The organism is Delftia tsuruhatensis, from assembly GCF_903815225.1.
Taxonomy (GTDB): domain Bacteria; phylum Pseudomonadota; class Gammaproteobacteria; order Burkholderiales; family Burkholderiaceae_C; genus Comamonas; species Comamonas tsuruhatensis_A.
The window spans coordinates 448,688-502,977 of sequence record NZ_LR813084.1 but is presented as its reverse complement, the minus strand read 5'-3'; the positions used below and the strand labels follow the sequence as shown (position 1 = coordinate 502,977).

The following is a 54,290-nucleotide window of genomic DNA, read 5'->3' as shown; positions in this document are numbered from 1 at the left end:
TGCCGCCGGGCCACGCCCTGCCCAGCCACCAGGTCCCGGGCGAGGCCACCATCCATTGCATTGCCGGGGAGGCCGGTATTGCCACGCGGGTGGCCAGCCTGCGTCTGGTGCCCGGGTCACTGGTGCTGGTGCCGGCCGGCGAGCCCCATGATTTGCACGCGCGAGGCGAGCAGGGCTGTGTACTGCTGGTGACGGTGACGATGCAGTCGCCAGGGACCTGAGGTCCCTGGTGCGCGGCAGACCGTTCCTGCGGCGCGCACAACGAAAAACGGACTGCTTCTTGCGAAGCAGTCCGTGATTTCTTCTATTTGGTGGCCTGGGACGGAATCGAACCGCCGACACAAGGATTTTCAATCCTCTGCTCTACCGACTGAGCTACCGGGCCGAGAACTAGATTATATGCAGGTTTTTTCGGCCCAAAAACGAAAAAGCCAAAATTCCTTCAAAAAGCCTATCCGCGCTTGTTGCGGCCCAGGTCCACGCCCAGCTGGCGCAGCTTGCGGTAGAGGTGGGTGCGCTCCAGACCGGTCTTCTCCGCCACGCGCGTCATGGAGCCGCCTTCGCGGGCCAGGTGAAATTCGAAGTAGGCCTTCTCGAAGCCGTCGCGCGCCTCGCGCAGCGGGCGGTCCAGATCGAAACCCTGGTGCGCATGCGGCATGTTGTTGTCCGCCGGCACACGGCTGGCCGCAGGTGTCACCACGGCGGTGGTATCGACCGGCTCCACGGACACCGCAGGGGCCGAGGCCGGCGCCTGGCTGGCCGCATTGCGCGCCAGCCCCTGCTCCACGGCCTTGAGCAGCTTCTGCATGGTGATGGGCTTTTCGAGGAAGGACAGCGCGCCGATGCGCGTGGCCTCCACCGCCGTCTCGATGGTGGCGTGACCGCTCATCATGATGACGGGCATGGTCAGCTGGCCCGCCGAGGCCCACTCCTTGAGCAGCGAGACGCCGTCCGTGTCGGGCATCCAGATGTCGAGCAGCACGAGGTCGTAGGTGTTGGAGGCGCGGGCCATGCGTGCCTGGCCGGCGTTCTCGGCCACGTCCACACTATGACCTTCGTCGTTGAGGATTTCCGACAACAAATCCCGGATCCCCAGTTCGTCGTCGACCACCAGTATGTTTGCCATGTGTCTTAAGCCTATGTGCTGAGGCGCGGGGCGTCAGGCCTATCCTGTGCGCTCAGGCGCAAATGATAGCGACACTTGCGCGCCTTGAATCACCCCGTCGTCGACCCTGTTGCCCAGGTCGATGCGGGCGCCATGCTCGTCTGCGATCTTCTTGACCACCGCCAGGCCCAGGCCCGTGCCGCGGGCCTTGGTGGTGACATAGGGCTCGAAGGCCCGCTGCAGGATGTTGGCTGCAAAGCCCGTGCCGCTGTCGCTGATGGTCAGGCGCACGCGGCGCGTGGACTCGTTCCAGCGTGTCTCGATGTGCACGGGTCCGGCAGGTTGTCCGCTTTCCTGCGCACGCTGGGCGGTCGCGTCCTGGGCATTCTGCAAAAGATTGTGAATGACCTGCCTGAGCTGCTGGCTGTCGCCGGAAATCGGCGGGCACTGCGCATCCAGCGAGCACTCCACGCGCACTTCGGCATTCTCCTCGCCGTACAGCTGCAGCACGTCGGCCACCAGCGCGTTCAGATCGAGGGCCTGCAGGTTGGCGGCGGGAAGGCGCGCATACTCGCGGAACTCGTCGACCAGCCGCTTCATGGCGCCGACCTGGTCGACGATGGTCTTGACCGATTTGGCCAGCAGCGCCTGCTCGGCGGGCTGCAGTTTGTCGGTCAGGCGCATGGCCATGCGCTCGGCCGACAGCTGGATGGGCGTGAGCGGGTTCTTGATCTCATGGGCCACGCGTCGGGCCACCTCGCCCCAGGCCTGGGAGCGCTGCGCCGAGACGATCTCCGAGATGTCGTCGAAGACCAGCAGCCGCTGCGCATCGGGCAGTTCGGCACCGCGCATGACCAGCGTGGTGGTGTGCTGCACGACATCGCCTTCGGTGGATCCATGCAGCTCATGCACCAGTTGCCAGCGGTCCCGCCCCTGCTCGCCCAGAAAAAGGGCGAACTGTTCCTGCACGACTTCGCCGAACTGCTCCAGGCCAGGCACCTGGGACAGCGGCCGGCCTTCGTGGACCGCCATGGGTGCGCGCAGGATACGGGTGGCACCCGGGTTGCTCAGGACAATGGCGCCCCGGGCATCGAGCACGATGACACCGGAAGTGAGGTTGTCCAGGATGGTCTGAAGGTTGCCGCGCGCCGCGTCGAGCTGGCCCATGCTGCGGTTGGCCTCGGCCCGCGCGTCGGCCAGTTGCTGGGTCATCAGCGCGAACGAACGCGTGAGCCCGCCGATCTCGTCGCGCGTCTGCAGCGCGGGCTTGGGCCGCAGGTCGCCGCGCGCCACGTCGCGCATGCCCTGGGCCAGCAGCAGCAGCGGCCTGGCCAGCTGGTTGCCCAGCACGATGGCCAGCACCACGGCACCGAAGACCGCCAGGAACAGGCTGAGTGTGAGCGTACCGATGTACATGCGCTGCAGGCCGCCACGCGCCAGCGCCCGCTCCTGGTATTCACGGTTCGCGGCCTGCACGGCCAGCGCATTGGTCACGAGGGCGGGCGGCAGCGCGATGGTGGCCTGCAGGTAGCGCGGCTCGGTCAGCAGGCCCACGCTGGGGTTGGGCACCAGGGCCAGGGTGCGGACCTGGGCCGCGGGCGCGGTGGCGCCAGGCTGGGCCATGCCATCGTCGTCCAGGCCCTCGATGCTGGCCACGGCGCGCTGTTCGCGCAGCGAGCGCAGCATCTGCGCGCTGGGGCGCTCGGGCTGCAGGTTGAACCGCGACTGGCCCGCACTGGCGATCGCGCGCAGACCGGCAAGCTCGCTGCTGCGCGAGACGGGCGCGGGTCCCACGACCGCCATCTCCGAGGCGCTCCACAGCACGACATCGGTGGCACCCAGTTGATCGCGCACACGCTCCAGGATCAGCGCCGCGCCGGCATCCGAGACCTGGGACAGCTGGGCGCCCGCGGTGCGTGTGTTGTTGGCCATGTCATTGGCCACGGTCTCCAGCGTGGCGCTGGCCAGGCTGACGCCGGCGGACAGCGCGCCTTCGACCTGCACATCGAACCAGCTCTCGATGGAACGCGAGACGAACTGGTAGGAGACGATGTAGATCAGCAGGCCCGGCACCAGGCCTACCAGCGTGAAGATGCCGGCCAGCTTGAGCAGCAGGCGGCTGCCGAAGCGCCCGCGCCGCAGCCGTATGGCCAGTCGGATGCCGCCCCACACCAGGATGGACAGCAGCAGGCCGGCCACGACCACGTTCGCGGCGAACAGCCAGTTGTAGTTGCGCTCGTAGTCCAGGCGGTTGTTGGTGGCCAGCGTGAGCAGGAACAGCAGCAGCACGCCGACCAGCCCCATCAGGCCGGCACCCACCCCCACGGCCCAGCGCATGCCGCGCGACAGTCCGGCCGAGGCCGGCAGCGCCATGCGCTCGTCCGCGTCCGTCTCCCGTCTCATGGAGCGCTCTCCAGCAGCTGGGTTCGCGACAGCTGCAGGTTCCACCCCGAGCGCCCCAGCGCCCCGATCTGCAGCGGTCTGGGCAGCTGCGACAGGTCGATGCGAAAGCGCAGCTGCACCGAGACACCCGACTGCGTGGGCGCCGCATCCATGATCTTCCAGCGCGAGATGCGCTGGATGGCGGACAGGGCGTCGTCCAGGGTCTCGAAGGTCTGGCCCAGCGCCAGCCCCAGGCCGGCACTGGAAAACGCGGTGTTCGAGACATGCAGCCGCCAGCGGCGCGTCAGCGGCTGGTGGCTGAGGCGGTAGTGTCGGCTGGTCGTGGCCAGCTGCTGATCCGACCAGTACCAACGTTCGCGCTGGACCTGGGCCTCGGCCACGAAATACATGGGAATGCCCTGACGCAGTGCGTCATCGATCTGGTAGGGCAGCTCGAACTGGAGATTGGCGGACAGCAGCAGGCCATCGTCCGAGCGCTCGAGCTGCATGGTGGTGATCTCGGCGGGCTGGGAGTCGGCACGGGCCGGCAGCCCCAGGCCCGCCAGGAGCATCGCCAGCAGGGTGGCTCGCACCAGACGGACCACCAGGAACGGCCAGGCCGGCGGCCTGGTCCGGGGACGGAGGTCAGCGCGTCTTTTGCAGCAAAGCGTAGAAGAAGCCGTCGTGGTCACCCAGAGCATTGTCGGCGAGCATGCCTGCTTTGTCGGCCTTGCCCGGGATTAAATGCCCCGGCGCCGGCAGTGTTCGCGCCTCACTGTTGCGTGCAACAAACGCTTGCACCTGGGCTTCGCCCTCTTGCCTGAAGACGGAGCAGGTGCAGTACAGCAGACGACCACCGGGCAGCAGCAGGGGCCACAGGGTGTCGAGCAGGCGCGCCTGGATCGCGGCCAGCTGGCCGACGTCGCTCTCGCGGCGCAGCCAGCGCACGTCGGGCTGGCGCCGCACGATGCCCGAGGCCGTGCAAGGTGCGTCGAGCAAGATGGCGTCGAAGCGCTGGCCATCGCATCCGGCATCGAACCACTGCGCGGGCTGGGAGGCATCGGCCACCAGCACACGGGCCTTCAGCTGCAGTCGCTCCAGCGTCTGTCCGATGCGGGCCGCGCGTTCGGCATCGATCTCCAGTGCGGTGACCTCCAGGGTCTGCGGTCGGGCATATTCCAGCAGGTGGGCCGTCTTGCCCCCCGGGGCCGCACAGGCGTCGAGCACGCGCAGCGGCCGGCCCGCAGGGGTTTCCAACCCCTCCAGCAGCAGCGGAGCCGCCAGCTGCGCGGCCGCGTCCTGCACGGAAGCCAGGCCCTCATCGAAGCCCGGCAGGGACTGCACGGGCAAGGCCTGCTCCAACTGCAGGCCCCAGCCGGCCACGGGCAGGGATTGCACATCCATGGCCTCGAGCGCCGCCCGGTACTCGGATCGGCCCGCCCTTCGGCGGTTGACGCGCAGCGTCATCGGCGGCTGCGCATTGTTGGCCCGCAGGATGTCCTGCCAGTGCGCGGGATGGTCCTTGCGCAGCCGCTCGATCCACCATGCGGGGTGGTTCCAGAGCGCCTGCGGCTGCGTCTCGGTGGCGGCCACCAGGGCATCGCGTTCGCGCAGGAAGCGGCGCAGACAGGCATTGACGAAGCCGGACTGGGCGCGCGCGGCCCCCTGCTTGGCCGCTTCGACGGTCTGGTTGACCAGGGTGAAGGGCGGATAAGGTGCCTGGGCCTCGTCCCAGGCCAGGGCCAGGGCCGTGCTCAGCAGCGCGCTGACACGCGGCGGCGGCGTGCGCGAGGCAAGCTGTTTCTGCAGCGCCTGGGCACGGCCCAGCTGGCGCAGCACCTGGAACAGCAAGGCCTGGACGCCGGGGCGCAGCGGTTGCGCCACGCGCGCGAGCACGCTGCGGCTGGACTGTCCTTCCAGGATGGCCTGGAGGCACTGGGCAACGGCGTCGAGCTGCTGCCACAGGGCGGGCGCCTGCGCAGGCGCCGCGCCGCGGCGCGGGGAAGAATGCGTGCGTTGGTTCATGTTCCACTTTCCTGCGCCCGGGGGGCGGCAGGCTCGATCAGCAGCCGGCGCACCGGGCGAAAGCCCAGCAGCCAGGCCAGCAGCCGTGCCGGGTACTGCGCGATGGCTGCGTTGTAGCGTTCGGCCGCCGCGTTGAATTGCTGCAGCCCCAGGCGGTTGCGCACCTGGTGCTCGGTCCAGCGCTGCTGCCAGGACTGCAGCGGGTCGGCATCGGTGGAGGCACCAGGCTGCGCGCCATCGGCCGCCATCTTGGCCATGGCCTGCCAGGCCACCTCCAGCGCCGAGCAGGCATGCTCCAGCGAGGCCAGGGCGGTCTCGCGCAAAGGTCTGCCACGGGCGTCGACCAGGGCGGACTGCAGCTGCGCGGCCGTCTGGTGGAGCGCGGCCTGGGCATGCACCAGGGCCGCTCCCTGGCCTTCGGCCTTGGGCTGGGCCTCGAAGGCCTGCAGCATGGCGTGCCATTGGCCCAGGTGCGCATCCAGCACGCCGAACTGCTGTACGCAGCTGCTGCGCAGCCGGGCCAGCCGGCTGTAGGCGCCGACGGCCCAGAACACGAGCAGGGCCAGCAGCATCCATTCAAGAGACAGGGACCACATCGTCTGCAATGGACTGGTATCCGGAACAGGGCTTGCGCATACCTGGTGCGGCAACGTGCGGCGCCCCATGGCGAACCCGCCGCTGCAATCCCTCCTGCGCAAACCGTACAAAGGAAAAACGCTCCCGCCTGCGCTTCGCAGGCCGGGAGCGTCACGTCACTTCACGGGCTCGCTTTCGCTCGCCCGAGGCAGGTCAGTCGGCAGAAGCGTCACCGGCGACCGCAATGGCGCCTGCGTCGTCATCGGCCATCACGCCCGCCAGTTCGGCGGCTTCGGCGTCGGCGATGGCACGGCGCTCTGCGTCGTCCATGGCGTCCTTGGCCTTGCGCGCCTGGTGGTAGGCCAGGCCCGTGCCGGCCGGGATCAGGCGGCCCACGATGACGTTTTCCTTCAGGCCACGCAGCTCGTCGCGCTTGCCCATGATGGCAGCCTCGGTGAGCACGCGGGTCGTTTCCTGGAACGACGCGGCGGAGATGAAGGAGTCGGTCGACAGCGAGGCCTTGGTGATGCCCAGCAGCACGTTGGAGTACGTGGCGGGGATCTTGCCTTCGCGCTGCAGGGCCTCGTTGGTGTTGAGGATCTCCGAGCGCTCGACCTGCTCGCCAGCGATGTAGGTCGAGTCACCGGTGTTCTCGACCACGACGCGGCGCAGCATCTGGCGAACGATCACCTCGATGTGCTTGTCGTTGATCTTCACACCCTGCAGGCGGTAGACGTCCTGCACTTCATCGACGATGTAGCGCGACAGTTCCTCGATGCCCAGCAGGCGCAGGATGTCCTGCGGATCGGCGGGGCCGTCGACGATGGACTCGCCCTTGTTGACCACCTGGCCTTCGTGCACCAGGATGTTCTTTTCCTTGGGCACGAGCTCTTCCCAGACCTTGCCGTCCAGATCGGTGATCTGCAGGCGCACCTTGCCCTTGGTTTCCTTGCCGAAGGAGATGGTGCCGGTCATCTCGGCCAGCGTGCCCTTGTCCTTGGGCGTGCGGGCCTCGAACAGTTCGGCCACGCGGGGCAGACCACCGGTAATGTCGCGGGTCTTCTGGCCTTCGACGGGGATACGGGCCAGCACTTCGCCGGGGCCCACGTCCTGGCCGTCACGCACCTGGATCAGCGCGCCGACCTGGAAGCCGATGGTCACCGAGTGGTCGGTGCCGGGGATCTTGACTTCCTGGTTGTTGGCATCGACCAGCTTGACCTGGGGACGCACGACCTTGGCGGAGCCACGGCGCTTGGGGTCGATAACCACCAGCGTGGACAGGCCGGTCACTTCGTCGACCTGCTTGGCCACGGTCAGGCCCTCCTCCACGTTCTCGAACTTCACCTGGCCGGCGTATTCGGTAATGATGGGTCGGGTCAGCGGATCCCAGTTGGCCAGGATCAGGCCGGCCTTGACCTGCTGGTCGGGCTTGACCGTCAGCACGGCACCGTACGGCACCTTGTGGCGCTCGCGCTCGCGGCCGTTGTCGCTGATGACGATTTCACCGGAACGCGAGATCACGACCAGCTCACCCTTGGTGTTGCTGACGTAGCGCATCGTGCTGTTGAAGCTGATGGAGCCGTTGGACTTGGCTTCCACGCTGGACGCGATGGCGGCACGCGAGGCGGCACCACCGATGTGGAACGTCCGCATGGTCAGCTGCGTGCCGGGCTCGCCGATGGACTGGGCGGCGATCACACCCACGGCTTCGCCGAGGTTGATCAGGCCGCCACGGCCCAGGTCGCGGCCGTAGCACTTGGCGCACAGGCCGTAGCGCGTTTCGCAGGTCAGCGCGGTGCGGACCTTGATCTCGTCCACGCCCTGGGCTTCCAGTTCCTCGATGCCGTCCTCGCTCAGCAGCGTGCCGGCAGGCAGCAGGACGGCCTGCGTCTCGGGATGCACGACGTCCTCGGCCGTGGTGCGGCCCAGCACGCGGTCGCGCAGCGACTCGATCACTTCACCACCCTCGACGATGGCGCGCATCACTGCGCCATTGCTCGTGCCGCAATCGTCCTCGTTGACCACCAGATCCTGCGTCACGTCCACCAGACGGCGCGTCAGGTAACCCGAGTTCGCGGTCTTCAGCGCCGTATCCGCCAGACCCTTTCGGGCACCGTGGGTGGAGATGAAGTACTGCAGAACGTTCAGGCCTTCACGGAAGTTCGCCGTGATGGGCGTCTCGATGATGGAGCCGTCGGGCTTGGCCATCAGGCCACGCATGCCGGCCAGCTGGCGGATCTGGGCCGCAGAGCCGCGGGCGCCGGAGTCGGCCATCATGTAGATGGCATTGAACGATTCCTGCTCGACTTCGTTGCCGTGGCGGTCGATGACCTTTTCCTTGGCCAGCTGGGCCATCATGACCTTGGAGACTTCGTCGCCGGCCTTGCCCCAGATGTCCACCACCTTGTTGTAGCGCTCGCCAGCGGTCACGAGACCGGAGACGTACTGCTGCTCGATCTCCTTCACCTCGGCTTCGGCACGGCCGATGATCTCGGCCTTTTGCGGCGGCACCAGCATGTCGCCGATGGCGATGGAGATGCCGGCGTGCGTGGACAGGCGGAAGCCGTTTTGCAGCAGCTTGTCGGCGAACACCACCGTGGCCTTGAGACCGCACTTGCGGAACGAGGCGTTGATGAGCTTGGAGATCTCCTTCTTCTTGAGCGCCTTGTTCATGTGGCTGAACGGCAGGCCCTTGGGCAGGATCTCGGACAGCAGGGCACGGCCGACCGTGGTTTCCACAAGGCTGACCGACGGCTCGAATTCGCCGCTGGTCTTGTTCCTGGTCCATTCGGTCAGGCGCACGCTGATCTTGGCGGCCAGTTCGACCTGGTCCGCGTCCAGCGCGCGCTGCACTTCACCGATGTCGGCGAAGACCATGCCTTCGCCCTTGCCGTTGATGCGCTCGCGGGTGGCGTGGTACAGGCCCAGCACCACGTCCTGCGAAGGAACGATGGAGGGTTCGCCCGATGCCGGGAACAGCACGTTGTTGGAGGCCAGCATCAGCGTGCGGGCTTCCATCTGCGCTTCCACGGACAGCGGCACGTGGACGGCCATCTGGTCACCGTCGAAGTCGGCGTTGAATGCAGCGCAGACCAGCGGGTGCAGCTGGATGGCCTTGCCTTCGATCAGGATGGGCTCGAAGGCCTGGATACCCAGGCGGTGCAGCGTGGGCGCACGGTTCAGCATGACCGGGTGCTCCTTGATGACCTCCTCCAGGATGTCCCAGACCACCGGCGTGCCGGATTCGACTTCCTTCTTCGCCGCCTTGATGGTGGTGGCGATGCCGCGCTGCTCGAGCTGCGCGAAGATGAAGGGCTTGAACAGCTCCAGCGCCATCAGCTTGGGCAGGCCGCACTGGTGCAGCTTGAGGTACGGGCCCACCGTGATCACGGAACGGCCGGAGTAGTCGACGCGCTTGCCCAGCAGGTTCTGGCGGAAACGGCCGCTCTTGCCCTTGATCATGTCGGCCAGCGACTTCAGGGCACGCTTGTTGGCGCCCGTCATGGCCTTGCCACGGCGGCCGTTGTCCAGCAGCGAGTCCACGGCTTCCTGCAGCATGCGCTTTTCGTTGCGAGCGATGATCTCCGGAGCCTTCAGCTCCAGCAGGCGGCGCAGGCGCGAGTTGCGGTTGATGACGCGGCGGTACAGGTCGTTCAGGTCGGACGTGGCGAAACGGCCGCCGTCCAGCGGCACCAGCGGACGCAGGTCCGGGGGCAGCACGGGCAGCACTTCCATCACCATCCAGCCCGGCTTGATGCCGGACTTCTTGAAGGCCTCGAGCAGCTTCAGGCGCTTGGCGTTCTTCTTGACCTTGACTTCGGAGCCGGTCAGATCGCCGCGCAGGCGCTCGATCTCGACGTCGATATCGATGCCTTCGAGCAGGTCCTTGATGCCTTCGGCGCCCATCTTGGCCTCGAACTCGTCACCGTACTCGGTGCGCTTGGCCTCGTAGTCGTCCTCGCTCATGATGCTGAACTTCTTCAGCGGCGTCATGCCGGGGTCGGTCACCACGTAGGCCTCGAAGTACAGCACGCGCTCGATGTCGCGCAGCGTCATGTCCAGCACCAGGCCCAGGCGCGAAGGCAGGGACTTCAGGAACCAGATGTGGGCGCAGGGCGCGGCCAGGTCGATGTGGCCCATGCGCTCGCGGCGCACCTTGGTCTGGGTCACTTCGACGCCGCACTTCTCGCAGATCACGCCACGGTGCTTGAGGCGCTTGTACTTGCCGCACAGGCACTCGTAGTCCTTGATCGGGCCGAAGATCTTGGCGCAGAACAGGCCGTCGCGCTCGGGCTTGAACGTGCGGTAGTTGATGGTCTCGGGCTTCTTCACCTCGCCGAAGGACCACGAACGGATCTTCTCGGGCGAAGCCAGGCCGATCTTGATGGCATCGAAATGCTCATCGGGCGTGAATTGCTTGAACAGGTCGAGTAGAGATTTCATAAGACTCTTTCCCTTTTCAATATTTAAGAACGCTCAAGCTCGATGTCGAGGCCCAGGGAGCGGATTTCCTTGACCAGCACGTTGAACGACTCGGGCATGCCCGCCTCGATGGCGTGCTCTCCCTTGACGATGGATTCGTACACCTTGGTACGGCCCACCACGTCGTCGGACTTCACGGTCAGCATTTCCTGCAGCACGTAGGCGGCGCCGTAGGCTTCCAGCGCCCACACTTCCATTTCACCGAAACGCTGGCCACCGAACTGGGCCTTGCCGCCCAGCGGCTGTTGCGTGACGAGCGAGTACGGGCCCGTGGAGCGGGCGTGCATCTTGTCGTCGACCAGATGGTGCAGCTTCAGGTAGTGCATGTAGCCGATGGTGGTCGGGCGCTCGAAGCGCTCGCCCGTGCGGCCGTCATACAGGTAGGCCTGCGTGCGGCTGTCGGTCAGGCCCTTGCGCTCCTTGAGGTCGTCGGGGTATGCGAGCTTGAGCATGTCCCGGATTTCCTGCTCGGAGGCACCGTCGAACACCGGCGTGGCGAAGGGCACGCCGGTGGTCAGCGCCTGCGCCATGGACATGATCTCGCCGTCGTCCAGCTGCGCCAGGTCTTCCTTGCGGCCCCTGGCGTTGTAGATCTCCTCCATGAAGGCACGCATCTCCGCCGCGCGGGCTTCCTGCTGCAGCATGTCGCCGATGCGATGGCCCAGGCCCTTGCCGGCCCAGCCCAGGTGGACTTCCAGCACCTGACCGATGTTCATGCGCGAAGGCACGCCCAGCGGGTTCAGCACGATGTCGGCGGTGGAGCCGTCGGCCATGTAGGGCATGTCCTCGACCGGAACGATCTTGGAGACCACGCCCTTGTTGCCGTGGCGACCGGCCATCTTGTCGCCGGGCTGCAGGCGGCGCTTGACGGCCAGGTAGACCTTGACCATCTTGAGCACGCCGGCGGGCAGCTCGTCACCCTGCGTCAGCTTCTTGCGCTTTTCCTCGAAAGCCAGGTCGAAGCTGTGGCGGGTCTGCTCCAGCGAGTTCTTGATGGACTCGAGCTGGGAGGCGACTTCGTCCTCTGCCGGGCGGATGTCGAACCAGTGGAACTTCTCGACGCCATCCAGGTAGGCCTTGTCGATCTTGGCGCCCTTGGCCAGCTTCTGCGGGCCGCCGTTGGCCACACGGCCGCTCAGCAGCTTCTCGATACGGTCGAAGGCGTCGGCCTCGACGATGCGCAGTTGGTCGTTCAGGTCCAGGCGATAGCGCTTGAGTTCATCGTCGATGATCTGCTGGGCGCGCTTGTCGCGCTGGATGCCTTCGCGGGTGAAGACCTGCACGTCGATGACCGTGCCCGACGAGCCCTGGTCCACGCGCAGCGAGGTGTCCTTCACGTCGGAAGCCTTCTCGCCGAAGATGGCGCGCAGCAGCTTCTCCTCAGGCGTCAGCGTGGTCTCGCCCTTGGGCGTGACCTTGCCGACCAGCACATCGCCGGGCTGCACTTCGGCGCCCACGTAGATGATGCCGGACTCGTCCAGGCGGTTCAGTTGCTGCTCGGACAGGTTGGGGATGTCGCGCGTGATTTCCTCGGGGCCCAGCTTGGTGTCGCGGGCCATGACCACGAGTTCCTCGATGTGGATCGAGGTGTAGCGGTCTTCGGCCACCACACGCTCATTGATCAGGATCGAGTCCTCGAAGTTGTAGCCGTTCCAGGGCATGAAGGCGATCAGCATGTTCTGGCCGATGGCGATCTCGCCCAGGTCGGTCGATGCGCCGTCGGCCACCACGTCACCCTTGGCCAGCTTGTCGCCACGCTTGACGATGGGACGCTGGTGGATGTTGGTGTTCTGGTTGGAACGCTGGTACTTGATGAGGTTGTAGATGTCCACGCCCACTTCGCCGGCCACGGCCTCGTCGTCGTTCACGCGCACCACGATGCGGGTCGCGTCGACATAGTCGACGATACCGCCACGGGTGGCCGTGACCACGGTACCGGAGTCCACGGCGGCCACGCGCTCGATGCCGGTGCCGACCATGGGCTTTTCCGGGCGCAGCACGGGCACGGCCTGGCGCGACATGTTGGCACCCATCAAGGCGCGGTTCGCGTCGTCGTGTTCCAGGAACGGGATCAGCGAGGCGGCCACCGACACGATCTGTGCGGGCGACACGTCCATGTACTGCACGCGCTCGGCCGACACCAGGGTCGATTCACCCTTTTCACGGGCCGACACCAGATCACCGGTCAGGCGGCCTTCGGCATCCAGCTCGGCGTTGGCCTGGGCAATGATGTACTTGCCTTCCTCGATGGCCGACAGGTAGTCGATCTCCATCGTGACCTTGCCGTCGGCCACGCGGCGGTAGGGGGTCTCGATGAAGCCGTACTCGTTCAGGCGGGCATACAGGGCCAGCGAGTTGATCAGGCCGATGTTCGGGCCTTCAGGCGTTTCGATGGGGCAGACGCGGCCGTAGTGGGTCACGTGCACGTCGCGCACTTCGAAGCCTGCGCGCTCGCGGGTCAGACCGCCCGGGCCCAGGGCCGAGACGCGGCGCTTGTGCGTGATTTCGGCCAGCGGGTTGGTCTGGTCCATGAACTGCGACAGCTGCGAGGCGCCGAAGAATTCCTTCAGGGCCGCCGAGATCGGCTTGCTGTTGATCAGGTCATGCGGCATGAGCGGTTCCTGCTCAGCCTGGCCCAGGCGTTCCTTCACGGCCTTCTCGATACGTGCCAGGCCCGTGCGGTACTGGTTCTCGGCCAGTTCGCCCACGCAGCGCACGCGGCGGTTGCCCAGGTGGTCGATGTCGTCGACCTCGCCCTTGCCGTTGCGCAGATCCACCAGGATCTTGACCACGGCCAGGATGTCCTCGTTGGACAGCACCATGGGGCCGGTGGGATCGTCGCGGCCGACCTTGGCGTTGAATTTCATGCGGCCCACGCGCGACAGGTCGTAGGTGTCGGCGTTGTAGAACAGGCGCTGGAACAGGGCCTGCACGGCGTCTTCGGTCGGCGGCTCGCCGGGGCGCATCATGCGGTAGATGGCCACGCGTGCGGCGAACTCGTCCACGGTTTCGTCGGTGCGCAGGGTCTGCGAGATGTAGGCGCCCTGGTCCAGCTCATTCGTGTAGATGCACTGCAGTTCCTGGATGCCGGCGCTGCGCAGCTTCTTGAGCAGGGACTCGGTCAGCTCCTCGTTGGCCTTGGCAATGATCTCGCCCGTGTCCGGATCGATGATGTTCTTGGCGACCACGCGGCCGATCAGGAAGTCCTCGGGGACGCTGATGAACTTGGTGCCCGACTGCTCCAGCTCACGCGTGTGGCGCGCGGTGACGCGCTTGTCCTTGGCGACCACGACCTTGCCCGACTTGTCGGTGATGTCGAAGCGCGCGACTTCGCCACGCAGGCGCTCGGAGACAAACTCCATCTGCGCACCGCTGTCCATCAGGCGGAAGTTGTCGTTGACGAAGAAGTTGGCCAGGATCGATTCCGGCGTCAGGCCGATGGCCTTCAGCAGAATGGTCACGGGCATCTTGCGGCGGCGGTCGACACGGAAGAACAGCAGGTCCTTGGGGTCGAACTCGAAGTCCAGCCACGAGCCACGGTAAGGAATGATGCGCGCCGAGAACAGCAGCTTGCCCGAGCTGTGGGTCTTGCCCTTGTCGTGTTCGAAGAACACGCCGGGCGAACGGTGCAGCTGCGAGACGATCACGCGCTCTGTCCCGTTGATGATGAAGGAGCCCTTGTCGGTCATCAGGGGCACTTCGCCCATGTAGACCTCCTGCTCCTTGACTTCCTTGACCACCTTGGACTGGGAGGTCGAGGACTCGCGGTCATAGATGATCAGCTGGACCTTGGCGCGCACGGCCGAGGCGAAGGTCAGGCCACGGGTCTGGCACTCGCGCACGTCGAACGCGGGCTTGGCCAGGTTGTACTCGACGAACTTCATCTCCACGAAGCCGTTGTGGGAGACGATGGGGAAGGCGGAGTTGAAGGCCGCTTGCAGGCCTTCGATGGTGCGTTTTTTGGGGGCTACATCTGCCTGCAAGAATGCGGTGTATGCATCTTTTTGCATCTGCAGCAGGTAAGGCACTTCGAGCACGCTGTCGCGGCTCCCGAAGCTTTTGCGGATTCGCTTGCGTTCGGTGTAAGAATAGGCCATGAGATCTCCGGGCAAAGACATGAGTCCTGGGTCTGCGACGACTGCCCCACATGGAAAGCTCCCTGCGGGCTTGGCGGTTGGCCACTACCAACCATGGCTGACGGCGATGCGTTGCACATCGCCCGAACCAAGGCATCTTCTGCTGTCGGGTTGTCAGAAGACACTAGAAAACAGGCTGCTTCAGACCGCTTTCTAGTGTGCTCTCAGGATACGCGCTCCACAAGCGCCAAAGGCTGGAGGCCCTTTTTCGGAGCCTCCAGCCCTTGAGGGGACCGAATTACTTCAGTTCAGCCTTGGCGCCAGCTTCCACCAGCTTCTTCACAGCGGCTTCAGCGTCAGCCTTGGCAATGCCTTCCTTGACGTTCTTCGGAGCGCCGTCGACCAGGTCCTTGGCTTCCTTCAGACCCAGGCCGGTGATTTCACGCACGGCCTTGATGACGGACACCTTGTTGGCGCCGGCATCGGTCAGGACCACGTTGAACTCGGTCTTCTCTTCAGCAGCAGCAGCGCCGCCAGCAGCGCCGCCAGCAGCGGGAGCGGCCATGGCGGCAGCGCTCACGCCAAACTTCTCTTCAATGGCCTTGACCAGGTCATTGAGTTCCAGGACCGTCATGCTGTCCAGGGCGGTCAGAAATGCGTCTTTATCGAATGCCATTTTGATTTCCTAACAATATTGGTTAACTGCCGCGCGCTCAGGCTGCGGCCGCTTCGGCTGCCGGTTCTTCGGCAGAGCCTTCGCCCTTCTTTGCCGCCAGGGCGCCCAGCACGACGGCCGTACGCGAGATGGGCGACATCAGCAAGCCGCACAGTTGTGCCAGCAGAACTTCCTTGGTAGGAATGTTCGCCAGTTGCTTCACACCGTTCACGTCCAGGGCCTTGCCTGCAAACGCACCACCGCGGATCACCAGCTTGTCGTTGGTTTTCGCGAAGTCGGCCACCACCTTGGCGGCGGCCACTGCGTCTTCAGAGAAGCCGTAGATCAGAGGGCCGGTCATCTGGTCGGCGACGACGTCGAACTGGCTGCCGGCCACAGCACGGCGGGCCAGCGTGTTCTTCAACACGCTCAGGCTCACACCCTTGCTGCGGGCGTCAACACGCAGTTTCGTCATGTCGGCGACCGTGATGCCGCGGTATTCCGCGATCACAAGCGTTTGAGCTTTAGCGGCGAGGCTGGTCACTTCATTGATGACCGCTTCTTTCTCACTGCGATTAAGACTCAAGGTCTACTCCTTCAAATGCACACTCGGGGCGAGCCCCTCATGCGCGCTCTTGTTGCAGCGACCAACTGTTTTGGAAATGCATCCATCTGCAGCGGGATCGCCATCTGCGTTGGCCCCAGGGGTTTAAGTGCACAAGGCACACCAACGGTCTTGGATGACCCGGCGCATCGCTGCACCGGCCCACCACTGAGACACCCCGGGAGGTGCCTCAAGATTTCCTGGCTATCAGGCCGAGATGGTTTGCGTGTCGACGCGAACGCCCACACCCATGGTCGAGGAGACAGCCACCTTGCGCAGGTACAGACCCTTGCTGGAAGCGGGCTTGGACTTGTTCAGGGCGTCGATCAGGGCAGCCAGGTTGCCTTGCAGTTTCTCGTTGTCGAACGAGCGGCGACCGATGGTGGCGTGGATGATGCCGGCCTTGTCGACACGGTACTGCACCTGACCGGCCTTGGCGTTCTTCACGGCCGTGGCCACATCGGGGGTCACCGTACCCACCTTGGGGTTGGGCATCAGGCCGCGCGGGCCCAGGATCTGGCCCAGCGTACCGACGACGCGCATGGCATCGGGGGCCGCGATGACCACGTCGAAGGGCATGTCGCCAGCCTTCACGCGGGCAGCCAGGTCGTCCATGCCGACCACGTCGGCGCCGGCGGCCTTGGCTTCTTCAGCCTTGGCGCCCTGGGCGAACACGGCCACGCGGGCGGTCTTGCCGGTGCCATGGGGCAGCACGACAGCGCCACGGACCACCTGGTCCGACTTCTTGGCGTCCACGCCCAGTTGCACGGCCACGTCGATGGATTCATCGAACTTGGCGGTGGCGGCTTCCTTCACCAGCGCCACGGCGTCAGCGAAAGCGTACAGCTTGGTGGACTCCACCTTGCCCTGGAGAGCCTTCTGCTTCTTGGTCAACTTGGCCATTTACACGCCCTCCACAATCACGCCCATCGAACGGGCCGAACCAGCCAGCGTACGCACGGCGGCGTCGACGTCAGCAGCGTTCATGTCCTTCAGCTTGGTGTTGGCGATTTCTTCCAGCTGAGCGCGGGTGATCTTGCCGACCTTGTTCTTCAGGGGGTTGGAGGAGCCCTTGTCCAGCTTGATGGCCTTCTTGATCAGCACAGTCGCCGGAGGCGTCTTGATGATGAAGGTGAAGCTCTTGTCGGCGAAGGCCGTGATGACCACGGGCAGGGGCAGGCCTGGCTCGACACCTTGGGTCTGGGCGTTGAACGCCTTGCAGAATTCCATGATGTTGAGGCCGCGCTGACCCAGCGCCGGACCGATCGGAGGAGAGGGATTGGCCTTACCAGCTGGCACTTGCAGCTTGATGAAGCCGACGATTTTCTTCGCCATTGAATGCTCCTTGCGGGTATAGCGCCGCCGGCCCAACGCACGATGGTTGCAGCCGGCAGCTCCCCGGGGGTTAAAAGACTCTTGCTGACACGCTCTGCACCGAGCCTAAAAATGCAGAGCCAGAGATTGTAAGCGGTAACTCAGGTTTTTTCAACCTGGGCAAATTCAAGCTCGACCGGCGTGGAGCGGCCGAAGATCATGACCGAGACGCGCAGGCGGTTCTTTTCGTAGTTGACTTCCTCGACCGAACCATTGAAGTCCGTGAACGGACCTTCCTTGACGCGCACCAGCTCGCCAGGCATGAACTCGATCTTGTGGCGCGGCTTGTCCGTGCCTTCCTGCATCTGGCTGACGATCTTGCGCACCTCGTCTTCGGAGATGGGTGCAGGGCGGTTCTTGGCCCCCCCCACGAAACCCGTCACCTTGCTGGTGTGCTTGACCAGGTGCCAGGTGTCGTCGTCCATGACCATCTCGACGAACACATAGCCCGGGAAGAGGCGACGCTCCGTGGTGCGGCGCTGACCATTCTTCATCTCAACCACTTCCTCGGTGGGAACCAGGATGCGGCCGAACTTGGACTGCATGTCAGAGCGCGCAATGCGCTCGATGATGTTGCGCTCGACAGCCTTCTCCATGCCCGAGTAGGCATGGACAATGTACCAGCGCAGATCCGGATTGGCAGGCGTCGCCCCTCCGTCGTTCACACCTGTTTCGACAGCATCCATTACTTCCTCCAGCCCAAAATCAGGTCGTACAGGACCCACTCAAGCGTCTTGTCCGTGAACCACAGGAACAAGGCCATGATGACCACGAAGCCGAAGACATACAAGGTCATCTGCATGGTTTCCTTGCGCGTCGGCCAGACGACCTTCTTGACTTCGCGCCAGGCATCCTGGGCGAAGCCCACGAAGCGCTTGCCGGGCTCGGAAACCAGGAACGTACCCGCAGCCGCAGCCAGGCCGACCAGCAGCACCGCCCACTGGACGATGGGTCCTTGCTTGCTCAGCAGATAGAAACCTGCGATCGCAGCAACGACTAAAGCCGCGACTGCGGCAAGCTTGGCTTTGTCAGCTCCGGAGCTGACCGTTTCAACCTGAGTAGTGGCCATATTCCATTTCTAGCGCGTATTTTCACGCAACGCCAAGACACCGAAGCCCGCTTTGGGGGCGGGCTCGTTGCGATTCCACCATCAGGTGGCAGGGGCAGTAGGAATCGAACCTACAACCTTCGGTTTTGGAGACCGACGCTCTGCCAATTGAGCTATACCCCTACGAAATCAATCAGGCGATGATCTTGGCAACCACACCAGCGCCCACGGTACGGCCACCTTCGCGGATGGCGAAGCGCAGGCCTTCTTCCATGGCGATGGGGGCGATCAGCTTGACGGTGATCGACACGTTGTCGCCGGGCATCACCATTTCCTTGTCGGCGGGCAGCTCGATGGAGCCGGTCACGTCGGTGGTACGGAAATAGAACTGGGGACGGTAGTTGTTGAAGAACGGAGTGTGACGGCCACCTTCGTCCTTGGACAGCACGTACACCTCAGCCGTGAAGTGGGTGTGGGGCTTGATGGAGCCGGGCTTGCACAGCACCTGGCCGCGTTCCACGTCTTCACGCTTGGTGCCGCGCAGCAGCAGACCCACGTTGTCGCCAGCCTGGCCCTGGTCCAGCAGCTTGCGGAACATTTCCACGCCGGTGACGGTGGTCTTTTGCGTGTCGCGGATACCGACGATCTCGATTTCCTCGCCAACCTTGATGATGCCGCGCTCGACACGACCGGTCACCACGGTGCCGCGGCCGGAGATGGAGAACACGTCTTCCACGGGCATGGCGAAGGCACCGTCCACAGCGCGCTCGGGCGTGGGGATGTAGGTGTCCAGGGCTTCAGCCAGCTTCATGATGGCGGGTTCGCCCTTGTCGGACTGGTCGCCTTCCAGGGCCAGCTTGGCCGAGCCGCGCACGATGGGAGTGTCGTCGCCGGGGAAGTCGTACTTGGCCAGCAGCTCGCGCACTTCCATTTCGACCAGTTCCAGCAGTTCCTCGTCGTCGACCATGTCGCACTTGTTCAGGAACACGATGATGTAGGGCACGCCCACCTGGCGGGCCAGCAGGATGTGCTCGCGGGTCTGGGGCATCGGGCCGTCAGCGGCCGAGCACACCAGGATGGCGCCGTCCATCTGGGCGGCACCGGTGATCATGTTCTTGACGTAGTCGGCGTGGCCGGGGCAGTCCACGTGGGCGTAGTGGCGGTTGGCCGTTTCGTACTCGACGTGGGCGGTGTTGATCGTGATGCCGCGGGCCTTTTCTTCAGGTGCTGCGTCGATCTGGTCGTAAGCCTTGGCTTCGCCGCCGAACTTCTTGGACAGAACGGTAGCGATGGCAGCCGTCAGGGTCGTCTTGCCGTGGTCCACGTGACCGATGGTGCCCACGTTGACGTGGGGCTTGGTACGCTCGAATTTTTCTTTAGCCATTTTCCGACTCCGAAAAAAAATCTAAATCACTACAACAGGATTTGGCGCAACCCTATCTAGCGAGCGCACCAGAAAGAATGGTGCCCATGGGCAGGATCGAACTGCCGACCTCTCCCTTACCAAGGGAGTGCTCTACCACTGAGCCACATGGGCATTGAGGCCACCATGGCAACCTCAAAAATCTTGCTCGCAAACTGGAGCGGGAGACGGGAATCGAACCCGCGTCATTAGCTTGGAAGGCTAGGGTTCTACCATTGAACTACTCCCGCACAGATTGACTGCACGTCGCCACCTTCTCAGATGACCACTCTTCTTCACCATTACTGGTGGAGGGGACTGGATTCGAACCAGTGTAGGCGTAAGCCAACAGATTTACAGTCTGCCCCCTTTAGCCACTCGGGCACCCCTCCGAAGAGATTTGAATTCTAGCACCGTTTTTTCGCCCGAAAAAAATTCAGTGAATTTTTTTCTAAGACCATCGCAACGATCCTGGAACTGTGGCGCGGCTGGCGGGGATCGAACCCACGACCCTTGGCTTCGGAGGCCAATACTCTATCCACTGAGCTACAGCCGCTCAAGGCATCGCTGCCCTGCACAAGCCGGCGATTGTCGCATGACTTTGCACCAGTGCGCACAAGCCCCATCACCCTGCACGCTCATTGAGCAGGCGCCTGCGGCACCGCAAAGCCCAGACCCCGCAGGCAGACGTCCACCGCCTGGGCACCTACCTGCTTGAGATCGAAGGCCCGCCCCAGCAACCAGCTCTGCAGCAGTCCATCGAACATGGCGCACAACGCGATCGAGGCCTGATGCGCCGGCATGGGCATATCCACCGCATGGCTTTCGGCGGCGGCGCGCAGAGCCACCTCCAGACGTACCGAGAAAGCGTCCAGCGCCGCCCGGTTGCGCTCCTGCACCGGCATGAGCTCACCCACGTACTCCACCTTGAGCAACAGGATCTCGAAGACGCGGCGCGTGCTGTCGTCATCCACGATGCGCCCGAAGACCACCCCCATGAGGCGCCGCACATACTCCAGCGCATCGCACCTGGAGTCGTCCTCGCAGCCACTGTAGGCCGCCTGCTCCAGAGGCAGCGTGACCCGGTCCAGCATGGCATAGAAAAGGTCGAGCTTGTCCTTGAAATGCCAGTAGACCGCACCACGCGTGGCACCGGCCCGCTGGGCGATCTCGTTGAGGGAGGCCCGGGCGACACCCTGCTCATAGAAAACCTGCTCCGCCGCATCCAGCAAACTGTTGCGCGTTGCAAACGCATCTTCTTTCGTTCGTCGTGCCAAGATGTATTTCCTTCCATCGTTGAGCCCGGCCATGCCACGCTACGCCTTGCTTTGCGCCGCCTTGCAGCAACTGCGGTCATTATACATTCATGTATGTATGTATAATCCGCGACTTGCCCGTGGACACGGGCGTTCCGGATAGCGCTGACCGGAACGTCAACATCGTTATTTGATTCAGCACAAGGACCCATCATGCCCAGCACACGCAGCAATGTGTCAGCCGCTCCGTCCCCCTACAGCAGTCTGCGCCTCACCACCGTGGCCCTTGCCGTCGCCGCCGCAATGGCCCTGGTGGCCTGCGGGAAAAAACCTGAAGAACAGGCTGCCGCGCAGCAGCAGATGCCCGCCGTCCCCGTGGGCGTGGTGGTCGCCACCGCCGCCGATGTGGGCCTTGTGACCGAATTGCCCGGCCGCGTGGATGCGCGCCGCGTGGCCCAGATCCGTGCCCGCAGCGCCGGCATCCTGCAGGAGCGCCTGTTCAAGGAAGGCAGCGACGTCAAGGCCGGCCAGGTGCTCTATCGCATCGATCCGGCGCCCTACCAGGCCACGCTGCAAAGCGCCAAGGCCACGCAGGCCCGCGCCGAAGCCAACCAGGCCCAGGCGCTGGCACAGCTCGAACGCTACCGTCCGCTGGTGGCTGCCAACGCCATCAGCAAGCAGGACTTCGTCAATGCCGAAGCCGCCTACAAGCAGGCCCAGGCCGACGTTGCCGCCGGCAAGGCGGCGGTGCGCACGGCCGAGATCAATCTGGGCTACACCAGTGTCACGGCCCCCATCTCCGGCCGCATCGGCCAGTCGCTGGTGACCGAAGGCGCCCTGGTAGGCCAGGGCGAGGCCACTCCGCTGGCCGTGGTCCAGCAGATCAATCCCGTCTATGTGAACTTCACCCAGTCGTCCAGCGAGGCCTTCCGGCTGCGCCGAGCGATGGAACAGGGCAAGCTCAAGAAGGCGGACGGCGCCGAGGCCGCGAGCATCGAAGTGCGCCTGGACGATGGCACGCCCTATGAACTCAAGGGCAAGCTGCTGTTCACCGACCTGACGGTGGACAGCTCCACGGGCCAGGTCACGTTGCGCGCCGAGGTGCCCAATCCCAAGGGCCTGCTGCTGCCGGGCATGTATGTGCGCGTGCGCATGGAACAGGCCCAGGCTTCCAATGCCATCGCCGTACCCCAGCAGGCAGTGACGCGTACCGAGACCGGCGACACCGTGAGCGTGGTCAGCGATGACGGCAAGATCACCAAGCGTCCGGTGAAGGTGACCACGGCCCAGAACAACCAGTGGCTGGTCAGCGAAGGCCTGCAACCAGGCGAGAAGGTCATGGTCGACGGCTTCCAGAAGCTGCAGATGCTGCCGCCGGGCACACCGGTCAAGCCCGTGCCCTGGCAGCCCGAGGCCGCGAGTGCCCAGAAGCCGGCCGGCGCGGCAGCGCCAGCCCCGCAAGCCGCGGCCGACGCCAAGCCTGCGGACCAGGCAGACAAGAAGTAATCAAGAGGCTCAGCAATGGCCAAGTTCTTTATCGATCGACCGATCTTTGCATGGGTGATCGCGCTATTCATCATCGTCATCGGTGGTCTGGCGCTCACCAAGCTCCCGATCGCTCAATACCCCAAGGTGGCCCCGCCGGCCATCGTCATCAACACGGCCTATCCCGGCGCGTCGGCGCAGGTGCTCGAGGACAGCGTGCTGTCCGTGATCGAACGCGAGATGAACGGTTCGCCCGGCCTGGTCTACATGGAATCGGTGGCCCAGGCCGACGGCACGGGCAGCATCACCATCAGCTTCGAGCCCGGCACCAACGAGGACCTGGCCCAGGTGGATGTGCAAAACCGCCTCTCGCGTGCCACACCGCGCCTGCCCGCGTCCGTGACGCAGCAGGGCGTGCGCGTGGACAAGGCGGCCCGCAACTTCCTGATGTTCATCATGCTGTCCTCCGAGGACACCAAGACCTACGACACCGTGGCCCTGGGCGACTATGCCTCGCGCAACATCGTGCCGGAGATCCAGCGCGTGGCCGGCGTGGGCCAGGCCCAGCTGTTCGGCTCCGAAAAGGCGATGCGCATCTGGTTCGACCCCGCCAAGCTCCAGGGCTACAAGTTGTCCATCGAGGACGTGACGGCTGCCATCCGCAGCCAGAACGCCCAGGTGGCCAGCGGCGCCATCGGCGACTTGCCCAACATCACGGGCCAGAAGATCGCCGCCACGGTGACGGTCAAGGGCCAGCTGTCGTCCGTGGACCAGTTCGAGCGCATCGTGCTGCGCGCCAACGCCGACGGATCGACCGTGCGCCTCAAGGACGTGGCCACGGTGGAGATAGGCGGCCAGAGCTACGCGACCTCGGCGCGCCTGAACGGCAAGGATGCCGTGGGCATCGGCGTTCAGCTGACCCCCAGCGGCAATGCGCTGGCCACGGCCAAGGCCGTGCACGCGCGCATGGAGGAGCTGCAGAAGTTCTTCCCCAAGGGCGTGAGCTACTCCATCCCCTATGACAGCTCCAAGTTCGTGAGCATCTCCATCGAAAAGGTGGCACACACGCTGCTGGAAGCCATCGTGCTCGTGTTCCTGGTGATGTTCCTGTTCCTGCAGAACTGGCGCTACACGCTGATCCCGACCATCGTGGTGCCGATCGCGCTGCTGGGCACCTTCGCCGTCATGCAGGCCGTGGGCTTCTCGATCAACGTGCTGGCCATGTTCGGCATGGTGCTGGTCATCGGCATCGTGGTGGACGACGCCATCGTGGTGGTGGAGAACGTCGAGCGCATCATGAGCGAGGAAGGCCTGTCGCCACGCGACGCGGCCATCAAGGCCATGGGCCAGATCTCGGGCGCCATCGTGGGCATCACGCTGGTGCTGATCGCGGTGTTCATCCCGCTGGCCTTCTTCGCGGGGTCCACCGGCAACATCTACCGCCAGTTCTCCATCGTGATGGTGGCCTCCATCGGCTTCTCGGCCTTCATGGCACTGACGCTGACGCCCGCGCTGTGCGCGACGCTGCTCAAGCCAGTGGAAGCCGGACACCATCACGAAAAGAAGGGCTTCTTCGGCTGGTTCAACCGCACCTTCGCCCGCTACGCCAAGTCCTACGAGGGCTGGGTGGGCCGCCTGCTCAAGCGCTCCATCCTGATGATCGGCGTGTACCTGGCCGTGATCGCCGCCGCCGTGGTGGTCTTCCGCGGCCTGCCGACCTCGTTCCTGCCGACCGAGGACCAGGGCTACTTCATCGTCAACGTGCAACTGCCCCCTGGCGCCGCCAAGGAGCGCACGCTGGAGGTGATGAAGCAGGTGGAAGAAGCCGTGCTGCCGCAGCCCGAAGTGGCCAACATGGTCAGCGTGCTGGGCTTCAGCTTCTCCGGCCAGGGCCAGAACGCCGCGCTTGCCTTCGTGCCGCTCAAGGACTGGTCCGAGCGCAAGGGCGCGGACTCCACGGTGGACGCGATGACGGGCCGCATCATGGGCATGACGTCCGGCATCCGCGATGCCTTCGTGTTCGCGGTGAACCCGCCGCCCATCCCCGAGCTGGGCAACGCCGTGGGCTTCTCGTTCCGCCTGCAGGACCGTGCCGGCCACGGCCATGAAGCACTGATCAATGCCCGCAACATGCTGCTAGGCATGGCCGGACAGAGCAAGGTGCTGACCGGCGTACGCCCCGATGGTCTGGAGGACGCGCCCCAGCTGCGCATCGAGATCGACCGCGACAAGGCCAACGCGCTGGGCGTGGATTTCACGTCCATCAACGCCGCGCTGTCCACCGCGCTGGGCTCGTCCTACGTCAACGACTTCCCCAACCAGGGACGTCTGCAGCGCGTGATCGTGCAGGCCGATGCACCGGCCCGCATGCAGCCCGACGATCTGCTGCGCCTGAACGCGCGCAACGCCAAGGGCGATGCCGTTCCGCTGTCGGCCTTCGCCACCACCAAGTGGGTCAAGGGCGCCCAGCAGACCGTGCGCTACAACGGCTATCCGGCCGTGCGCCTGGAAGGCTCGGCCGCCCCCGGCTTCAGCTCGGGCGATGCCATGGCCGAGATGGAGAAGCTGGCTGCCAAGCTGCCCGAAGGCTTCGGCTTCGAGTGGACCGGCCAGTCGCGCGAGGAAAAGCTCGCGGGCTCGCAGGCCATGTTCCTGTATGCCTTCGCCATCCTGGCCGTGTTCCTGTGCCTGGCCGCGTTGTACGAGAGCTGGTCCATCCCGCTGTCGGTGATCCTGGTCGTGCCGCTGGGCCTGCTGGGCGTGGTGCTCGCCACCTTGCTGCGCAACTACTCCAACGACGTGTACTTCCAGATCGGTCTGGTCACGGTGATCGGCCTGTCGGCGAAGAACGCCATCCTGATCGTGGAGTTCGCCAAGGACCTGCAAGCCGAAGGCAAGGGCCTCATCGAGGCCGCGCTGGAGGCTGCCCACCTGCGTTTCCGCCCGATCATCATGACCTCGCTGGCCTTCGGCCTGGGCGTGGTGCCGCTGGTGATCGCCTCGGGCGCCAGCTCCGCGAGCCAGCGTGCCATCGGCACCGGGGTGCTCGGCGGCATGGTCACCGGCACCGTGCTGGCCGTGCTGTTCGTGCCCACCTTCTTCGTCGTGGTGCGCAAGCTGTTCAAGGGCAAGATCAAATCGCACAACCCGCCGTCCGCACCGGCCGGCAAGGAGGCCTTGAGCCATGATTAATCGCAGTACCCCGGTGGCCATCGCCACCGCCCTGCTCCTGGCGGGATGCTCGCTCATCCCCACCTACGAGCGCCCCGCCGCTCCAGTCGCTGCCCAGTACGCGCGCGCCGACGCCACCGCTGCCGCAGCGGGCGGCACGGCAGCCGCCCAGTTGGGCTGGCAGGACTACTTCCAGGACCCGCGCCTGCAGCAGCTGGTGCGCCTCGCGCTGGACAACAACCGCGACCTGCGCGTGGCCGCGCTCAATATCGAGCGCGCCCAGGCCCAGTACCGGATCACGCGTGCCGACCAGTTCCCGACGGTGAACGCGGGCGTCAATGCCAGCCGGGCGCCCAACACCACGGGATCGGGCAGCAAGTACGTCAACAGCTACCAGGTCGGCCTGGCCGTCACCTCCTGGGAACTGGACTTCTTCGGCCGCATCGGCAGCCTCAAGGAAGCGGCCCTGGCGCAATACCTGGCCAGCGAGGAAGCGCGCCGTGCGGCGCAGACCAGCCTGGTGGCCGCCGTCGCCAGCGGCTGGTACACGCTGCTGGCCGATGAGCAGCTGCTGAAGATCTCGCGCGACACACTGCAGACCCGCGAGGAGTCGATCAAGCTGACCAAGCTGCGCTTCGACACGGGCGTGGCTTCCGAGCTGGACTACCGCCAGGCCGTCTCGCTGACCGAAGCCGCGCGCGCCACGCTGGCGCAGCAGCAGCGCCAGCGCGCGCTGGACGAGAATGCCCTGGTCCTGCTGCTGGGCCAGCCCCTGCCTGCAGAGCTGAGCGCCAGCCTCGGCGCCAGCCAGGGCCTGCGCGACACGGCGGACCTGCCGGCCGTGCCGGCGGGCCTGCCCTCGGACCTGCTCACGCAGCGTCCCGACATCCGCCAGGCCGAGCAGCAGCTGATCAGCGCCAATGCCAACATCGGCGCCGCACGCGCGGCCTTCTTCCCGCGCATCGCCTTGACGGGACAGTTCGGCACGGTCAGCAATGAGCTGTCGGGTCTGTTCAAGAGCGGCAGCTGGGGCTTCACCCTGGCACCCTCGGCCCTGCTGCCCATCTTCGATGCCGGGCGCAATTCAGCCAACCTGGCCGTGGCCAAGGTCGAGCGCGAAGTGGCCATCGCGCAGTACGAGAAGTCCATCCAGAGCGCCTTCCGCGAGGTCTCCGACGCATTGGACAGCCAGGACACGCTGCGCGACCAGATCACGGCCCAGCGTGCCCAGCTCGAAGCCGAGCAGGCACGCCTGAAGCTGTCCGATCTGCGCTACAGCAACGGCGTGGCCAGCTACCTTGACCTGCTCGATGCCCAGCGCTCCCTGTTCGCGCTGGAGCAGTCCACGGTCAGTGTGCGCCTGGCCCAGCTGCTCAACCAGATCGAGCTGTACAAGGCCCTGGGCGGTGGCTGGACGGACGGGACGGCAATGGCCTCCCCGGTATCACCTGCCACTGTGCAGTAAGCCTGCGGGCTGAATGCAAAGGGTGTCCGCCGCAAGGCGGACACCCTTTTTTCATTGCGGCGCCATGGCCTGTGCAAAAAATCGCCTGCAACGCTGTTTCAGCGACATTTGCAAATTGCTTGATCCATCTCATGGCATATGTGCGTCCCAGGTCAACCCGGGTCTGCGCGCAGTGTCTGCAAAGGGGCCGTCGATATAATTTGCTGTTGACTCACGCCCCCGACCATACAAGAGGACTTCATGAGCGCAACCCACACCGAAGAAGCCCATACGGGCCCGATCAAGAACCCCAGGCAGCTGCTGATAGCCGTGTTTCTCTCGTTCGTGGTCCCGGTGTTCGTGATCATCGGGCTCGTGCAGTATGTGAGTTCGGCCGACAAGGCAGGGGCAGGCGCCTCCCAGACGGAGATGGCCAAGGCACAGCGCCTGCAGAAGATCGGTCTCGTCGAGATCCGTGACGCCAACCGCCCCCTGCGCTCGGGCGAGGAAGTCTTCAAGGGCCAGTGCGCCGCATGCCACGCCACCGGTGCCGCGGGCGCTCCCAAGTTCGAGGACGCCGCGGCCTGGGGTCCCCGCCTGTCGCAAGGCCTGGAAGCCCTCGTGCATTCGGCACTCAAGGGCAAGGGCGCCATGGCTCCGCAAGGCGGGGGCGACTTCAACGACACCGAGATCGCACGCGGCGTGGTCTACATGGCCAATGCCGCGGGTGGCAAGTTCGACGAGCCCCAGGCACCAGCCGCTGAGGGTGCCGCGGCAACCGCACCATCCAACTGACACCGCGCACAGTCTGCGCACCACACAAAGCCGGCTTCAGCCGGCTTTGTGCATCTGGGGGCTGCGAATGAAGCCGTAGTGTTTCGGCAGCGTATCGCTGAGAACTTCCTCGCAGGCGGGCAGCAGGCCGGCCTCCAGCGCCGACGCGGCATCGAGCATGTCCTGGGTATGGACCAGACCCAGTCCCTGGGACAAGGCCAGGTACAGGCGTCCCTCTTCGTCGACCATGGCAGCATGGACCGTGCGTGCATCGAGCGACACGCCCACATGGCTGTGCAGGGCCAGCGAGGTCCCATCCCAGCGCAGCCGCCAGACCCAGGGTGTGCACTCCAGTTCCACATAGACACGCTGCGGGCCATTCTGGAAAAACCAGCGGCCATCGGATTCGGCCAGGTAATTGCGGCCGATGAACTCGGCAAGCTTTTCGTGTCGAACCAGGGCCCCCTTCGCGCCAGGGTTGCCACTGGCGAAGCTTCCACAGGCCTGCGCCACATCGTCGCGAAGATGCCATTGCCCCCGCGCATCCAGCCCCAGCCAGCCACTGCATGCCGGCACGTTGGGCCACTTGGCCATGGCCTGTTTCACGATATCGTCCATTGCACTCATCCTTTCGCTTGCTGTGCCAGCCACGAGGTCACGGCCCGCGGCATGGCCAGCACATGACCGGGCCAGCGCCCCTGGGCAAAGCCCACGTGACCTCCATGCGGCGGTTGCCAGAGCGTAACCCGGTCGCCGACGCTGGCACGCTCGGGAAGGCTTTCAGCCGGGACGAAGGGATCGTTGCGGGCATTGAGCAGCAGCGCAGGCACGGCGATGTCGCCCAGCACGGGGAACGCCGATGCGCGCAGCCAGTAGTCGCTCACTCCAAGAAAACCATGGACCGGTGCCGTGAAGGCGTCGTCAAAGGCCCGAAGATCGCGTGCGCGCAGCACCGCCTCACGGTCGAACAGGCCCGGATACTGGCGCCACTTGGCCAGGGCCTTGGGGACCAGGGTCCGCATGAACATGCGCGTGTAGATGGCGCGATTCAGGCCCCGCCCCAGGGCCGTGCCGCTGGCAGACAGATCCAGCGGCGCGCTCACCACGGCCAGGCCCTGGAGCAGGCCGCGCGCAGCGCCCGCCTGAAGGCCGGCCCAGCGCGCCAGCGCATTGCCTCCCAGAGACACGCCCACCGCATACAGCGGACCCGGGGCGCGCCGGCGCATGCGCTGCACGATCCAGCCGATCTCGTCGGCATCGCCCGAGTGGTAGGCCCTGGGTGCCCGATTGATCTCGCCCCCACAGCCCCTGAAATGCGGCAGGGCCAGATGCCAGCCCCGCTCGCGCGCGGCCTGGGCCATGGCTTGCGCATAGTGGCTGGCGAACGAGCCTTCGAGTCCATGGAACAGCAGCAGCCAGGGGGCCCCGGCCGGAGCCTGGTCCGCCATGCCCAGCGCGACATCGATGAAGTCGCCGTCCGGTGCCTCCCAGCGCTCCCAGCACCAGGCACCGGCCGCGCCACGCTGCGCAAACAGTGCGGGCCAGATGGTCTGGGCATGGCCACCGCGCAGCCAGCCCACCGACGTGAAATCCTGCATGGGTGTCCTTCCTGCCTATGCCCCGCCGATGCCCTGCAAGGCCCCTTGCCTGCCGCAATGGCCTCTTTCCCTACAGCACCGCATGCACGCACAGCGGCACAATCGCCGGCATCGCGCCGCGCAAGACGTTGCGCGATACTCACCGTGTCCATTTTCGCTGCGAGGCTGTCATTACATGAAACGTCTTCTTGCCACGCTCGCCACGGTCCTGGCGCTGACCGGCTGCGGCTACAACGACTTCCAGCGCCTGGACGAGCAGACCAAGTCGGCCTGGAGCGAAGTGCTCAACCAGTACCAGCGGCGCGCCGACCTGGTGCCCAACATCGTGGCTTCCGTCAAGGGAGAGGCCAACTTCGAGCAGGACACGCTGACCAGGGTCATCGAGGCACGTTCCAAGGCCACCTCCATCCAGGCCACGCCCGAACTGATCAACAACCCCGAGGCTTTCAACAAGTTCCAGCAGGCCCAGGGCGAGCTGTCCGGGGCGCTGTCACGCCTGATGGTCGTTGCCGAACGCTACCCCCAGCTGCAGGCCAACCAGGGCTTCCGTGACCTGCGCGTCACGCTGGAGGGCACGGAAAATCGCATCACCGTGGCGCGCAACCAGTACATCCAGGCCGTGCAGTCCTACAACGTGCTGGCACGCAGCTTTCCCACCAATCTGACGGCCAAGGTCTTCAGCTACGAGCCCAAGCCCAGCTTCAGCGTGCAGAACGAAGCCGAGATATCGCGCCCGCCGACCGTGGACTTCGGGAACAAGTAAGCCGTGCCCATGTCCCTGGAGCTGCTCTGGCGCACGCTGTGTGCGCTGGTCCTGGCGACATTGCTGTCCGGCGCTGTACTGGCACAATCGCCGCAGCCAGTGCCGGTGCTGTCGGCCCGGCTCATGGACCAGACGGGCACCTTGTCGGCCGAGCAGGCCCGCGCCATCGAGGACAGGCTGCGCGGCATAGAGCAGAAGTCCGGCTCGCAGGTGGTGGTGCTGATGGTGGCCACGACGGCGCCCGAAGACATTGCAGCCTATGCCTGGCGTGTGGCCAGCGGCTGGAAGATCGGCCGCCGCGACGTGGGTGATGGCCTGCTGATCGTGATCGCCAAGGACGACAGGCGCATGCGCCTGGAGGTGGCCCGCGCGCTGGAAGGTGCCATCCCCGACCTGGCCGCCGCGCGCATCATCGACCAGCAGATGGCGCCGCGCTTTCGCCAGGGCGACTATGCAGGCGGCATCACTGCGGCACTGGACCAGGTCGCGGCACGCATCGCAGGCGAGCAGCTGCCTGCCCCCTCCTCCGGCAGCCCCTCCACCCGAAGCCGGGACAAAGGCTTCGACATGGAGGATCTGATGTTGTTCTTCTTTTTCGGCGTGGCCATACTGGGGCCCATCCTGCGCTCGGTGCTGGGACGGCCGCTGGCCTCGGTGCTGACAGGCGTGGGGGCCGGCATTGCCGCCTACGTGGTGACAGCCAGCCTGCTCATGGCCGGCACAGCGGGGATCGTTGCTCTGCTGTTCACCCTGCTGGGCAGCGGCCGGTCCGGCAGAAGCGGGGGTGGCGGGGGCTGGGGAGGCGGGTTTGGTGGCGGCGGAGGCTTTGGCGGAGGAGGCCGCGGCGGCGGCTTCAGCTCCGGTGGAGGCGGCAGTTTTGGAGGCGGTGGTGCCTCGGGGAGCTGGTGAGATGGCACGAGGAATCAGAGGCCTGGCGGGGCGTCTGGCACGGCTGCTGCGCCACCGCTGGGCAGAGGGGCAACTGCGGCGCGCGCTTCCGCCCGAAACCCTGGCCGAGCTGGAGCGCCTGATCACCATGAGCGAGCAGCGCCACACGGGCCAGATCCGCATCTGTGTCGAGCCGGGCCTGCCTTCCAGCTACATCTGGCGCGATGCCATGCCGCGTGAACGCGCCATCACGCTGTTCGGCAAGCTGCGTGTCTGGGATACCGAGCACAACAACGGTGCCCTGATCTATCTGCTGCTCGCCGACCACGCCGTCGAGATCGTTGCCGACCGTGCCCTGGCACGAACGCTGCCCGCCGAGCAATGGCAGACCCTGGTCAGCGACATGGGAGCCGCCTTCCAGGGTTGCCACTACACCATGGGCCTGACAGCAGCGCTGGAGCGGGTGAGCCTGCTGCTGGAGACGAATTTTCCACGTGACCCGCAGCACGCGGTGCCCGACAGCGGGGACAATCTGCCCGACGCGCCGGTGATACAGCGCCCCTGAGGAGAAACCGGACATCTCGCGGCCCCGCTCATCGGCCTACCACCGATGCCGTGGCTGTGATAGCGTCACGCCATTTCATCAAGGAGCATCCACACCATGAAGAACACCCTGGCCCGCCTGGGCTTGCTGGCCACCGTGCTGGCGTTGAGCGCCTGCGCCAGCCCCATCCTCGACGACTCGCAGGAATACGACTACGTGCTCAGTTGCAAGCTGCGCGAAGATGATCCCAAGCGCTGCGAGCAGCAGATCCGCGCCCTGTGTCCCGTTCCCGCCAAGGCCGTGACGCACAAGTCGCGCACGGTCGACCCCAAGGACAACGCTGTGACCTACGTGTACCAGGCGCGCTGCGGCGACTGAGCCCGGCAGGACAAAGAAAAAGCCGCCCTCGGGCGGCTTTCTTGCGGGCAAGCCACGGGGGCTCAACGCTTTTGGCGGAACTTGCGCAGGGCAGCGATCTGGGCGGCCATGACAGCCAGCTCGGACTGTGCACGCGCCAGATCGATCTCGCTCTTGGCGTTCTTCAGTGCTTCCTCGGCTTCGAGCTTGGCCTTCTCGGCCTTCTCGGCGTCCAGGTCGGCGCCGCGGATGGCGGTGTCGGACAGCACGGTCACGCAGTTGGGCTGCACTTCCAGGATGCCGCCGGCCACGAAGACGAACTCTTCGCTACCGTCCGCCATCTCGATGCGCACCGAGCCGGGCTTGATGCGCGTGATCAGCGGCGTGTGGCGGGGGAAAATGCCCAGTTCGCCGGATTCACCGGGCAGGGCGACAAAGCGCGCTTCACCGGAGAAGATGGACTCTTCGGCACTGACCACATCAACGTGGATGGTGTTCATCTTTGCTCCTCAGAAAAGGGGTCTGGAACCTGAAACTGGCGTGGCCCAAGCCAGGGATGCCGAGCAAGGGCCGCCCCGCAGCGAAGGCATCGTCCCCCTCCCGCGAAGCGAGAGAGGGGGAAGCGACGCAGTCGCTCAGGGGGTGCCTCATCTTCAAGCCGCCAGCTTCTTGGCCTTCTCGAAGGCTTCGTCGATGGTGCCAACCATGTAGAAGGCCTGCTCGGGCAGATGGTCGCACTCGCCGGCGCAGATCATCTTGAAACCACGGATGGTTTCGGCCAGCGACACGTACTTGCCGGGAGCGCCGGTGAACACTTCGGCCACGTGGAAAGGCTGCGAGAGGAAACGCTGGATCTTGCGGGCGCGGGCCACGGTCAGCTTGTCCTCGGGAGCCAGTTCGTCCATGCCCAGAATCGCGATGATGTCACGCAGTTCCTTGTAGCGCTGCAGCGTGCCCTGCACTTCGCGGGCGACCTGGTAGTGCTCGGCACCGACCACTTGCGGGTCCAGCTGGCGGCTGGTGGAGTCCAGCGGATCCACGGCGGGGTAGATACCCAGGGCAGCGATGTCACGCGACAGCACCACGGTGGAGTCCAAGTGGGCGAACGTCGTGGCGGGCGAGGGGTCGGTCAAGTCGTCGGCAGGGACGTACACGGCCTGGATCGAGGTGATCGAGCCCACCTTGGTGGACGTAATACGCTCTTGCAGGCGGCCCATTTCCTCGGCCAGCGTCGGCTGGTAGCCCACGGCGGAAGGCATGCGGCCCAGCAGAGCGGACACTTCGGTACCGGCCAGGGTGTAGCGGTAGATGTTGTCCACGAAGAACAGCACGTCACGGCCTTCGTCGCGGAAGGCTTCGGCCATCGTCAGGCCGGTCAGGGCCACGCGCAGACGGTTGCCCGGCGGCTCGTTCATCTGGCCGTAGACCATGGCCACCTTGGAGTCGCCCAGGCTTTCCTGGTTGACCACGCCGGCGTCCGACATTTCGTGATAGAAGTCATTGCCTTCGCGGGTACGCTCACCCACACCGGCGAACACCGACAGACCGCTGTGGGCCTTGGCGATGTTGTTGATGAGTTCCATCATGTTCACGGTCTTGCCCACGCCGGCGCCACCGAACAGACCCACCTTGCCGCCCTTGGCGAACGGGCACACCAGGTCAATCACCTTGATGCCGGTCTCCAGCAGTTCCTGCGAGGGGGACAGCTCGTCATAGGCGGGCGCCTTGCGGTGGATGGCCGCCGTCAGCGACTGGTCCACGGGGCCGCGCTCGTCGATGGGGTTGCCCAGCACGTCCATGATGCGGCCCAGGGTGGCCTTGCCCACGGGCACGCTGATCGGGTTGCCGGTGTTGGTCACCATCAGGCCGCGCTTGAGGCCGTCGGACGAACCCAGGGCAATGGTACGCACCACGCCGTCGCCCAGCTGCTGCTGCACTTCCAGCGTCAGGGCAGAGCCTTCGAGCTTGAGCGCGTCATACACCTTGGGCATCTGGCCATGCGGGAACTCCACGTCCACCACGGCGCCGATACATTGAACAATCTTGCCTTGTACTTGAGCCATTTTTCGCTCCAATTTGTTGGTCTGTTAAAGCCGTTTACACCGCAGCGGCGCCAGCCACGATTTCCGACAGTTCGGTCGTGATGGCTGCCTGGCGCGTCTTGTTGTAGACCAGCTTCAACTCGCTGATGACGTTGCCGGCGTTGTCGGTAGCGGCCTTCATGGCCACCATGCGCGCCGATTGCTCGGACGCCATGTTTTCCGCAACCGCCTGGTACACGAGGGACTCCACGTAGCGCACCAGCAGCTCGTCGATGACGGACTGGGCGTCGGGCTCGTAGATATAGTCCCAGCTGTGACCGGAAGTCTTGTCGGCCTGCAACTGCTCGGACGACAGGGGGAGCAGCTGCTCCACCACGGACTCCTGCTTCATGGTGTTGATGAACTTGGTGTAGCTCAGGTACACGGCGTTCAGCTTGCCTTCAGCGTATTGGTCCAGCAGCACCTTGACGGGGCCGATCAGCTTTTCGAGATGGGGGGTGTCGCCCAGGCCCGTCGCATGCGAAACCACCTTGGCACCGACCCGGTTCAGAAAACCGAGGCCCTTGTTGCCAATGGCCACCGCTTCCATCGCCACACCTTGATCCTGCAGCTCGCGCAGCTTGCCGGTCACGGCACGCAACACGTTGGTGTTCATGCCGCCGCACAGTCCCTTGTCGGTCGTCACCACGATGACGCCGGCCTTCTTGGCATCGTTCACCTGCATGAACGGGTGAACGTACTCGGGATTGGCCTGACCAAGATGGGCTGCAATGTTGCGGATCTTTTCGCTGTAGGGACGGGCTGCCAGCATCCGGTCCTGCGCCTTGCGCATCTTGGATGCGGCCACCATTTCCATGGCCTTCGTGATCTTCTTGGTGTTTTCCACCGATTTGATCTTGCCGCGAATTTCCTTACCTGCTGCCATGATGGTTCCTCGTCCGGTTTAAGCGAACGACTTCTTGAACGCAACGATGGCTTGCGTCAGCTCGGCTTCGTCCTTGCCTTCCTTGTCGAAGGCACGGTTTTGCAGCAGGCGGTCGAGCAGGGCAGCGTGGCTGGTCTTCAGGAACTGGTGCAGGCCGGCTTCGAAGGGCAGCACTTGCTTGACTTCGATGTCGTCCATGTAGCCCTTGTTCACGGCGAACAGCGTTGCACCCATCAGAGCGATGTTCAGCGGGCTGTACTGGGCCTGCTTGAGCAGTTCGGTCACGCGGGCGCCACGGTCCAGCTGCTTGCGGGTGGCTTCGTCCAGGTCGGAGGCGAACTGCGCGAAGGCAGCAAGCTCACGGTACTGCGCCAGGTCGGTACGGATACCGCCGGACAGACCCTTGACCAGCTTGGTCTGGGCCGAGCCACCGACGCGCGACACCGAGATACCGGCGTTGATGGCGGGACGGATACCGGCGTTGAACAGGCTGGTTTCCAGGAAGATCTGGCCGTCCGTGATCGAGATCACGTTGGTGGGCACGAAGGCGGACACGTCGCCGGCCTGGGTTTCAATGATGGGCAGGGCCGTCAGCGAACCGGTCTTGCCCTTGACTTCACCCTTGGTGAAGGCTTCGACGTAGTCGGCATTCACGCGGGCTGCGCGCTCGAGCAGGCGGCTGTGGAGATAGAACACGTCGCCAGGGAAGGCTTCACGGCCCGGGGGACGGCGCAGCAGCAGCGAGACCTGGCGGTAGGCCACGGCCTGCTTGGACAGGTCGTCATAGACGATCAGTGCATCCTGGCCGCGGTCGCGGAAGTATTCGCCCATCGTGCAGCCCGAGTAGGCCGACACGTACTGCATGGCAGCGGATTCGGATGCGGTGGCCGCCACGACGATGGTGTATTCCATCGCGCCGGCCTGCTCCAGGGCACGCACCACGTTCTTGATCGAGGAAGCCTTCTGGCCGATCGCAACGTAGATGCAGGTGACGCCCTGGCCCTTCTGGTTGATGATGGCGTCGATGGCCACGGCGGTCTTGCCGGTCTGGCGGTCGCCGATGATCAGTTCGCGCTGGCCACGGCCCACGGGCACCATCGAGTCGATGGACTTGATGCCGGTCTGCAGGGGCTGGTCCACGGACTGGCGCGCGATCACGCCGGGAGCGACCTTCTCGATCACGTCCGTCATCTTGGCGTTGATGGGGCCCTTGCCGTCGATGGGCTGGCCCAGGGCGTTGACCACGCGGCCGATGAGTTCGGGGCCGACGGGCACTTCCAGGATGCGGCCCGTGCACTTGACGGTGTCGCCTTCGGAGATGTGCTCGTACTCGCCCAGAATCACGGCGCCGACGGAGTCGCGCTCCAGGTTCAGCGCCAGGCCGAAGGAGGGCTGGCCGTCCTTGCCTGCCGGGAATTCCAGCATTTCGCCTTGCATCACGTCCGACAGGCCGTGCACGCGCACGATACCGTCGGTCACCGAGACCACGGTGCCTTCGTTGCGGATGTCGCTGCTGCCAGCCAGACCCTCGATGCGGCTCTTGATCAGTTCAGAAATTTCTGCGGGATTGAGTTGCATGACTCTTTCCTTCTTTAGCTTTGGTTAGCCGAGACCTCAGTCGCGTGGTTACGCAGTGAGGGCCGCTTTCATTTGTTCCAGGCGGGCCTTGACGGAGGTGTCAAGCACTTCATCACCCACCACGACGCGGATGCCACCGATCAGGGACTGATCTTGCTGCACCGACAGGTTCAGCTTGCGGCCGAAACGCTTCTCCAGCGAAACCCCGAGTGCGGCCAGTGCGGCGGCGTCGATGGGGAATGCGCTTTGGACCACGGCGTCGGACGAGCCACCGGCGCGGTTCACGAGGGCGCGGAACTGGGCCACCACCTCGGGCAGGGCTTGCAGTCGACCGTTTTCGATGATGACGCGCAAAAAGTTGCGCGCGGCATCGGGCAATGCCGAGCCGGCCACGCCGCTGATGACGTCGAACAGCTGTTCGTGGGTCACCTTGGGGTCGTCGGCCAGCTGGCGCAATTGCGGGTTGGCGGCAATCGCCGCCAATTCCTCCGCCCAGGCAACAGTGCCGGACAGGTCAGCGCCCTGCTGGGCGCTGGCCTTGAACAGGGCATCTGCGTAAGGACGGGCAATGGTGGCGAGTTCTGCCATGTTTGCTCTTCCTTACAGCTCGGTCTTCAGGCGGTTCAGCAGGTCGGCATGAACGCCGGCATCCACTTCCTTGCGCAGGATCTGCTCGGCACCCTTGACAGCCAGTGCAGCCACCTGCTCGCGCAGGGCTTCACGGGCCTGGACTGTCTGCTGTTCGGCCTCGGCACGTGCAGCGGCGACAATCTTGTTGCCTTCCTCGGAGGCACGGGCCTTGGCTTCCTCGATGATGGCCTGGGCACGGCGTTCGGCGTCCGCAAGCCGCGATGCCGTCTCGTTGCGCGTCTGGGCCAGTTCCTGCTCGACGCGCTTGTTGGCGGCGGCCAGGTCGGTCTTGGCCTTGTCGGCAGCAGCGAGGCCATCGGCGATTTTCTGGGCTCGCTCATCCAGCGCCTTCGCGATCGGGGGCCACACGAACTTCATCGTGAACAGCACCAGGATCAGGAAGACGATGGCCTGAACGAACAGGGTCGCGTTGATACTCACGGCAACACCTTTCTATCTAGGGCGTTGATCGGAGCTCTTAGGCCAGGACGAAGGGGTTGGCGAAAGCGAACAGCAGAGCGATGGCCACGCCGATCAGGAAGGCGGCGTCGATCAGGCCGGCCAAGATGAACATCTTGGTTTGCAGTTCGTTGATCAGCTCAGGCTGACGTGCCGACGATTCCAGGAACTTGCCACCCATCAGGGCGATACCGATCGAAGCGCCGATAGCGCCCAGACCAACGATCAGACCACAAGCCAGAGCGACGAGACCGAGAATGTTTTCCATGATGACTCCTGAGATTAAAGAAAGAGAAAGGTTGAGAGAGAAAGGGAATGGTCAGTGGGCTTCATGCGCCTGGCCGAGGTAGATCAGCGTCAGCATCATGAAAATGAAGGCCTGCAGGGTGATGATCAGAATGTGGAAGATCGCCCAGATAGAGCCTGCAATGATGTGCCCCACGGGGAGCAACACACCGGAAAGCGACATGGCAGCCGCACCGCCCATCAGAGCGATCAGACAGAACACCAGCTCACCAGCGTACATGTTGCCGAACAGTCGCATGCCATGCGAGACCGTCTTGGCGACATATTCAATGATTTGCATGGCCAGGTTCACGACACCCAGGATCAGTGCAAACACGGGATTCTTGCTGGTACCGAACGGAGCGGTCACCAGTTCGTGGGCCCAGCCGCCCATGCCCTTGATCTTGATGCTGTAGAAGAAGCACAGGATCAGCACGGCCGAGGACAGGCCCAGCGTGGTCGACAGGTCGGCGGTGGGAACCACGCGCAGATAGGCGTGCGAGTCGCCCTGCACGCCTTGCCACAGCACGGGCAGCAGGTCCACGGGCAGCATGTCCATGGCGTTCATCATGAAGATCCAGACGAACACGGTCAGCGCCAGGGGCGCGATGAACTTGCGGCTTTGCGCGTTGTGGATGTTGGCCTTGGCCTGGTTGTCCACCATCTCGACCAGCAGCTCCACGGCCGCCTGGAAGCGGCCGGGCACGCCCGAGGTGGCCTTGCGTGCAGCCAGCCACAGCACGAACAGACTGATCACGCCCAGCGTGACGCTGACGACGATCGAGTCCAGGTTGACGACCGAAAAGTCGATGATCGACTTCTGCTTGATGTTCTGGAGGTGCTGCAGGTGGTGAACGATGTATTCACTTGCAGTGGGTGCGTGCGCGTCTGCGGCCATCGGACAACTTCTCTTCAAATATCAATCGGTTTTTCGGACATTGGAGCGCACTATCAGTGCGACCCAATACGTTTTCATGACGACCACCAAGCCCGCCAGCAGCGCCAGCCAACTCAGCCCCGGGACCAGCCTGGGTGCAGCCGCCAGCATGGCTATGCACAGCACCAGCTTCACCAGTTCCCAGCCAAAAATTCCCACCATGGCCGCAGCGGCACCACCTGGCCGCCTGCGCACCACGGCACGTGCGAAAAGCGCCGCAGGAAGAACCACCGACAAGGCCCCGTAGGCAGCCGACCACCCTGCCGCCGCGCGCCCCGTCACCAGCCACGCAACCAGTGCCGTCAGCACTCCAGCCACCGCCTGCACCGCCACGATGCGCCACACCGACACCTGGGGATGGCGCGCCCGCCAGTCCTGCGCTTCCTGCGCGGTCAAGGGCTTGAAGTCTGAAACTTCGTCACCAAGTTCCGAGTCGAGGTCTGTGTCGGCGGCGTTGTTTTTCATGGATTTCTCGAAGGCCGCTGACCAGGCAAGACTTTTTCACAAAGCCCCTGATTATAAGTAAAAACCCCTGCCGGAAGATAGGGGTTGTTACGGGCATGTCCAATTTGGCTCGGGGGGCGGAAGTTGTGGCTGCAGGCCAACATGTGCCGCAGCACCCGCGGCGGCCTGTTGTTCTTGTACTGGTGGTTTGCTGCGGCGCGGCAGCCCCTGGCTGCCTGTGGGCGCGAACGATAGCGCACAATCACCTTCGCCGACAAGCGATTAACCTTGATTCACCCATGAGCGATCCCACCTCTCCACCTTCCTCCGTCCCGGGCGATGCCACGCCCGATCCGCGCAAGGACTCGCTGATCGAGTATCCGTCGCGCTTTCCCATCAAGGTCATGGGCGTGAAGTCCGAGCACCTGGTGCATGAGATCACGCAGATCGCCGAACGCTTCGATCCGGGCTTCGATGCCAGCACCATCGAGCTGCGCCCCAGCAGCAGCGGCAAGTACCTGGGCGTCACCGTCACGGTGACCGCCACCAGCCGCGAGCAACTCGACGACCTGTACCGTGCCTTCACCTCGCACCCGCTGGTGAAAGTGGTGCTGTGAGCCCCCTGGACCTGCGCCTGCTGGGCCGAACGGACTACGGGGCCACGGTGCAGGCCATGCAGGACTTCACGCGCGGACGCGGAGACGGCACGCGCGATGAGCTCTGGATCTGCGAGCATGCACCGCATTTCACGCAAGGCCTCGCAGGAAGAAGTGACCACTTGCTGAGCCCCGGCGATATCCCTGTGGTCGCCACGAACCGTGGCGGCCAGGTCACCTACCACGGCCCGGGTCAGGTTGTCGCCTACCCATTGCTGGACCTGCAGCGCCTGGGCTACTTCGTCAAGGAATACGTCTTTCGCATCGAGGACGCGGTCATGCGGACGCTGGAGCATTTCGGCGTGACGGGCCATCGCGTGGCCGGAGCGCCGGGCATCTACGTGCGTCTGGACGACCCGGGCAGCCATGCCATGCTGGAGCAGCGACCGCGCCTTCGTGAGCCTGGCTCCACCCCACCCGAACCCGACTTCACCGGCCTGGGCAAGATCGCCGCTCTGGGCATCAAGGTCAGCCGGCATTGCACCTACCACGGCGTGGCCCTCAACGTGGCCATGGACCTGGAACCCTACGGCCGGATCAACCCTTGCGGCTACGCAGGACTGCAAACGGTGGACCTTTCTACAATCGGCGTTCAGACAACCTGGGACGAGGCCGCCCGTGTGCTGGGACTTCAACTGCAGCGCCGCCTCGCCCCCTGACTCCAGAACCATGACCACCAACACCGTCGTGCGCGAAGCGCAGTCCCAAGCCGAGTACAACCCGCTGGCCAAGCAGAAGGCGGCAGCGAAGCTCTCGCGCATCCCGATCAAGGTCGAGCATGGCGAAGCGCTCAAGAAGCCCGAGTGGATCCGCGTCAAGGCCGGCAGTCCGACCACGCGCTTCTACGAGATCAAGGACATCCTGCGCGCCAACAAGCTGCACACGGTCTGCGAGGAAGCCTCCTGCCCCAACATCGGCGAATGCTTCGGCAAGGGCACGGCCACCTTCATGATCATGGGCGACAAGTGCACGCGCCGCTGCCCGTTCTGCGACGTGGGCCACGGCCGCCCCGATCCGCTGGACGCGAACGAGCCGCTGAACCTGGCCAGGACCATCGCCGAGCTGCGCCTGAAGTACGTGGTGATCACCAGCGTGGACCGCGATGACCTGCGCGACGGTGGCTCCGGCCATTTCGTGGAGTGCATCAAGAACATCCGCGAACTCTCGCCGCAGACCCAGATCGAGATCCTCGTGCCCGACTTCCGCGGCCGCGACGACCGTGCGCTGGAAATCCTCAAGGCCGCGCCACCCGATGTGATGAACCACAACCTGGAGACCGCGCCGCGACTGTACAAGGAAGCGCGCCCAGGCTCGGACTACCAGTTCTCGCTGAACCTGCTCAAGAAGTTCAAGGCCCTGCACCCCAAGGTCCCGACCAAGAGCGGCATCATGGTCGGCCTGGGAGAGACCGACGAGGAGATCCTGCAGGTGATGCGCGACATGCGTGCGCATGACATCGACATGCTGACCATAGGCCAGTACCTGGCTCCCAGCAACAGCCACCTGCCGGTGCGCCGCTACGTGCACCCCGATACCTTCAAGATGTTCGAGGAAGAAGCCTACAGGATGGGCTTCACGCATGCCGCCGTGGGCGCCATGGTCCGCTCCAGCTACCACGCTGACCAGCAGGCGCACGCGGCCGGTGTCTGAGCCCTGCGCGCATCGATCCACCGCATCGAAAGCCCCTGCCAGCCTCGCTGACAGGGGCTTTTTCCTGATCGTGCGCCGGCAAATACAAAAGGCAGGGTGCCGACGCATGCCCTGCCTGACTGATGGAGTCGCGGAAACCGCCTTTCGATGCACCGTAGAAAAAAAGCCTGGCTAACCGGCAAACCGCTGGCTGGCAAACCGACTTGCTGCAGGCTGAACAGGCCTGGCGAGTCGCCCCACGATGAAACTGAAAAGGCTTGCAGCTCGAATTCCCCACCAGAGAGTCTCTTGCTGCATTGGGGACTACTATAACATAGAATGAGAATCAATCTCAATTAAAGATGTAACTTTTTACGCAATCATCGACCCGGCACGCGCATCATGTGGCCAGCATCGCGGCCGGACGGTCCGATCGGGCGACTTCCTGGGCCCAGGGGGCGAGCTTGCGCGTATCGGCGCGCAAGACCTCCTGCTTGACCGCCAGGATCTGCGCGGGATGCATGGAAAAGCTGCGCAGGCCCAGGCCCAGCAGCAGCCGGGTCATGCCCACGTCGCCCGCCACCTCGCCGCAGACGCAGACACTCTTGCCCTGTGCCCGGCCTTCGGCAATCACATCGGCCACCAACTTGAGCACGGCAGGGTGCAGCGGATCGTAGAGGTGGGCCACCGTTTCGTCGGCGCGGTCTATGGCCAGCGTGTACTGGATCAGATCGTTGGTGCCTATGGACAGGAAGTCGAAGTAGCGCAGAAAGGTACGCACCATCAGCGCGGCCGCCGGCACTTCGATCATGGCCCCCAGCTTGACGGGGCCGTAGACCACGCCACGAGCGTCCAGTTCGCCTTGGGCCATCCGTACCTGGGCAAGGGTTTGTTCGATCTCGCTTTGGTGGGCCAGCATGGGAAACAGCAGGTGGATCTGCCCGTGCGCGGCCGCACGCAGTATGGCGCGAAGCTGGGTGCGGAACATGGCGGGGTCGGCCAGGCTCCATCGAATGGCACGCAGGCCCAGGGCGGGGTTCAGGTAGTAGTCCTTGGGCTGCGCCTTGTCCAGCGGCTTGTCCGCCCCAACGTCCAGGGTGCGGATGGTCACGGGCATGCCCTGCATGCCGTCCACGGCCTCGCGGTAGGCCCGGTACTGCTCCTCCTCGCCCGGCAGGTTGCCGCCACGGCCCATGAACAGGAATTCCGTACGGAACAGGCCCACGCCCACCGCCCCCACATGCACGGCCGCAGGCCCGTCGCCGGGTTGCTCGATATTGGCCAGCAGCTCGATGCGCTCGCCATCCAGCGTCAGCGCGGGCGTGTGCCGCAGGCGGGACAGCCGCTCGCGCTCCAGCTCGTTCTGGCGCTGGCGGAATCCGTACTCGGCCAGGATGATCGGCGTGGGATCGACGATGACGATGCCCGCATTGCCGTCGATGATGATCCAGTCGTCCTGGCGGATCAGCTGGCCTGCGGCACGGGCCCCCACGACGGCAGGAATGTCCATGCTGCGGGCCACGATGGCCGTGTGCGACGTTCGCCCTCCCACGGCGGTGATGAAGCCGGCGAACAATCGGCTCTTGAACTGCAGCATGTCCACCGGCGAAAGGTCCTGCGCCACCAGGACCAGCGGCGCCTCCGCCGCGCCGTCGAGCAGCAGCGGCTGCTGCGGCGCGCCATCACCCGCGACGCCAGCTGCCGCGGCAGGAGCGGGAACGGGGCTGGCCATGCCCTTCATATGCCGCAAGATGCGCTCGACCACCTGCTCGAGGTCCGCCTTGCGTTCGCGCAGGTATTCGTCCTCCATCTCGTCGAACTGGCGCGAGACGATCTCCAGCTGCGTGGTCAGCGCCCATTCCGCGTTGTACAGGCGCTCGGATATCCAGTGCTTTATGGCGGCGGCCAGAGCCTCGTCCTGGAGCAGCAGCAAATGCACGTCCAGCAAGGCATCCAGTTCGCCCGGAGCGTCCTTGGGCATCTCTTCCTGCAGGCGGCGCAGTTCTTCGATGACTGCATTGCGCGCGCCGCGGGCACGGTCGATTTCCGCTTCGACCTGGTCGGGGCGGATGAAGTAGTGCACCACCTCCATGCGGCTGGAGGCGACCACCACCGCACGCCCGATGGCGATGCCGCGCGAAACGGCCAGCCCGTGGATTGCAAACGTCATTGCGCCTGTCCTTTGCCTGCTGCTGCGCAAGCCCCGGGCCGTCGCACTGCTGCAGCGTCCAGGTCCGGCGCGTGTTGCTCTGTTGTGTTCACCTGCCGCCAGCGGCGCTGCGACACCTCACTGGCCTTCGCCAAACTTGTCGTTGATCAGTGCGGTCAGCGCATCCATGGCCTCCTGCTCCTGGGCGCCTTCGGTCTCCAGAAGCACCTGCGAGCCCATGCCGGCAGCCAGCATCATTACGCCCATGATGCTCTTGGCATTGATGCGCCGCTCCCCCTTGCTCATCCAGACCTCGCAGGGGAAGCTGGCGGCGAGCTTGGTGAGCTTGGCCGAGGCGCGGGCATGCAGGCCCAGTTTATTGCTGATGGTGATAGGGGTCTTGATCATGGGATGGTCGCGGACTCTGGTTCTGGGGTGTGTTCACGCCCACCTGCATCACGCCGTGGCTGCCTCCCGCCACGGCACGCTCGGCCACGGCTTCCAGCGCCTCGTGGCGATAGCCTATGGAGCGCAGCAGCATCGGCAGATTCACCCCCGCCACCAGGCGGCCCTGGGGCAACTGCGCCACAAGGCGCTGTGCCACATTGCAGGGCGTGGCACCGAAGAGATCGGTGAGTACCAGCGTGGGCAGTTCCGCCAGGCCACCGTACTCCGCGAGCAACTGCTCGGCACGCATCAAGGTGGCTTCCGGCGGCTCATGCGCGGGCACATCCAGGGCGAGGACATCCTCGGCGCTGTCGGCGAATACGTGCAGGGCACATTCGCGCAGTGCCTGGGCCAGCGGTGCGTGGGTGAGCAAAAGGATGCGCGTGGTCATGAAATCACAGGGTTCGGCGTCGATTATGGCGTGCGCGTGCGTGCGCAGGGCGGCCGACAGCCCTGCGCCATGCCCCGTGCCACAGGTGCCTCCCGCATCCATGGCTCCGGAACCTGTCTCTATTGCAGTTGCAGGCTGCCGAAAAAGCTGTTGGCCTCGTCTGTGCGCGGCTTGTCGCTGTAGATCACGGCATGGTAGAGGCGCGCGCCACCCGGCTCCATTCGTGCAAACCACACGCCATAGGCCGTCAGCTTCCAGCCCTGGGGGCCCACGCCCTCGAAGGTAGTGCGAAGCGACTGCGGCAGGTTCAGCGCACCAGCAGGCAAGAAAGGTCCGTCCTCCTTGGCATGCAGCTGCCTGGCACCGGCGGGCGCCTGGCCCGCAGCTCCGGGATTCATCCGGCCCAGCACGGCGGCCTGCCAGTACGACAGCATCTCGGCGGCCCTGGAGGGCTCGCTGACCAGGAAATGGGAAACCGCATAGGTCGCGCCATCGGCATCGCAGCCCATCATGGACATCTGCACCATCCCCTGGCCCAGTTCCACCGGCCGGGTGGCGACCTGCGGATCGCAGGGCAGCAGCAAGTGCAGCGGCGTGCCCTCGGCCGTCACCTGCCTCCAATCCAGCTTGGGACTGCACGCAGCCAGCGCACCCAGTGCCAGCGAAAGTCCGAGCGCATGGACGCCACGCCGTGCGCGGCGCCTCCAAAAGCCTGCCATTGATGTCATGCCGGCATTATCGGCACACCCTGCCTCCCGCGGACCCGAACTTTTGCCCTTGCCCGGCATCGAAAGCCAGTGCACGACATGCGTGCAGGCCTTCGGGCACAACTTTGGGCACAATCGACGCTATGGCAAGCAAACATTGGATCGCAGGCGTATTGATCGCCACAGCCGCCGGCATGGGTGCATGGGTGTACTCCGGCGCCGGCCAGGCGGCGGCGCCCCAGTCCACCTTCGTGCTGCTCGACGGCAGCAGGCAGACCACGGCCGACCTCAAGGGCAAGGTCACCCTGGTGAACTTCTGGGCCACGAGCTGCACCACCTGCGTGGCGGAGATGCCCGAGATCATCGCCACGCACCACAAGTACCAGGACCGGGGCTTCGACACGCTGGCGGTGGCCATGAGCTACGACCCGCCAAGCTATGTGGTGAACTTCGCCGACTCGCGCAAGCTGCCGTTCAAGGTGGCCCTGGACAACACGGGCGCCGTGGCCAAAGCCTGGGGCGATGTGCAATTGACCCCGACCACCTACATCGTCAACAAGCGCGGTGAGATCGTGAAGCGCTACGTGGGCGCCCCCGACTTCGCCGAGTTGCACCGGCTGATAGAAAAGCTGCTGGCCGAAGCCTGATACGGTGCAAGCTGCGGCATGAAAAAAACCGGCGTCTGGCCGGTTTTTTTCATCGTCCTGCCAATCAGCGGCTGCGGAAACTGTCGTGGCAAGCCTTGCAGCTGGCAGCCGCCGGACCGAAGGCGGCCTTGACCTGATCCAGGTTGCCCGACTTGGCCGCAGTCGCCAGCTTGGCAGTCTCGGCCTGCATCTTGTCGGACAGATCGTGGAATTTCGTCTGCTCCTTCCAGACTTCGGGTTTGGCCTTTCCGCCCTCCGTGCCCGCTCCAAATGCAGCCCAGGGCAGCCTGGCCATGAAGGCCACCACCTCGGCGTCCTCCTGTGCCGCCTTCGCGTCGAAGGGGATCTTGCCATTGGCCATGGCGCCCAGACGCCCGAAATGCTGGCCCAGCACGGCCAGCGCGCCCTGCCGGTACTTGATGGCGTCCTCGGACTTGGCGAACTGGGCGGACGCCGGCAAGGCCGTGGTGGCGACCAGGGCAGCCAGGGTCCATGCAGAAACTTTCTTCATCGTGGTTTTCCTTTGGGAGTGTGGGGAAATCTGCCGGGCCAGTATGGCAGTGGCGCCCTGTCCGTGCACCTTTGTTTGACCACGGCCAGGGTGCATTGCAGGCCCTGGCCAGAAAACGGGCGGCACAATGTCCCCATACCGTCTCCCCACACCGCTCAGGCCATGGCACAAGAATCCAACGCGCAAGGCACCCCCACGCACAAGGTCCGGATCTGGGACCTGCCCACCCGGCTGTTCCACTGGCTGCTGGCGACGGCGGTGATCGCGCTGGTGGTGACCGCCAAGCTTGGGGGCAACGCCATGAACTGGCATCTGCTGCTGGGGCACGCGGTCCTGGCCCTGCTGCTGTTTCGCCTGCTGTGGGGCGTGGTTGGCGGCCGCTGGTCGCGCTTTGCCAGTTTCATTCATAGCCCTTCCAGCCTGCTGCGCCATCTGCGCGGCCGGGGGCAGGCCAGCGACACTGCCGGCCACAGCCCCCTGGGAGCACTGTCGGTGTTCGCCATGCTGGCCGTGCTGATCGCCCAGGTGGGCAGCGGGCTGCTGAGCGACGACGAGATCGCATTCTCCGGCCCGCTGAGCCGCTTCGTCTCGGGCGACACGGTGGCCCAGGCCACGGCCTACCATGCCCACTGGGGCCAGTACCTGCTGTATGTGCTGCTGGCATTGCACCTGCTGGCCATCGCCTTCTACACCTGGCGTGGGCGCGGCCTGGTGCGCCCCATGCTCACGGGGGACAAGCACCTGGCCGAACCTCTGCCCGCCTCCCGCGACACCGCGGCCAGCCGCCTGCTGGCCCTGGCTGTGGCGGCCGCGGCCGGGCTGGGTGCATGGTGGGTGCAGCAACTGGGGGCGGCTTTCTGACGAATGGGCCCGGCTTCCTGACTATGCAACCGGGAACAGGCCTCTTGCCGCTAAACTGGGCCTCCCCTTTTTTCTGCTGACTGCCCGTGGACAAGCCTGCTGTGGCCTTGCTGGCGCCGATTCACCTGGAAGACATGGACCAAGTCCGCCAGATTTTCCGGGAATATGCCGCCAGCCTGGACGTCGATCTGCAATTCCAGGATTTCGAGGCCGAGGTCGCCGGCCTGCCGGGTGACTATGCCCCCCCACGCGGCCACATCCTGCTGGCCAAGGTCGATGGCACGGTGGCCGGCTGCTGTGCCCTGCGCCCCCTGGACAACTGTGACTACGCGAATGCCGCGGAGATGAAGCGCCTGTTCGTGCGCAAGGCCTTCCGGGGCTTCGGCCTGGGTCGTCAGCTGGCCGAGGCCATGCTGGACCTGGCCCGCCAGTGCGGCTATGACCATGTGCTGCTCGATACGCTGGACGACATGGAGTCGGCGCGCGCCCTCTACACCGATCTGGGCTTCGAGGAAATACCACCCTACTACCACAACCCCATCGCCGGGGCGCATTACCTCAAGGCCGATATCTTCTAGCGACACAAGCCCGGCAGCAATGCCTGTGCCGCGCCTTGAGCCAAGTCAATGTAGTGCCCGCAGGGGCAGGAGGACTGCATGGAGAAGTTCGATATCAAGAAAGCCTGCAAGTCAATGTATGGCGCTCCCCGCGGCGAATTTGTCATCATCGACACGGTGCCGCTGAACTATTTCATGATCGACGGCACCGGGGACCCCAATCGCGCGCCTGCCCATGCCGCGGGTGTGCAGGCGCTCTACGCCGCCTCCTACACGCTCAAGTTCATGAGCAAGGCAGACCTGTGCCGCGACTACACGGTTCCGCCGCTGGAAGGCCTGTGGTGGGCCGAGGACATGGATGATTTCGTGGCGCGGCGCAAGGACCGCTGGTGCTGGACCATGATGATTGCCGTGCCCGATTTCGTGGAAAAGCCGATGGTGGAGGCAGCCCTCCACAAGGCCATGGACAAGAAAGGGCTTGCCGCGATCGGACAGTTGCGCTTCGAACGGCTCACGGAAGGCCCCGCCGTGCAGACCCTGCATATCGGCGCCTATGACGACGAAGGGCCGGTTCTGCGGCAACTTCACGAGCAGTTCATGCCCTCGCACGGTCTTGTCCCCTCCGGGCACCATCACGAGATCTATCTGGGCGATCCGCGCAAGACCCCGGCCGAGCGGCTCAAGACCCTCTTGCGGCAGCCGGTCGTGAAGCAATGAAAATCGCCAGGAAAGGAGCACTCCCTTCCTGGCGATGCAAGCAGGCTGCCCAAGCGGCAGCCTCGCGCCGGTATCAGGCCTTGGCCTGGCCCAGCAAGGTGGCCGCGTCGCTGACCTCGAACTTGCCGGGGCCTTCCACGTTCAACGTGACGACCTTGCCGTCCTTGACCAGCATGGAATAGCGGTTGCTGCGCAGGCCCAGGCCCTTGCCGTTGAGGTCCAGCGTCAGGCCGGTGGCCTTGGCGAAGGCGGCGTCGCCATCGGCCAGCATGCGCACCTTGCCATCCGTCTTCTGGTCACGCGCCCAGGCGCCCATCACGAAGGCATCGTTCACCGACAGGCACCAGATCTCATCCACGCCAGCGGCCTTGAAGGCCTCGGCCTGTTCCACGAAGCCGGGCACATGCTTGGCCGAGCAGGTGGGCGTGAAGGCGCCGGGCACGGCGAAGAGCGCGATGGTCTTGCCTGCGGCGGCCTCGGGCAGCTTCACGGGATTGGGGCCGATGCTGCAACCATTGCCTTCGACTTCCACGTATTCCATCAGCGTGGCGGCGGGCAGGGCGTCTCCGACTTTGATCATCTCTATCTCCTTTGTGGTGCAAAAAAACAGGACCCACCGACATGGCGGTCCCCAAACGAAAAAACGACCCACATTGTGGGTCGTTTCCTGGGGCCTTGCAGCCGGTGGGCCTGGGTAGGCTTACACCAGTGCAGCCTTTTGCACCAAGCGGGTCGCAACCCAGTTCTTGGTCTTGGACAGCGGGCGGCTTTCCGTGATTTCGATCAGATCGCCCAGCTTGTACTCACCTTGCTCGTCGTGAGCGTGGTACTTGCTCGACTTGATCATGATCTTGTCGTAGATCGGGTGCTTGACGCGGCGCTCGACCAGGACCGTCACGGTCTTGGCGCGCTTGTCGCTGACCACCTTGCCAATCAAGGTGCGCTTGAGGGATTTTTTAGCTTCCGTCATGTCGGCTTCCTGATTACTTGGCGGCTTGCTTTTCAGCAAGGATGGTCTTGGCACGGGCGATGTCACGGCGCGTGGTGCGCAGCATGTTCGTGTTGCCCAGCTGTTGCGTGGCCTTTTGCATACGCAGACCGAAGTGGGCCTTTTGCAGGGACTTCACTTCGGCTTCCAGCGCGGCCACGTCTTTTTGGCGGAGTTCAGCAGCTTTCGTCATGTTGTTCTCCTCAGGCACCAATTTGACGGGACACGAAGGTCGTACGCAGCGGCAGCTTTGCAGCGGCCAGGCGGAACGCTTCACGAGCCAGCTCTTCAGGCACGCCCACGATTTCGTAGAGCACCTTGCCGGGCTGGATTTCGGCCACGTAGTACTCGGGGTTGCCCTTACCGTTACCCATACGCACTTCTGCGGGCTTGGTAGAGATGGGCTTGTCCGGGAACACGCGGATCCAGATACGACCGCCACGCTTGACGTGACGCGAGATCGCACGGCGAGCCGCTTCGATCTGGCGCGCCGTCAGGCGGCCGCGGTCAGTGGACTTCAGGCCGAAGTCACCGAAAGCAACGGAGTTACCCCGCGTTGCGATACCGGTGTTGCGACCCTTTTGCTCCTTGCGGTATTTGCGGCGAGCAGGTTGCAGCATCTTTATTCTCCTTTACCGTCCGCTGCTGTAGCGGGCGCGTCAGTCTTGCGAACGCGCTTAACGGAATCAGCGCCAGCGCCGGCGGGCTTGTCGCTGCCGTCAGCAGGTGCTGCATTAGCGCCTGCGGGGCGGCGGCCACCACGGCCAGCACCGTCACGGCGACCATCGCCGCGGCCATCGCGACGGGGGCCGCGAGGACGACGCTCTTCTTCGGGACGGGGGGTCTCGACGGCCGGCAGGTCGTTACGACCCAGCGTGTCACCCTTGTAGACCCACACCTTCACGCCGATCACGCCATAGGTCGTCTTGGCTTCGGAGAAGCCGTAGTCGATGTCGGCGCGCAGCGTGTGCAGTGGCACACGGCCTTCGCGGTACCACTCGGTACGTGCGATTTCGATGCCGTTCAGACGGCCCGACGACATGATCTTGATGCCCTGGGCACCCAGACGCATGGCGTTCTGCATCGCACGCTTCATGGCGCGGCGGAACATGATGCGCTTTTCGAGCTGCTGGCAGATCGAATCGGCGATCAGCTTGGCATCGATTTCGGGCTTGCGCACTTCCTCGATGTTCACGGCCACGGGCACACCCAGGCGGGTCGCGAGTTCCTTCTTCAGGTTCTCGATGTCCTCGCCCTTCTTGCCGATCACGACGCCAGGACGTGCCGAGAAGATCGTGATGCGGGCGTTCTTGGCAGGACGCTCGATCAGGATGCGCGACACGGCGGCATTCTTCAGCTTGGCCTTCAGGTACTCGCGCACCTTGATGTCTTCGGCCAGCATGCCGGCGAAGTCACGGTTGCTTGCGTACCAACGGCTGGCCCAGTTGCGGCTGACCGCCAGGCGGAAGCCGGTAGGATGGATTTTCTGTCCCATATTCTTCCCAGGCCTTTCAGTTGCCAACCGTCACGTACACATGGCACGTGGGCTTGCTGATGCGATTGCCGCGGCCCTTTGCACGCGCGGTGAAGCGCTTGAGCGTGGTGCCTTGCTCGACGAAGATGGTCTTGACCTTCAGTTCGTCGATGTCGGCGCCGTCGTTGTGCTCGGCGTTGGCGATGGCGGACTCGAGCACCTTCTTGATGATCACGGCAGCTTTTTTCTGCGTGAACGTCAGGATGTTCAGGGCTTGGTCCACTTTCTTGCCGCGGATCAGGTCCGCGACCAGGCGACCCTTGTCAACCGACAGGCGGACGCCACGGAGAACAGCACGTGTTTCAGACATGTTCTATTCCTTACTTCTTGGCTTTTTTGTCCGCCGGGTGACCCTTGAAGGTACGGGTCAGCGCGAATTCGCCGAGCTTGTGGCCGACCATCTGGTCGGTCACGTACACGGGCACGTGCTGCTTGCCGTTGTGCACGGCAATGGTCAGACCGATGAACTCGGGCAGAACCATGGAGCGACGCGACCAGGTCTTGACGGGCTTCTTGTCCTTGCCGGCGATGGCCTTCTCGACCTTGGCCAGCAAGTGATGGTCAACAAACGGACCCTTTTTGAGAGAACGAGTCATTTGCTACCCCTTACTTCTTGCGACGCGACACAATCATCGACTGCGTGCGCTTGTTGTTACGGGTACGGTAGCCCTTCGTCAGGTTGCCCCATGGGTCAACAGCGTGACGGCCTTCACCGGTCTTGCCTTCACCACCACCGTGCGGGTGGTCGACAGGGTTCATCACCACGCCGCGAACGGTCGGGCGGATACCCATCCAGCGCTTGACACCGGCCTTGCCCAGTTGGCGCAGGCTGTGCTCTTCGTTGGCGACTTCACCGATGGTCGCGCGGCATTCGATGTGCACCTTGCGCACTTCGCCGGAACGCATGCGCACCTGGGCGTAGATGCCTTCGCGGGCCAGCAGCGTGGCGGACGTACCAGCCGAACGGGCGATCTGCGCACCGGCGCCGATCTTCAGTTCGATGCAGTGGATGGTCGAGCCCACGGGAATGTTGCGGATCGGCAGGGTGTTGCCCACGCGGATCGGGGCTTCGGAGCCGCTGACGATGGTCGCGCCGACTTCCAGGTTGCGCGGAGCGATGATGTAGCGACGCTCGCCGTCGGCGTAGCACACCAGAGCGATGTGGGCCGTGCGGTTGGGGTCGTACTCGATGCGCTCGACCTTGGCGGGGATGCCGTCCTTGGTGCGCTTGAAGTCCACCACGCGGTAGTGGTGCTTGTGGCCACCGCCCTTGTGACGGGTGGTGATGTGACCGTTGTTGTTACGGCCCGACTTCTGGTGCTGAGGCTCCAGCAGGGGGGCGAAACCTGCACCCTTGTGCAGATGGTCACGCGTGACCTTGACCGTGCCGCGTTGGCCGGGGGTCGTCGGTTTGAGCTTGATAACAGCCATGATTAAGCAGCCTCCCCGGACAGGTTCAGCTCTTGACCGGGCTTGAGCATCACATAGGCCTTGCGAACGTGGTCGCGGCGGCCGGTGGTCTTGCCAAAGCGCTTGGTCTTGCCCTTGATGTTCACCACGGAGACACCAGCCACTTCCACCTTGAACATCAGTTCCACGGCGGCCTTGATTTCATGCTTGGTGGCGCTCTGCAGCACCTTGAACGTCACGGCGTTGGACTTTTCAGCAACCATGGTGGCCTTCTCGGACACGATGGGAGCGACCAACACCTGCATCAGACGACCTTCGTCAAACTTGAGCGTGCTCATGCGAACATCTCCTTGAGTTTGTCGATCGCACCCTTGGTGACGAGCACTTTCTTGTAGTGCACCAGCGACACGGGGTCGGCGTAGCGCGGCTCGACCACGAACACGTTCTTCAGATTGCGGGAAGCCAGGTACAGGTTCTCGTCGACTTCTTCAGCGATCACCATGACCGATTCCAGGTTCATGGCCTTGAACTTGTCGGCCAGCACCTTGGTCTTGGGGCTTTCGAGCTTGAGGGAGTCCACCACGGCCAGGCGGCCTTCGCGGGCCAGCTGCGACAGGATGGAAGCCATGCCGGCGCGGTACATCTTCTTGTTGATCTTCTGCGTGAAGTTTTCTTCAGGCAGATTCGGGAAGATGCGGCCGCCGCCGCGCCACAGAGGCGAGGACGACATACCGGCGCGAGCGCGGCCGGTGCCCTTTTGCTTGAAAGGCTTGGCGGTCGTGTGACGGACCTGTTCGCGGTCCTTCTGAGCGCGAGTGCCCTGGCGTGCGTTGGCACGGTAGGCGATCACGATCTGGTGGACCAGGTCTTCGTTGAATTCACGGCCGAAAACGGTCTCGGGCGCGTCAAACTTGGACGCGGCCTGGCCTTGTTCATTCAGGAGTTCGAGCTGCATTAGTTCGCTCCCTTGGAAGCTTTGGCCTTGATGGCGGGACGCACCGTCACGAAGCCACCCTTGGAGCCCGGAACAGCGCCCTTGATCAAGAGCAGTTGGCGTGCTTCGTCGATGCGAACCACGTCGAGATTTTGGGTGGTGACGGTTTCGTCGCCCATGTGGCCGGTCATCTTCTTGCCCGGGAACACGCGACCTGGATCCTGGGCCATCGAGATGGAGCCGGGAACATTGTGCGAACGGCTGTTGCCGTGCGAGGCGCGCTGCGAGCTGAAGTTGTGGCGCTTGATGGTGCCGGCGTAGCCCTTGCCGATGGAGGTGCCTTGCACGTCCACCTTCTGGCCCACCGAGAACAGCTCGGCCACGGGCAGGACGGAGCCTGCTGCGTACTTGCCGGCGGTTTCTTCGGTCACGCGGAATTCACCCATCACTTCACCGGCTTCGACACCTGCCTTGGCGAGGTGGCCGGCTTCAGGCTTGGTCACGCGAGATGCCTTGCGCGAACCGAAAGTGACCTGCAGGGCCACATAGCCATCGTTCTCTTGGGTTTTGACCTGAGTCACGCGGTTGTTGGACACATCCACCACCGTGACGGGCACTGCGTCCCCATCATCAGTGAACAGACGCATCATGCCCACCTTGCGACCCAGCAACCCCAGGGAGTTGCTCAGACTCATTTGTTTGCTCCAAAACTTTCGCCGCTGAAACTGCAATTGGCCCAGCGTTGCGCTCCCGCCCCAGTGGTCCAAGGCCTTGCGCACGAAAGAAGGTTGATAAAACTCCGCCCTAAAAGGCGAAGCCCCAAATTTTAACGCGAACTGCCTT

The 54,290-nt window shown here is 64.5% G+C and carries 57 protein-coding genes, 6 tRNA genes and 1 pseudogene (1 of these 64 cut by a window edge); 16 read left to right on the top strand and 48 right to left on the bottom strand.

The window, feature by feature from the left end:
• Positions 1-221, top strand: the 3' portion of a protein-coding gene (locus L1Z78_RS02360; RefSeq protein ID WP_234639967.1) for a cupin domain-containing protein. 115 nt of this gene lie to the left of the window's left edge; 221 of the gene's 336 nt are visible here — the last part of the coding sequence; its start codon lies off the left edge, out of view; it ends in the stop codon at positions 219-221.
• An 88-nt stretch (positions 222-309) separates the two neighbouring features.
• Here the strand turns inward: L1Z78_RS02360 and L1Z78_RS02355 are convergent.
• The 21 genes from L1Z78_RS02355 to L1Z78_RS02255 form a co-directional block, all read right to left on the bottom strand.
• A tRNA-Phe gene (locus L1Z78_RS02355) sits at positions 310-385 on the bottom strand.
• A gap of 66 nt (positions 386-451) precedes the next feature.
• Complete coding sequence (locus L1Z78_RS02350) at positions 452-1,126, bottom strand: response regulator (protein WP_234639966.1); 675 nt, start codon at positions 1,124-1,126, stop codon at positions 452-454.
• Positions 1,127-1,165: 39 nt separating this feature from the next.
• A complete protein-coding gene (locus L1Z78_RS02345) occupies positions 1,166-3,508 on the bottom strand; it encodes a sensor histidine kinase (RefSeq protein ID WP_234639965.1) in 2,343 nt (780 codons plus the stop codon).
• Positions 3,505-4,188, bottom strand: coding sequence for a DUF4390 domain-containing protein (locus tag L1Z78_RS02340; protein ID WP_418921666.1), 684 nt, complete (start codon positions 4,186-4,188; stop codon positions 3,505-3,507). Before L1Z78_RS02340 ends, L1Z78_RS02345 begins: the two co-directional genes overlap by 4 nt.
• Complete coding sequence (gene rsmB, locus L1Z78_RS02335) at positions 4,133-5,512, bottom strand: 16S rRNA (cytosine(967)-C(5))-methyltransferase RsmB (protein WP_234639964.1); 1,380 nt, start codon at positions 5,510-5,512, stop codon at positions 4,133-4,135. Before rsmB ends, L1Z78_RS02340 begins: the two co-directional genes overlap by 56 nt.
• Positions 5,509-6,108 carry a LemA protein gene (locus L1Z78_RS02330; RefSeq protein WP_234639963.1) on the bottom strand — a complete coding sequence of 200 codons (600 nt, stop codon included), beginning with the start codon at positions 6,106-6,108 and terminating at the stop codon, positions 5,509-5,511. Before L1Z78_RS02330 ends, rsmB begins: the two co-directional genes overlap by 4 nt.
• Before the next feature lie 193 nt (positions 6,109-6,301).
• The gene (gene rpoC, locus L1Z78_RS02325; protein WP_234639962.1) at positions 6,302-10,531 is read right to left on the bottom strand and encodes a DNA-directed RNA polymerase subunit beta'; all 4,230 of its coding nucleotides are present in this window, start codon (positions 10,529-10,531) and stop codon (positions 6,302-6,304) included.
• Positions 10,532-10,554: 23 nt separating this feature from the next.
• Positions 10,555-14,667, bottom strand: coding sequence for a DNA-directed RNA polymerase subunit beta (gene rpoB / locus L1Z78_RS02320; protein WP_234639961.1), 4,113 nt, complete (start codon positions 14,665-14,667; stop codon positions 10,555-10,557).
• A gap of 277 nt (positions 14,668-14,944) precedes the next feature.
• Positions 14,945-15,322, bottom strand: coding sequence for a 50S ribosomal protein L7/L12 (rplL, locus tag L1Z78_RS02315; protein ID WP_234639960.1), 378 nt, complete (start codon positions 15,320-15,322; stop codon positions 14,945-14,947).
• A 37-nt stretch (positions 15,323-15,359) separates the two neighbouring features.
• Complete coding sequence (gene rplJ, locus L1Z78_RS02310; RefSeq protein ID WP_234639959.1) at positions 15,360-15,887, bottom strand: 50S ribosomal protein L10; 528 nt, start codon at positions 15,885-15,887, stop codon at positions 15,360-15,362.
• Between the two features lie 225 nt (positions 15,888-16,112).
• Entirely contained in the window at positions 16,113-16,808 is a 696-nt protein-coding gene (gene rplA / locus L1Z78_RS02305) for a 50S ribosomal protein L1 (RefSeq protein WP_016450389.1), read from the bottom strand.
• On the bottom strand, positions 16,809-17,240 hold the full coding sequence (rplK, locus tag L1Z78_RS02300) for a 50S ribosomal protein L11 (RefSeq protein WP_012202438.1): 432 nt from the start codon (positions 17,238-17,240) through the stop codon (positions 16,809-16,811).
• 140 nt (positions 17,241-17,380) lie between these two features.
• Positions 17,381-17,965 (bottom strand): transcription termination/antitermination protein NusG, encoded by a 585-nt coding sequence (nusG, locus tag L1Z78_RS02295; protein WP_234639958.1) that lies wholly within the window; start codon positions 17,963-17,965, stop codon positions 17,381-17,383.
• Complete coding sequence (gene secE / locus L1Z78_RS02290) at positions 17,965-18,348, bottom strand: preprotein translocase subunit SecE (RefSeq protein WP_234639957.1); 384 nt, start codon at positions 18,346-18,348, stop codon at positions 17,965-17,967. Before secE ends, nusG begins: the two co-directional genes overlap by 1 nt.
• 86 nt (positions 18,349-18,434) lie before the next feature.
• Positions 18,435-18,510 (bottom strand) — tRNA-Trp (locus tag L1Z78_RS02285).
• Between the two features lie 10 nt (positions 18,511-18,520).
• Positions 18,521-19,711: an elongation factor Tu gene (gene tuf, locus L1Z78_RS02280; protein WP_234639920.1), complete on the bottom strand. Its 1,191-nt coding sequence runs from the start codon at positions 19,709-19,711 to the stop codon at positions 18,521-18,523.
• A gap of 78 nt (positions 19,712-19,789) precedes the next feature.
• Positions 19,790-19,864, bottom strand: a tRNA-Thr gene (locus L1Z78_RS02275).
• 42 nt (positions 19,865-19,906) lie between these two features.
• Positions 19,907-19,980: transfer RNA gene (locus L1Z78_RS02270), tRNA-Gly, on the bottom strand.
• Positions 19,981-20,035: 55 nt separating this feature from the next.
• Positions 20,036-20,121: transfer RNA gene (locus L1Z78_RS02265), tRNA-Tyr, on the bottom strand.
• A gap of 88 nt (positions 20,122-20,209) precedes the next feature.
• Positions 20,210-20,285, bottom strand: a tRNA-Arg gene (locus tag L1Z78_RS02260).
• 82 nt (positions 20,286-20,367) lie between these two features.
• Positions 20,368-21,006, bottom strand: coding sequence for a TetR family transcriptional regulator (locus L1Z78_RS02255; protein ID WP_234642074.1), 639 nt, complete (start codon positions 21,004-21,006; stop codon positions 20,368-20,370).
• A gap of 192 nt (positions 21,007-21,198) precedes the next feature.
• Here L1Z78_RS02255 and L1Z78_RS02250 point away from each other — a divergent pair, with 192 nt between their 5' ends.
• From L1Z78_RS02250 to L1Z78_RS02235, 4 genes and pseudogenes are all read left to right on the top strand, one after another.
• Positions 21,199-22,491 carry an efflux RND transporter periplasmic adaptor subunit gene (locus tag L1Z78_RS02250; protein WP_234639956.1) on the top strand — a complete coding sequence of 431 codons (1,293 nt, stop codon included), beginning with the start codon at positions 21,199-21,201 and terminating at the stop codon, positions 22,489-22,491.
• Between the two features lie 15 nt (positions 22,492-22,506).
• Positions 22,507-25,662 carry an efflux RND transporter permease subunit gene (locus L1Z78_RS02245; protein ID WP_234639955.1) on the top strand — a complete coding sequence of 1,052 codons (3,156 nt, stop codon included), beginning with the start codon at positions 22,507-22,509 and terminating at the stop codon, positions 25,660-25,662.
• Positions 25,655-27,106: an efflux transporter outer membrane subunit gene (locus tag L1Z78_RS02240; RefSeq protein WP_234639954.1), complete on the top strand. Its 1,452-nt coding sequence runs from the start codon at positions 25,655-25,657 to the stop codon at positions 27,104-27,106. Before L1Z78_RS02245 ends, L1Z78_RS02240 begins: the two co-directional genes overlap by 8 nt.
• A 240-nt stretch (positions 27,107-27,346) precedes the next feature.
• Positions 27,347-27,868, top strand: a pseudogene (locus L1Z78_RS02235) (c-type cytochrome); the annotation flags it as partial.
• A 48-nt stretch (positions 27,869-27,916) separates the two neighbouring features.
• Here the strand turns inward: L1Z78_RS02235 and L1Z78_RS02230 are convergent.
• Together L1Z78_RS02230 and L1Z78_RS02225 are read right to left on the bottom strand one after the other, a co-directional pair.
• A complete protein-coding gene (locus L1Z78_RS02230; RefSeq protein ID WP_234639952.1) occupies positions 27,917-28,477 on the bottom strand; it encodes a DUF2946 family protein in 561 nt (186 codons plus the stop codon).
• Between the two features lie 5 nt (positions 28,478-28,482).
• Positions 28,483-29,457 (bottom strand): YheT family hydrolase, encoded by a 975-nt coding sequence (locus L1Z78_RS02225; RefSeq protein WP_234639951.1) that lies wholly within the window; start codon positions 29,455-29,457, stop codon positions 28,483-28,485.
• 175 nt (positions 29,458-29,632) lie between these two features.
• Between L1Z78_RS02225 and L1Z78_RS02220 the strand changes: the two genes are divergently transcribed.
• From L1Z78_RS02220 to L1Z78_RS02205, 4 genes are all read left to right on the top strand, one after another.
• Positions 29,633-30,220, top strand: a complete 588-nt coding sequence (locus tag L1Z78_RS02220) for a LemA family protein (protein WP_234639950.1) — start codon at positions 29,633-29,635, stop codon at positions 30,218-30,220.
• A 9-nt stretch (positions 30,221-30,229) separates the two neighbouring features.
• Positions 30,230-31,129, top strand: coding sequence for a TPM domain-containing protein (locus L1Z78_RS02215; RefSeq protein ID WP_234642073.1), 900 nt, complete (start codon positions 30,230-30,232; stop codon positions 31,127-31,129).
• A 1-nt stretch (position 31,130) separates the two neighbouring features.
• Positions 31,131-31,673, top strand: coding sequence for a TPM domain-containing protein (locus tag L1Z78_RS02210; protein WP_234639949.1), 543 nt, complete (start codon positions 31,131-31,133; stop codon positions 31,671-31,673).
• Between the two features lie 96 nt (positions 31,674-31,769).
• Positions 31,770-32,030 (top strand): hypothetical protein, encoded by a 261-nt coding sequence (locus tag L1Z78_RS02205; protein ID WP_234639948.1) that lies wholly within the window; start codon positions 31,770-31,772, stop codon positions 32,028-32,030.
• Positions 32,031-32,092: 62 nt separating this feature from the next.
• Here the strand turns inward: L1Z78_RS02205 and L1Z78_RS02200 are convergent, their stop codons facing one another.
• The 9 genes from L1Z78_RS02200 to L1Z78_RS02160 all read right to left on the bottom strand — a co-directional run bounded on the left by L1Z78_RS02200 (position 32,093) and on the right by L1Z78_RS02160 (position 39,330).
• Complete coding sequence (locus tag L1Z78_RS02200; RefSeq protein ID WP_234639947.1) at positions 32,093-32,509, bottom strand: F0F1 ATP synthase subunit epsilon; 417 nt, start codon at positions 32,507-32,509, stop codon at positions 32,093-32,095.
• 153 nt (positions 32,510-32,662) lie between these two features.
• Entirely contained in the window at positions 32,663-34,072 is a 1,410-nt protein-coding gene (gene atpD, locus L1Z78_RS02195; RefSeq protein WP_234639946.1) for a F0F1 ATP synthase subunit beta, read from the bottom strand.
• A gap of 34 nt (positions 34,073-34,106) precedes the next feature.
• Positions 34,107-34,976 (bottom strand): F0F1 ATP synthase subunit gamma, encoded by an 870-nt coding sequence (atpG, locus tag L1Z78_RS02190; protein ID WP_234639945.1) that lies wholly within the window; start codon positions 34,974-34,976, stop codon positions 34,107-34,109.
• An 18-nt stretch (positions 34,977-34,994) separates the two neighbouring features.
• Positions 34,995-36,554: a F0F1 ATP synthase subunit alpha gene (gene atpA / locus L1Z78_RS02185; protein ID WP_234639944.1), complete on the bottom strand. Its 1,560-nt coding sequence runs from the start codon at positions 36,552-36,554 to the stop codon at positions 34,995-34,997.
• Positions 36,555-36,602: 48 nt separating this feature from the next.
• On the bottom strand, positions 36,603-37,142 hold the full coding sequence (locus L1Z78_RS02180) for a F0F1 ATP synthase subunit delta (RefSeq protein WP_234639943.1): 540 nt from the start codon (positions 37,140-37,142) through the stop codon (positions 36,603-36,605).
• Between the two features lie 12 nt (positions 37,143-37,154).
• Positions 37,155-37,625 (bottom strand): F0F1 ATP synthase subunit B, encoded by a 471-nt coding sequence (locus L1Z78_RS02175; RefSeq protein ID WP_234639942.1) that lies wholly within the window; start codon positions 37,623-37,625, stop codon positions 37,155-37,157.
• A gap of 37 nt (positions 37,626-37,662) precedes the next feature.
• Positions 37,663-37,911 carry a F0F1 ATP synthase subunit C gene (gene atpE, locus L1Z78_RS02170; RefSeq protein ID WP_011803767.1) on the bottom strand — a complete coding sequence of 83 codons (249 nt, stop codon included), beginning with the start codon at positions 37,909-37,911 and terminating at the stop codon, positions 37,663-37,665.
• Positions 37,912-37,962: 51 nt separating this feature from the next.
• A complete protein-coding gene (gene atpB / locus L1Z78_RS02165; RefSeq protein ID WP_234639941.1) occupies positions 37,963-38,826 on the bottom strand; it encodes a F0F1 ATP synthase subunit A in 864 nt (287 codons plus the stop codon).
• Between the two features lie 21 nt (positions 38,827-38,847).
• Entirely contained in the window at positions 38,848-39,330 is a 483-nt protein-coding gene (locus L1Z78_RS02160) for an ATP synthase subunit I (protein ID WP_234639940.1), read from the bottom strand.
• A 278-nt stretch (positions 39,331-39,608) separates the two neighbouring features.
• On the opposite strand from L1Z78_RS02160, the gene L1Z78_RS02155 reads away from it, so the two are divergent.
• Genes L1Z78_RS02155 through lipA form a run of 3 tightly spaced genes read left to right on the top strand, consistent with a single transcriptional unit; the run spans position 39,609 to position 41,615 of the window.
• Positions 39,609-39,926, top strand: coding sequence for a YbeD family protein (locus tag L1Z78_RS02155; RefSeq protein WP_234639939.1), 318 nt, complete (start codon positions 39,609-39,611; stop codon positions 39,924-39,926).
• Between the two features lie 56 nt (positions 39,927-39,982).
• On the top strand, positions 39,983-40,624 hold the full coding sequence (gene lipB, locus L1Z78_RS02150; RefSeq protein WP_234642072.1) for a lipoyl(octanoyl) transferase LipB: 642 nt from the start codon (positions 39,983-39,985) through the stop codon (positions 40,622-40,624).
• Between the two features lie 10 nt (positions 40,625-40,634).
• Positions 40,635-41,615, top strand: a complete 981-nt coding sequence (gene lipA / locus L1Z78_RS02145; RefSeq protein ID WP_234639938.1) for a lipoyl synthase — start codon at positions 40,635-40,637, stop codon at positions 41,613-41,615.
• 379 nt (positions 41,616-41,994) lie between these two features.
• Here lipA and ptsP read toward each other — a convergent pair whose 3' ends face one another.
• The 4 genes from ptsP to L1Z78_RS02125 form a co-directional block, all read right to left on the bottom strand.
• A complete protein-coding gene (gene ptsP, locus L1Z78_RS02140) occupies positions 41,995-43,764 on the bottom strand; it encodes a phosphoenolpyruvate--protein phosphotransferase (protein WP_234639937.1) in 1,770 nt (589 codons plus the stop codon).
• Between the two features lie 117 nt (positions 43,765-43,881).
• A complete protein-coding gene (locus L1Z78_RS02135) occupies positions 43,882-44,151 on the bottom strand; it encodes an HPr family phosphocarrier protein (protein WP_234639936.1) in 270 nt (89 codons plus the stop codon).
• On the bottom strand, positions 44,120-44,581 hold the full coding sequence (locus L1Z78_RS02130; protein ID WP_234639935.1) for a PTS sugar transporter subunit IIA: 462 nt from the start codon (positions 44,579-44,581) through the stop codon (positions 44,120-44,122). Before L1Z78_RS02130 ends, L1Z78_RS02135 begins: the two co-directional genes overlap by 32 nt.
• A gap of 119 nt (positions 44,582-44,700) precedes the next feature.
• Positions 44,701-45,309: a hypothetical protein gene (locus L1Z78_RS02125; RefSeq protein WP_234639934.1), complete on the bottom strand. Its 609-nt coding sequence runs from the start codon at positions 45,307-45,309 to the stop codon at positions 44,701-44,703.
• 122 nt (positions 45,310-45,431) lie between these two features.
• Between L1Z78_RS02125 and L1Z78_RS02120 the strand changes: the two genes are divergently transcribed.
• On the top strand, positions 45,432-45,935 hold the full coding sequence (locus L1Z78_RS02120) for a TlpA disulfide reductase family protein (protein ID WP_234639933.1): 504 nt from the start codon (positions 45,432-45,434) through the stop codon (positions 45,933-45,935).
• 64 nt (positions 45,936-45,999) lie between these two features.
• On the opposite strand, the gene L1Z78_RS02115 is transcribed toward L1Z78_RS02120, so the two are convergent.
• Positions 46,000-46,446, bottom strand: coding sequence for a c-type cytochrome (locus L1Z78_RS02115; RefSeq protein ID WP_234639932.1), 447 nt, complete (start codon positions 46,444-46,446; stop codon positions 46,000-46,002).
• A 162-nt stretch (positions 46,447-46,608) separates the two neighbouring features.
• Here L1Z78_RS02115 and L1Z78_RS02110 point away from each other — a divergent pair, with 162 nt between their 5' ends.
• From L1Z78_RS02110 to L1Z78_RS02100, 3 genes are all read left to right on the top strand, one after another.
• A complete protein-coding gene (locus L1Z78_RS02110; RefSeq protein ID WP_234639931.1) occupies positions 46,609-47,307 on the top strand; it encodes a cytochrome b/b6 domain-containing protein in 699 nt (232 codons plus the stop codon).
• Positions 47,308-47,393: 86 nt separating this feature from the next.
• Complete coding sequence (locus tag L1Z78_RS02105; protein ID WP_234639930.1) at positions 47,394-47,885, top strand: GNAT family N-acetyltransferase; 492 nt, start codon at positions 47,394-47,396, stop codon at positions 47,883-47,885.
• A 78-nt stretch (positions 47,886-47,963) separates the two neighbouring features.
• Positions 47,964-48,581 (top strand): GyrI-like domain-containing protein, encoded by a 618-nt coding sequence (locus L1Z78_RS02100; protein ID WP_234639929.1) that lies wholly within the window; start codon positions 47,964-47,966, stop codon positions 48,579-48,581.
• Positions 48,582-48,654: 73 nt separating this feature from the next.
• Here L1Z78_RS02100 and L1Z78_RS02095 read toward each other — a convergent pair whose 3' ends face one another.
• From L1Z78_RS02095 to rplC, 11 genes are all read right to left on the bottom strand, one after another.
• Complete coding sequence (locus L1Z78_RS02095; RefSeq protein WP_234639928.1) at positions 48,655-49,161, bottom strand: peroxiredoxin; 507 nt, start codon at positions 49,159-49,161, stop codon at positions 48,655-48,657.
• A 120-nt stretch (positions 49,162-49,281) separates the two neighbouring features.
• On the bottom strand, positions 49,282-49,551 hold the full coding sequence (gene rpsQ, locus L1Z78_RS02090; RefSeq protein ID WP_234639927.1) for a 30S ribosomal protein S17: 270 nt from the start codon (positions 49,549-49,551) through the stop codon (positions 49,282-49,284).
• 13 nt (positions 49,552-49,564) lie between these two features.
• On the bottom strand, positions 49,565-49,762 hold the full coding sequence (rpmC, locus tag L1Z78_RS02085; protein WP_234639926.1) for a 50S ribosomal protein L29: 198 nt from the start codon (positions 49,760-49,762) through the stop codon (positions 49,565-49,567).
• 10 nt (positions 49,763-49,772) lie between these two features.
• Complete coding sequence (rplP, locus tag L1Z78_RS02080; RefSeq protein ID WP_012202336.1) at positions 49,773-50,189, bottom strand: 50S ribosomal protein L16; 417 nt, start codon at positions 50,187-50,189, stop codon at positions 49,773-49,775.
• 2 nt (positions 50,190-50,191) lie between these two features.
• Positions 50,192-51,064: a 30S ribosomal protein S3 gene (gene rpsC, locus L1Z78_RS02075; protein WP_234639925.1), complete on the bottom strand. Its 873-nt coding sequence runs from the start codon at positions 51,062-51,064 to the stop codon at positions 50,192-50,194.
• A 16-nt stretch (positions 51,065-51,080) separates the two neighbouring features.
• Positions 51,081-51,413, bottom strand: coding sequence for a 50S ribosomal protein L22 (rplV, locus tag L1Z78_RS02070; protein WP_012202334.1), 333 nt, complete (start codon positions 51,411-51,413; stop codon positions 51,081-51,083).
• 10 nt (positions 51,414-51,423) lie between these two features.
• Entirely contained in the window at positions 51,424-51,699 is a 276-nt protein-coding gene (rpsS, locus tag L1Z78_RS02065) for a 30S ribosomal protein S19 (protein ID WP_234639924.1), read from the bottom strand.
• Positions 51,700-51,709: 10 nt separating this feature from the next.
• Complete coding sequence (gene rplB, locus L1Z78_RS02060) at positions 51,710-52,534, bottom strand: 50S ribosomal protein L2 (RefSeq protein WP_234639923.1); 825 nt, start codon at positions 52,532-52,534, stop codon at positions 51,710-51,712.
• A gap of 2 nt (positions 52,535-52,536) precedes the next feature.
• Complete coding sequence (gene rplW / locus L1Z78_RS02055; protein ID WP_012202331.1) at positions 52,537-52,851, bottom strand: 50S ribosomal protein L23; 315 nt, start codon at positions 52,849-52,851, stop codon at positions 52,537-52,539.
• Positions 52,848-53,468 carry a 50S ribosomal protein L4 gene (gene rplD / locus L1Z78_RS02050; RefSeq protein ID WP_234639922.1) on the bottom strand — a complete coding sequence of 207 codons (621 nt, stop codon included), beginning with the start codon at positions 53,466-53,468 and terminating at the stop codon, positions 52,848-52,850. Before rplD ends, rplW begins: the two co-directional genes overlap by 4 nt.
• Positions 53,468-54,142 carry a 50S ribosomal protein L3 gene (gene rplC / locus L1Z78_RS02045; protein ID WP_234639921.1) on the bottom strand — a complete coding sequence of 225 codons (675 nt, stop codon included), beginning with the start codon at positions 54,140-54,142 and terminating at the stop codon, positions 53,468-53,470. The genes rplD and rplC overlap by 1 nt, the downstream gene beginning before the upstream one ends.
• Between the last annotated feature and the right edge of the window lie 148 nt (positions 54,143-54,290).

Coding starts and splice junctions, on each gene's coding strand:
- L1Z78_RS02350 (WP_234639966.1), bottom strand. CDS start 1,126: ATGGCAAACATACTGGTGGTCGACGACGAACTGGGGATCCGGGATTTG.
- L1Z78_RS02345 (WP_234639965.1), bottom strand. CDS start 3,508: ATGAGACGGGAGACGGACGCGGACGAGCGCATGGCGCTGCCGGCCTCG.
- L1Z78_RS02340 (WP_418921666.1), bottom strand. CDS start 4,188: ATGCTCTGGGTGACCACGACGGCTTCTTCTACGCTTTGCTGCAAAAGA.
- rsmB (WP_234639964.1), bottom strand. CDS start 5,512: ATGAACCAACGCACGCATTCTTCCCCGCGCCGCGGCGCGGCGCCTGCG.
- L1Z78_RS02330 (WP_234639963.1), bottom strand. CDS start 6,108: ATGTGGTCCCTGTCTCTTGAATGGATGCTGCTGGCCCTGCTCGTGTTC.
- rpoC (WP_234639962.1), bottom strand. CDS start 10,531: ATGAAATCTCTACTCGACCTGTTCAAGCAATTCACGCCCGATGAGCAT.
- rpoB (WP_234639961.1), bottom strand. CDS start 14,667: ATGGCCTATTCTTACACCGAACGCAAGCGAATCCGCAAAAGCTTCGGG.
- rplL (WP_234639960.1), bottom strand. CDS start 15,322: ATGGCATTCGATAAAGACGCATTTCTGACCGCCCTGGACAGCATGACG.
- rplA (WP_016450389.1), bottom strand. CDS start 16,808: ATGGCCAAGTTGACCAAGAAGCAGAAGGCTCTCCAGGGCAAGGTGGAG.
- rplK (WP_012202438.1), bottom strand. CDS start 17,240: ATGGCGAAGAAAATCGTCGGCTTCATCAAGCTGCAAGTGCCAGCTGGT.
- nusG (WP_234639958.1), bottom strand. CDS start 17,965: ATGGATGCTGTCGAAACAGGTGTGAACGACGGAGGGGCGACGCCTGCC.
- secE (WP_234639957.1), bottom strand. CDS start 18,348: ATGGCCACTACTCAGGTTGAAACGGTCAGCTCCGGAGCTGACAAAGCC.
- tuf (WP_234639920.1), bottom strand. CDS start 19,711: ATGGCTAAAGAAAAATTCGAGCGTACCAAGCCCCACGTCAACGTGGGC.
- L1Z78_RS02250 (WP_234639956.1), top strand. CDS start 21,199: ATGCCCAGCACACGCAGCAATGTGTCAGCCGCTCCGTCCCCCTACAGC.
- L1Z78_RS02245 (WP_234639955.1), top strand. CDS start 22,507: ATGGCCAAGTTCTTTATCGATCGACCGATCTTTGCATGGGTGATCGCG.
- L1Z78_RS02240 (WP_234639954.1), top strand. CDS start 25,655: ATGATTAATCGCAGTACCCCGGTGGCCATCGCCACCGCCCTGCTCCTG.
- L1Z78_RS02230 (WP_234639952.1), bottom strand. CDS start 28,477: ATGGACGATATCGTGAAACAGGCCATGGCCAAGTGGCCCAACGTGCCG.
- L1Z78_RS02225 (WP_234639951.1), bottom strand. CDS start 29,457: ATGCAGGATTTCACGTCGGTGGGCTGGCTGCGCGGTGGCCATGCCCAG.
- L1Z78_RS02220 (WP_234639950.1), top strand. CDS start 29,633: ATGAAACGTCTTCTTGCCACGCTCGCCACGGTCCTGGCGCTGACCGGC.
- L1Z78_RS02215 (WP_234642073.1), top strand. CDS start 30,230: ATGTCCCTGGAGCTGCTCTGGCGCACGCTGTGTGCGCTGGTCCTGGCG.
- L1Z78_RS02210 (WP_234639949.1), top strand. CDS start 31,131: ATGGCACGAGGAATCAGAGGCCTGGCGGGGCGTCTGGCACGGCTGCTG.
- L1Z78_RS02205 (WP_234639948.1), top strand. CDS start 31,770: ATGAAGAACACCCTGGCCCGCCTGGGCTTGCTGGCCACCGTGCTGGCG.
- L1Z78_RS02200 (WP_234639947.1), bottom strand. CDS start 32,509: ATGAACACCATCCACGTTGATGTGGTCAGTGCCGAAGAGTCCATCTTC.
- atpD (WP_234639946.1), bottom strand. CDS start 34,072: ATGGCTCAAGTACAAGGCAAGATTGTTCAATGTATCGGCGCCGTGGTG.
- atpG (WP_234639945.1), bottom strand. CDS start 34,976: ATGGCAGCAGGTAAGGAAATTCGCGGCAAGATCAAATCGGTGGAAAAC.
- atpA (WP_234639944.1), bottom strand. CDS start 36,554: ATGCAACTCAATCCCGCAGAAATTTCTGAACTGATCAAGAGCCGCATC.
- L1Z78_RS02180 (WP_234639943.1), bottom strand. CDS start 37,142: ATGGCAGAACTCGCCACCATTGCCCGTCCTTACGCAGATGCCCTGTTC.
- atpE (WP_011803767.1), bottom strand. CDS start 37,911: ATGGAAAACATTCTCGGTCTCGTCGCTCTGGCTTGTGGTCTGATCGTT.
- atpB (WP_234639941.1), bottom strand. CDS start 38,826: ATGGCCGCAGACGCGCACGCACCCACTGCAAGTGAATACATCGTTCAC.
- L1Z78_RS02160 (WP_234639940.1), bottom strand. CDS start 39,330: ATGAAAAACAACGCCGCCGACACAGACCTCGACTCGGAACTTGGTGAC.
- L1Z78_RS02155 (WP_234639939.1), top strand. CDS start 39,609: ATGAGCGATCCCACCTCTCCACCTTCCTCCGTCCCGGGCGATGCCACG.
- lipB (WP_234642072.1), top strand. CDS start 39,983: ATGCAGGACTTCACGCGCGGACGCGGAGACGGCACGCGCGATGAGCTC.
- lipA (WP_234639938.1), top strand. CDS start 40,635: ATGACCACCAACACCGTCGTGCGCGAAGCGCAGTCCCAAGCCGAGTAC.
- ptsP (WP_234639937.1), bottom strand. CDS start 43,764: ATGACGTTTGCAATCCACGGGCTGGCCGTTTCGCGCGGCATCGCCATC.
- L1Z78_RS02135 (WP_234639936.1), bottom strand. CDS start 44,151: ATGATCAAGACCCCTATCACCATCAGCAATAAACTGGGCCTGCATGCC.
- L1Z78_RS02130 (WP_234639935.1), bottom strand. CDS start 44,581: ATGACCACGCGCATCCTTTTGCTCACCCACGCACCGCTGGCCCAGGCA.
- L1Z78_RS02125 (WP_234639934.1), bottom strand. CDS start 45,309: ATGACATCAATGGCAGGCTTTTGGAGGCGCCGCGCACGGCGTGGCGTC.
- L1Z78_RS02120 (WP_234639933.1), top strand. CDS start 45,432: ATGGCAAGCAAACATTGGATCGCAGGCGTATTGATCGCCACAGCCGCC.
- L1Z78_RS02115 (WP_234639932.1), bottom strand. CDS start 46,446: ATGAAGAAAGTTTCTGCATGGACCCTGGCTGCCCTGGTCGCCACCACG.
- L1Z78_RS02110 (WP_234639931.1), top strand. CDS start 46,609: ATGGCACAAGAATCCAACGCGCAAGGCACCCCCACGCACAAGGTCCGG.
- L1Z78_RS02100 (WP_234639929.1), top strand. CDS start 47,964: ATGGAGAAGTTCGATATCAAGAAAGCCTGCAAGTCAATGTATGGCGCT.
- L1Z78_RS02095 (WP_234639928.1), bottom strand. CDS start 49,161: ATGATCAAAGTCGGAGACGCCCTGCCCGCCGCCACGCTGATGGAATAC.
- rpsQ (WP_234639927.1), bottom strand. CDS start 49,551: ATGACGGAAGCTAAAAAATCCCTCAAGCGCACCTTGATTGGCAAGGTG.
- rpmC (WP_234639926.1), bottom strand. CDS start 49,762: ATGACGAAAGCTGCTGAACTCCGCCAAAAAGACGTGGCCGCGCTGGAA.
- rplP (WP_012202336.1), bottom strand. CDS start 50,189: ATGCTGCAACCTGCTCGCCGCAAATACCGCAAGGAGCAAAAGGGTCGC.
- rpsC (WP_234639925.1), bottom strand. CDS start 51,064: ATGGGACAGAAAATCCATCCTACCGGCTTCCGCCTGGCGGTCAGCCGC.
- rplV (WP_012202334.1), bottom strand. CDS start 51,413: ATGTCTGAAACACGTGCTGTTCTCCGTGGCGTCCGCCTGTCGGTTGAC.
- rpsS (WP_234639924.1), bottom strand. CDS start 51,699: ATGACTCGTTCTCTCAAAAAGGGTCCGTTTGTTGACCATCACTTGCTG.
- rplB (WP_234639923.1), bottom strand. CDS start 52,534: ATGGCTGTTATCAAGCTCAAACCGACGACCCCCGGCCAACGCGGCACG.
- rplW (WP_012202331.1), bottom strand. CDS start 52,851: ATGAGCACGCTCAAGTTTGACGAAGGTCGTCTGATGCAGGTGTTGGTC.
- rplD (WP_234639922.1), bottom strand. CDS start 53,468: ATGCAGCTCGAACTCCTGAATGAACAAGGCCAGGCCGCGTCCAAGTTT.
- rplC (WP_234639921.1), bottom strand. CDS start 54,142: ATGAGTCTGAGCAACTCCCTGGGGTTGCTGGGTCGCAAGGTGGGCATG.